The sequence below is a fragment of the Rhizobium sp. LEGMi-198b genome (assembly GCF_054114205.1).
The window spans coordinates 1126794-1184306 of the sequence record NZ_JBSYVH010000002.1 but is presented as its reverse complement, the minus strand read 5'-3'; the positions used below and the strand labels follow the sequence as shown (position 1 = coordinate 1184306).

General features: G+C 60.6%; 46 protein-coding genes and 1 tRNA gene (2 of these 47 running past the window's edge). 17 read left to right on the top strand and 30 right to left on the bottom strand.

Features of this window, described 5'->3' with window-relative positions; translation table 11 throughout:
* Nucleotides 1-335, bottom strand: partial view of a tetratricopeptide repeat protein gene (locus ACXHXG_RS12355; protein WP_104824290.1) — the 5' portion only. Its footprint begins 541 nt before the window's first position; only the first 335 of its 876 coding nucleotides appear in the window; its start codon is at nt 333-335; its stop codon lies beyond the left edge, outside the window.
* 137 nt (nt 336-472) lie between these two features.
* Nucleotides 473-685 (bottom strand): 30S ribosomal protein S21, encoded by a 213-nt coding sequence (gene rpsU, locus ACXHXG_RS12350; RefSeq protein ID WP_003585885.1) that lies wholly within the window; start codon nt 683-685, stop codon nt 473-475.
* Between the two features lie 295 nt (nt 686-980).
* Between rpsU and ACXHXG_RS12345 the strand changes: the two genes are divergently transcribed.
* The 6 genes from ACXHXG_RS12345 to ACXHXG_RS12320 all read left to right on the top strand — a co-directional run bounded on the left by ACXHXG_RS12345 (nt 981) and on the right by ACXHXG_RS12320 (nt 7145).
* Nucleotides 981-1259 carry a hypothetical protein gene (locus ACXHXG_RS12345; RefSeq protein ID WP_457899426.1) on the top strand — a complete coding sequence of 93 codons (279 nt, stop codon included), beginning with the start codon at nt 981-983 and terminating at the stop codon, nt 1257-1259.
* A 256-nt stretch (nt 1260-1515) separates the two neighbouring features.
* Entirely contained in the window at nt 1516-2769 is a 1254-nt protein-coding gene (locus tag ACXHXG_RS12340; RefSeq protein ID WP_283047401.1) for a sarcosine oxidase subunit beta family protein, read from the top strand.
* A complete protein-coding gene (locus tag ACXHXG_RS12335) occupies nt 2769-3188 on the top strand; it encodes a hypothetical protein (RefSeq protein ID WP_283047400.1) in 420 nt (139 codons plus the stop codon). The genes ACXHXG_RS12340 and ACXHXG_RS12335 overlap by 1 nt, the downstream gene beginning before the upstream one ends.
* A gap of 15 nt (nt 3189-3203) precedes the next feature.
* The gene (locus ACXHXG_RS12330; protein WP_104824288.1) at nt 3204-3596 is read left to right on the top strand and encodes a sarcosine oxidase subunit delta; all 393 of its coding nucleotides are present in this window, start codon (nt 3204-3206) and stop codon (nt 3594-3596) included.
* Nucleotides 3593-6589, top strand: a complete 2997-nt coding sequence (locus tag ACXHXG_RS12325) for a sarcosine oxidase subunit alpha (protein WP_457899425.1) — start codon at nt 3593-3595, stop codon at nt 6587-6589. Before ACXHXG_RS12330 ends, ACXHXG_RS12325 begins: the two co-directional genes overlap by 4 nt.
* Nucleotides 6582-7145, top strand: coding sequence for a sarcosine oxidase subunit gamma (locus ACXHXG_RS12320; RefSeq protein ID WP_104824286.1), 564 nt, complete (start codon nt 6582-6584; stop codon nt 7143-7145). Before ACXHXG_RS12325 ends, ACXHXG_RS12320 begins: the two co-directional genes overlap by 8 nt.
* Nucleotides 7146-7254: 109 nt before the next feature.
* On the opposite strand, the gene ACXHXG_RS12315 is transcribed toward ACXHXG_RS12320, so the two are convergent.
* The 13 genes from ACXHXG_RS12315 to ACXHXG_RS12255 form a co-directional block, all read right to left on the bottom strand.
* A complete protein-coding gene (locus ACXHXG_RS12315) occupies nt 7255-7743 on the bottom strand; it encodes a MaoC family dehydratase (protein WP_260303141.1) in 489 nt (162 codons plus the stop codon).
* A 68-nt stretch (nt 7744-7811) separates the two neighbouring features.
* The gene (gene glgX, locus ACXHXG_RS12310) at nt 7812-9785 is read right to left on the bottom strand and encodes a glycogen debranching protein GlgX (protein ID WP_457899424.1); all 1974 of its coding nucleotides are present in this window, start codon (nt 9783-9785) and stop codon (nt 7812-7814) included.
* A 213-nt stretch (nt 9786-9998) separates the two neighbouring features.
* Nucleotides 9999-11627: an alpha-D-glucose phosphate-specific phosphoglucomutase gene (locus ACXHXG_RS12305; RefSeq protein ID WP_457899423.1), complete on the bottom strand. Its 1629-nt coding sequence runs from the start codon at nt 11625-11627 to the stop codon at nt 9999-10001.
* Nucleotides 11628-11631: 4 nt separating this feature from the next.
* Nucleotides 11632-13074, bottom strand: coding sequence for a glycogen synthase GlgA (gene glgA, locus ACXHXG_RS12300; RefSeq protein WP_457899422.1), 1443 nt, complete (start codon nt 13072-13074; stop codon nt 11632-11634).
* A gap of 3 nt (nt 13075-13077) precedes the next feature.
* A complete protein-coding gene (gene glgC / locus ACXHXG_RS12295) occupies nt 13078-14340 on the bottom strand; it encodes a glucose-1-phosphate adenylyltransferase (protein WP_104824281.1) in 1263 nt (420 codons plus the stop codon).
* Nucleotides 14341-14366: 26 nt separating this feature from the next.
* Nucleotides 14367-16574: a 1,4-alpha-glucan branching protein GlgB gene (glgB, locus tag ACXHXG_RS12290; RefSeq protein WP_104824280.1), complete on the bottom strand. Its 2208-nt coding sequence runs from the start codon at nt 16572-16574 to the stop codon at nt 14367-14369.
* Nucleotides 16571-19033 carry a glycogen/starch/alpha-glucan phosphorylase gene (locus ACXHXG_RS12285; protein WP_457899421.1) on the bottom strand — a complete coding sequence of 821 codons (2463 nt, stop codon included), beginning with the start codon at nt 19031-19033 and terminating at the stop codon, nt 16571-16573. Before ACXHXG_RS12285 ends, glgB begins: the two co-directional genes overlap by 4 nt.
* 297 nt (nt 19034-19330) lie before the next feature.
* Nucleotides 19331-20575 carry a vWA domain-containing protein gene (locus ACXHXG_RS12280; RefSeq protein ID WP_104824278.1) on the bottom strand — a complete coding sequence of 415 codons (1245 nt, stop codon included), beginning with the start codon at nt 20573-20575 and terminating at the stop codon, nt 19331-19333.
* A gap of 129 nt (nt 20576-20704) precedes the next feature.
* Nucleotides 20705-21586: a transglutaminase family protein gene (locus ACXHXG_RS12275; RefSeq protein WP_104824277.1), complete on the bottom strand. Its 882-nt coding sequence runs from the start codon at nt 21584-21586 to the stop codon at nt 20705-20707.
* Between the two features lie 4 nt (nt 21587-21590).
* Entirely contained in the window at nt 21591-24008 is a 2418-nt protein-coding gene (locus ACXHXG_RS12270) for a circularly permuted type 2 ATP-grasp protein (protein WP_104825207.1), read from the bottom strand.
* A 16-nt stretch (nt 24009-24024) separates the two neighbouring features.
* Nucleotides 24025-27345 (bottom strand): transglutaminase family protein, encoded by a 3321-nt coding sequence (locus tag ACXHXG_RS12265; protein ID WP_104824276.1) that lies wholly within the window; start codon nt 27343-27345, stop codon nt 24025-24027.
* Between the two features lie 180 nt (nt 27346-27525).
* On the bottom strand, nt 27526-28953 hold the full coding sequence (locus ACXHXG_RS12260) for a mannose-1-phosphate guanylyltransferase/mannose-6-phosphate isomerase (protein ID WP_104824275.1): 1428 nt from the start codon (nt 28951-28953) through the stop codon (nt 27526-27528).
* Between the two features lie 291 nt (nt 28954-29244).
* Nucleotides 29245-30342 (bottom strand): DUF475 domain-containing protein, encoded by a 1098-nt coding sequence (locus tag ACXHXG_RS12255; protein WP_457899420.1) that lies wholly within the window; start codon nt 30340-30342, stop codon nt 29245-29247.
* A gap of 425 nt (nt 30343-30767) precedes the next feature.
* Between ACXHXG_RS12255 and ACXHXG_RS12250 the strand changes: the two genes are divergently transcribed.
* A complete protein-coding gene (locus ACXHXG_RS12250) occupies nt 30768-31013 on the top strand; it encodes a hypothetical protein (protein ID WP_457899419.1) in 246 nt (81 codons plus the stop codon).
* A gap of 60 nt (nt 31014-31073) precedes the next feature.
* Here ACXHXG_RS12250 and ACXHXG_RS12245 read toward each other — a convergent pair whose 3' ends face one another.
* Together ACXHXG_RS12245 and ACXHXG_RS12240 are read right to left on the bottom strand one after the other, a co-directional pair.
* A complete protein-coding gene (locus ACXHXG_RS12245) occupies nt 31074-31544 on the bottom strand; it encodes a hypothetical protein (RefSeq protein ID WP_457899418.1) in 471 nt (156 codons plus the stop codon).
* Between the two features lie 91 nt (nt 31545-31635).
* Nucleotides 31636-31866, bottom strand: a complete 231-nt coding sequence (locus ACXHXG_RS12240; RefSeq protein WP_104824271.1) for a hypothetical protein — start codon at nt 31864-31866, stop codon at nt 31636-31638.
* Nucleotides 31867-32083: 217 nt separating this feature from the next.
* Here ACXHXG_RS12240 and ACXHXG_RS12235 point away from each other — a divergent pair, with 217 nt between their 5' ends.
* Nucleotides 32084-32392 carry a hypothetical protein gene (locus ACXHXG_RS12235; protein WP_104825206.1) on the top strand — a complete coding sequence of 103 codons (309 nt, stop codon included), beginning with the start codon at nt 32084-32086 and terminating at the stop codon, nt 32390-32392.
* Nucleotides 32393-32488: 96 nt separating this feature from the next.
* Here the strand turns inward: ACXHXG_RS12235 and ACXHXG_RS12230 are convergent, their stop codons facing one another.
* The 4 genes from ACXHXG_RS12230 to cpdR1 form a co-directional block, all read right to left on the bottom strand.
* Nucleotides 32489-32704, bottom strand: coding sequence for a hypothetical protein (locus tag ACXHXG_RS12230; RefSeq protein ID WP_104824270.1), 216 nt, complete (start codon nt 32702-32704; stop codon nt 32489-32491).
* 34 nt (nt 32705-32738) lie between these two features.
* The gene (locus tag ACXHXG_RS12225) at nt 32739-32954 is read right to left on the bottom strand and encodes a hypothetical protein (protein WP_104824269.1); all 216 of its coding nucleotides are present in this window, start codon (nt 32952-32954) and stop codon (nt 32739-32741) included.
* Between the two features lie 192 nt (nt 32955-33146).
* Nucleotides 33147-33221 (bottom strand) — tRNA-Val (locus ACXHXG_RS12220).
* Between the two features lie 84 nt (nt 33222-33305).
* Nucleotides 33306-33668: a response regulator CpdR1 gene (gene cpdR1, locus ACXHXG_RS12215; RefSeq protein ID WP_004117561.1), complete on the bottom strand. Its 363-nt coding sequence runs from the start codon at nt 33666-33668 to the stop codon at nt 33306-33308.
* A 288-nt stretch (nt 33669-33956) separates the two neighbouring features.
* On the opposite strand from cpdR1, the gene ACXHXG_RS12210 reads away from it, so the two are divergent.
* Both ACXHXG_RS12210 and hisN read left to right on the top strand, forming a co-directional pair.
* Nucleotides 33957-34841 (top strand): N-formylglutamate amidohydrolase, encoded by an 885-nt coding sequence (locus ACXHXG_RS12210; protein WP_457899417.1) that lies wholly within the window; start codon nt 33957-33959, stop codon nt 34839-34841.
* A gap of 553 nt (nt 34842-35394) precedes the next feature.
* Entirely contained in the window at nt 35395-36168 is a 774-nt protein-coding gene (gene hisN / locus ACXHXG_RS12205) for a histidinol-phosphatase (protein ID WP_457899416.1), read from the top strand.
* Nucleotides 36169-36197: 29 nt separating this feature from the next.
* Here hisN and ACXHXG_RS12200 read toward each other — a convergent pair whose 3' ends face one another.
* A complete protein-coding gene (locus ACXHXG_RS12200) occupies nt 36198-37172 on the bottom strand; it encodes an alpha/beta fold hydrolase (protein WP_457899516.1) in 975 nt (324 codons plus the stop codon).
* A 192-nt stretch (nt 37173-37364) separates the two neighbouring features.
* Here ACXHXG_RS12200 and ACXHXG_RS12195 point away from each other — a divergent pair, with 192 nt between their 5' ends.
* Nucleotides 37365-38099 carry an SDR family oxidoreductase gene (locus ACXHXG_RS12195; protein ID WP_457899415.1) on the top strand — a complete coding sequence of 245 codons (735 nt, stop codon included), beginning with the start codon at nt 37365-37367 and terminating at the stop codon, nt 38097-38099.
* Here ACXHXG_RS12195 and ACXHXG_RS12190 read toward each other — a convergent pair.
* The 3 genes from ACXHXG_RS12190 to ACXHXG_RS12180 form a co-directional block, all read right to left on the bottom strand.
* Nucleotides 38050-38988 carry a LysR family transcriptional regulator gene (locus tag ACXHXG_RS12190; RefSeq protein WP_457899414.1) on the bottom strand — a complete coding sequence of 313 codons (939 nt, stop codon included), beginning with the start codon at nt 38986-38988 and terminating at the stop codon, nt 38050-38052. The two genes, ACXHXG_RS12195 and ACXHXG_RS12190, sit on opposite strands and share 50 nt — an antisense overlap.
* 147 nt (nt 38989-39135) lie before the next feature.
* The gene (locus ACXHXG_RS12185) at nt 39136-40203 is read right to left on the bottom strand and encodes a cyclic nucleotide-gated ion channel (RefSeq protein WP_285167590.1); all 1068 of its coding nucleotides are present in this window, start codon (nt 40201-40203) and stop codon (nt 39136-39138) included.
* A gap of 130 nt (nt 40204-40333) precedes the next feature.
* Nucleotides 40334-40813, bottom strand: a complete 480-nt coding sequence (locus ACXHXG_RS12180; RefSeq protein WP_285167591.1) for an Lrp/AsnC family transcriptional regulator — start codon at nt 40811-40813, stop codon at nt 40334-40336.
* 131 nt (nt 40814-40944) lie between these two features.
* Between ACXHXG_RS12180 and ACXHXG_RS12175 the strand changes: the two genes are divergently transcribed.
* Together ACXHXG_RS12175 and ACXHXG_RS12170 are read left to right on the top strand one after the other, a co-directional pair.
* Complete coding sequence (locus ACXHXG_RS12175; RefSeq protein ID WP_457899413.1) at nt 40945-41361, top strand: DUF2000 domain-containing protein; 417 nt, start codon at nt 40945-40947, stop codon at nt 41359-41361.
* A gap of 353 nt (nt 41362-41714) precedes the next feature.
* Nucleotides 41715-42179 carry an Hsp20 family protein gene (locus ACXHXG_RS12170; protein ID WP_104824263.1) on the top strand — a complete coding sequence of 155 codons (465 nt, stop codon included), beginning with the start codon at nt 41715-41717 and terminating at the stop codon, nt 42177-42179.
* 107 nt (nt 42180-42286) lie between these two features.
* Here ACXHXG_RS12170 and ACXHXG_RS12165 read toward each other — a convergent pair whose 3' ends face one another.
* The gene (locus ACXHXG_RS12165; RefSeq protein ID WP_457899412.1) at nt 42287-43321 is read right to left on the bottom strand and encodes a bile acid:sodium symporter family protein; all 1035 of its coding nucleotides are present in this window, start codon (nt 43319-43321) and stop codon (nt 42287-42289) included.
* 105 nt (nt 43322-43426) lie between these two features.
* Between ACXHXG_RS12165 and ACXHXG_RS12160 the strand changes: the two genes are divergently transcribed.
* Nucleotides 43427-44284, top strand: a complete 858-nt coding sequence (locus tag ACXHXG_RS12160; RefSeq protein WP_457899411.1) for a LysR substrate-binding domain-containing protein — start codon at nt 43427-43429, stop codon at nt 44282-44284.
* A 416-nt stretch (nt 44285-44700) separates the two neighbouring features.
* Here the strand turns inward: ACXHXG_RS12160 and ACXHXG_RS12155 are convergent, their stop codons facing one another.
* Nucleotides 44701-45747, bottom strand: coding sequence for a threonine aldolase family protein (locus ACXHXG_RS12155; RefSeq protein ID WP_457899410.1), 1047 nt, complete (start codon nt 45745-45747; stop codon nt 44701-44703).
* A 568-nt stretch (nt 45748-46315) separates the two neighbouring features.
* Here ACXHXG_RS12155 and gltB point away from each other — a divergent pair.
* A complete protein-coding gene (gene gltB / locus ACXHXG_RS12150) occupies nt 46316-51055 on the top strand; it encodes a glutamate synthase large subunit (RefSeq protein WP_457899409.1) in 4740 nt (1579 codons plus the stop codon).
* A gap of 178 nt (nt 51056-51233) precedes the next feature.
* The gene (locus tag ACXHXG_RS12145) at nt 51234-52688 is read left to right on the top strand and encodes a glutamate synthase subunit beta (protein WP_283047362.1); all 1455 of its coding nucleotides are present in this window, start codon (nt 51234-51236) and stop codon (nt 52686-52688) included.
* Between the two features lie 47 nt (nt 52689-52735).
* Here the strand turns inward: ACXHXG_RS12145 and ACXHXG_RS12140 are convergent, their stop codons facing one another.
* Both ACXHXG_RS12140 and ACXHXG_RS12135 read right to left on the bottom strand, forming a co-directional pair.
* Nucleotides 52736-53938 (bottom strand): SGNH/GDSL hydrolase family protein, encoded by a 1203-nt coding sequence (locus ACXHXG_RS12140; RefSeq protein WP_457899408.1) that lies wholly within the window; start codon nt 53936-53938, stop codon nt 52736-52738.
* Nucleotides 53939-54025: 87 nt separating this feature from the next.
* Nucleotides 54026-55249 (bottom strand): lytic murein transglycosylase, encoded by a 1224-nt coding sequence (locus tag ACXHXG_RS12135; RefSeq protein ID WP_104824254.1) that lies wholly within the window; start codon nt 55247-55249, stop codon nt 54026-54028.
* A gap of 206 nt (nt 55250-55455) precedes the next feature.
* Here ACXHXG_RS12135 and galU point away from each other — a divergent pair, with 206 nt between their 5' ends.
* The gene (gene galU, locus ACXHXG_RS12130; RefSeq protein ID WP_457899407.1) at nt 55456-56343 is read left to right on the top strand and encodes a UTP--glucose-1-phosphate uridylyltransferase GalU; all 888 of its coding nucleotides are present in this window, start codon (nt 55456-55458) and stop codon (nt 56341-56343) included.
* A gap of 57 nt (nt 56344-56400) precedes the next feature.
* Here the strand turns inward: galU and ACXHXG_RS12125 are convergent, their stop codons facing one another.
* Nucleotides 56401-57513, bottom strand: partial view of an outer membrane beta-barrel protein gene (locus tag ACXHXG_RS12125; RefSeq protein WP_457899406.1) — the 3' portion only. 417 nt of this gene lie beyond the right edge of the window; only the last 1113 of its 1530 coding nucleotides appear in the window; the start codon falls outside the window, past its right edge — the gene reads right to left on this strand; its stop codon occupies nt 56401-56403.

Here is a 57513-nt window from a genome sequence, read left to right as displayed (position 1 = left end):
GCGTAGGCCTGATAGAACTTCGGATTGAGCTGGATCGCCTGGTTGAAGTCTGCAAGGGCGCGGCTGAATTCGCCGCCGCGGCCATAGGCCGTGCCGCGGACGTTATAGCCTTCCGGATCCTGCGGATTGGCATTGATGACCGAGGTCAGCGAGGCAATGTTTTCCGAAGAACCCTGCGCCTTGTCGATGCGGATCACCGTATCGGTGGAGGCGGTCTGGCAGCCGGAAAGGCCGATTGCAGTGAGAAGAGCCAAAGCGGGTACGGCAGCAGCGCGCTTCGAAACAAAAAAAGACAGTTTCGAAGTGCGGAACTGTTTGGACGTCGTGATTGCCATTATCGGGTTCGCTTTCCCCATGCGTTATATCAGGCTGTTTTGATAAATTCCGTTTGCCCGGAGAATAAATCAAAAAGGCGGCGGCGAACGACTCGCCCCCGCCAGACATGCATCTGAAAACGTCGAAAAAACGACGATTAGCGTGCGACCAGACCTTCGCGCTGCGCGCGCTTGCGTGCCAGCTTGCGAACGCGACGAACAGCTTCAGCCTTCTCGCGAGCACGCTTCTGCGACGGCTTTTCGTAGTAGTCGCGCATCTTCATTTCGCGGAAAATGCCTTCGCGCTGCATCTTCTTCTTGAGAGCGCGGAGAGCCTGATCGACATTGTTATCGCGGACAAGTACCTGCACGAGAATCACGTTCCTTTGGTTTGGTTGATGCCAGCGGCGACTGCAGCGCCAGGAGACAAAACAATAACGTTCGCGCGGCCGCAGCCTTGCGATTGGTAAGGCGAGATAACAGATCGGTTTGTCAAAGTCTAGCCAGATCGTGAGTTTGCAGAGGAAAAAGCGCTTTGTCGAGCCTGAAGTGAGCCCGCGAGGTCGCCTCCGGCGTGCTTATGTGAGATTTGAGGGCCTGGTCATTTCCACCCGCTGCCGAACCGCCTGGTTTCGGTGGTTATCCGGCGTTAAGGGGAATCGCTTTATGAAATCGTTCGATCTCGCTGTCGCCGTCAGGTCATTTGGTGCGTCTATCCTGGCCGCCACCCTTCTTGTCGCAACGCTGGTGCCTGCCGCAGCCGGCGAGGTGCGACTCGGCAAAAATGTCCACATAGGCGGCCATGACTTTTCCAACCAGACCTTCGACAGCAAACATCGGGCAAGAATCTATCTTTACGACCGCAAACCACAGAAGGAAGGATGCGCGTGGCGCAGCGACGGCCATGGTGGTCGAGTGAAGATCTGTCATCTTCAGCGCAAGTAAGGGTTGGGGGACTGATGAACGATCGGACCATGACGCACAGCGTTCACTATGCGAGCGGCTTGTGTATGCCTCGATGGCAGTCACTCAGATATATCGATCCGGGCTGTTCACAAGCTCGGGCCTTGCTGTAGCATTCTTTTTAACCGTGTCGAAAGCCGGTCGTGATTGCGTCGCAAAAGAGCCGTTGTGTCGGTTTTTGATCTGCGATTTGTATGGCCCATCGAAAGGGCTTGATCCCTGAAGGAGTTGAGGGCGAATGCGTAAATACTCTGTCTTTGCCGTGGCACGGGAAGCAATGCGGGCTCACAAGGGCTGGGAGGCCCAGTGGAGTTCGCCGGAGCCGCGCAAGGAGTATGACGTCATCATCATCGGCGCTGGCGGCCATGGCCTGGGCGCCGCCTATTATCTCGCCAAGGAACACGGCATCACCAATGTCGCCGTGATTGAGAAGGGCTGGCTCGGCGGCGGCAATACCGGCCGCAACACGACCATCATCCGCTCGAACTATCTCTATGAAGAGAGCATGCACATCTACGAGCATTCGATGAAGCTCTGGGAGGGGCTTTCTCAGGATCTCAATTACAATGTCATGTACTCGCCGCGCGGCGTGATGATGCTGTCGCACAATATTCACGATCAGCAGTCCTTCAAGCGGCATATCCATGCCAATAGGCTCTATGGCATCGACAATGAATGGCTGACGCCGGAGCAGGCCAAGGCTTACTGTCCGCCGCTCGATATTTCGAAGACGGCGCGCTACCCGATCAATGGCGCTGCACTCCAGCGCCGCGGCGGCACGGCCCGTCACGATGCCGTGGCCTGGGGCTTTGCCCGCGCGGCTTCGGATCGCGGCGTGCATATCATCCAGAATTGTGAAGTGACCGGTATCCAGCGTGGGCCGGACGGTCGCGTGACCGGCGTCGACACCACCAAGGGCTTCATCGGCGCCAAGAAGATCGGCGTTTCGGCGGCAGGTCACACGACCGTCGTCATGCAGATGGCCGGCGTGCGCGTGCCGCTGCAGTCGAGCCCGTTGCAGGCGCTGGTTTCCGAGCCGTTGAAGCCGATCTTCCCCTGCGTCGTCATGTCGAACACGGTGCATGCCTATATTTCGCAATCCGACAAGGGCGAACTCGTCATCGGCGCGGGTACGGACCAGTACAATTCCTATAGCCAGACCGGTGGCCTGCAGATCATCACCCATACGCTGGATGCGATCTGTGAACTCTTCCCGATGTTCCGCCGCGTGAAGATGATGCGCTCCTGGGGCGGCATCGTCGACAACACGCCGGATCGTTCGGCGATCCAGTCGAAGACGCCGGTGCCGGGCCTCTATGTCAATTGCGGCTGGGGCACGGGCGGCTTCAAGGCGACGCCGGGTTCGGCCAATCTGTTTGCGCATCTCATCGCCCGCGACGAGCCGCATCGGTTCAATGCCGGCCTGACGCTGGATCGCTTCCGCACTGGCCGCTTGATCGACGAGGCGGCTGCCGCCGCCGTGGCGCATTGATGCTGACGGCGGTCGGGATCGTTCTTGCGGCAAGGTTTTCGCTGTCGGCAGGAACGATCGTGACCGAAGTCAGTGATCTCTTTCCGGGGGTCGAGGATGTTCGCATGCAGGTGATCCATAAGGCGAAGGCCGAGGCCGAATGGCCCTTCGTGGCCGAAAGCGGCGTGCTTGCCTGCGTCAAGGTGTTGAAAAAGCCGGCGGTCTATTTTGTGCCGGAGCAGACGCCTGAGGCGACAAGGGCTTTTGCCATCGACACGGATCTGCTGGGAATGAGCTTGGTCAATCTGGGAATGACCAATGTGCTGAAACCCTACGGATCGCTGGAGGCGCTCGTGAAGCGCATAACACCTTTCGTCACAATGGGACGCCAGCTCTGCGCACAGCCTCCCGGCACAAGCCTTACGGGCTCCGAGCTTTAACATAGGTAGAAAACGATGCTGCTGATTTACTGCCCCTATTGCGAGGAAGAGCGTTCGGAACTGGAATTCCGCAACGCGGGCGACGCGCATATCGTGAGGCCGGAAAATATCGCCGGAATTTCCGATGAGGAATTCGAGGAATATTTCTTCCTGCGTGACAATCCGAAGGGTCTGATCTTCGAGCGCTGGCGGCATATGCATGGCTGCGGCCGCTTCTTCAACGCTGCGCGCGATACGGTGAGCGACCGCTTCTACCGGACCTACAAGGCCGGCGAGCCGAAGCCGGATATTTCGACGCTGCTGCCCGCGGCCCCCGAGCCGGTCCATGAGCCGGTGGCGCAAGACAACAACGTGCAAGAACAACGTGCACAAGAACAAGCACACCAAGAAGAGGGATTTGCGAAATGAGCGGCGCCAATCGTATTGCAGGCAAGGGCCGCCTGACGCCGGCCAGAACCGCCCGCTTCACCTTTGATGGCAAGAGTTATACGGCACTCGAAGGCGACACCGTCGCCTCGGCGCTGCTTGCCAACGGTATTCATCTCGTCGGCCGCTCGTTCAAATATCATCGCCCGCGCGGCATCCTGTCGGCCGGCGCGGAAGAGCCCAACGCGTTGCTCGACATCTCCCGCGATTCGGCCCGCCGCCAGCCCAATGTGCGCGCCAGCGTGCAGGAGGTCTTCGATGGCATGAAGGCGGAGTCGCAGAATCGTTGGCCGTCTCTCGCCTTCGATGTCGGCGGCGTCAACAATCTCATGTCGCCCTTCTTCGCCGCCGGCTTCTACTACAAGACCTTCATGTGGCCGAAGGCGGCCTGGAAGAATATTTACGAACCCTTCATTCGCCGCGCCGCCGGTCTCGGCGTCGCGCCGACTGAGGAGGATCCGGATCACTATGCCAGCCGTTATGCCCATTGCGACGTGCTGGTGGTCGGCGCCGGCATTGCCGGTCTTTCCGCCGCACTGGCGGCCGCAGAAACCGGCGCCAAGGTCATTCTCAGCGACGAACAGGCGGAAGCGGGCGGCTCGCTGCGTTTCGATGCCAGCGTCAAGATCGACGGTGTTGAGGGCTATGTCTGGGCACAGGATGTCGTCGCCAAGCTCAAGTCGATGGACAATGTGGAAGTGCTGACCCGCACGACGGCTTTCGGCTATTACAACCACAATTTCATCGGCCTTGCCGAACGCGTCACCGATCATCTCGCAAAGCCGGGCCGTCATCTGCCGCGCGAGCGTCTGTGGCAGGTCCGCGCCAAGCGCGTCATCATGGCGACGGGCGCGATCGAGCGGCATATGGTGTTCCCGAACAACGACCGCCCGGGCATCATGCTGGCATCCGCGGCGCGCACTTATCTCAACCATTACGGTGTTGCCGTCGGCACCAAGGTTGGCGTTTATACGGCGCATGACTCGGCTTACGAGGCTGCCTTCGACCTGAAGCGCGCCGGCGTCTCCGTCGCGGCGATCATCGACAGCCGCGCACGGCCCGGCGAGGCCGTGCTTGCCGAGGCGAAGCGGCTCGGGATTGAGGTGCTGAGCGACTATGCCGTCATCGATACCGCCGGCAAGCTGCGCATTTCCTCCATGACCGTGGCGCGCAATGGCAGCCGCGGTGCCCGCAAGATTGCTATCGATGCGCTGCTGGTTTCGGCCGGCTGGACGCCTTCTGTGCATCTATTCTCGCAGTCGCGCGGCAAGCTGAAATTCGATGCCGAGAAGCAGCGCTTCCTGCCGGGCACCTGTGTGCAGGATTGTCTCTCCGTCGGTGCCTGCAACGGCACGGACGGGCTGCAGGCGGCGATTGAGGAATCGCTTGCCGCCGGTGAATTGATGGCGCGAGCTGCGGGCGCAGGTGGCGCGGGCGGCAAGATCCTGCTGCAGGCCGAACAGGCCTTCGAATGGACGGGCGGCATGATCGGCGCAGCCGAGGGTGCCGGGCCTAATACCAATGCCAAGGCTTTCGTCGACTTCCAGCACGATGTCTGCGCGAAGGATATCCGCCTCGCCGTGCGCGAAGGCATGCATTCGATCGAGCATATCAAGCGGTTCACCACCAACGGCATGGCGTCCGACCAGGGCAAGCTCTCCAATATGCATGGCCTGGCGATTGCCGCGGAAATGCTTGGCAAGGATATTCCGAAGGTCGGTCTTACCACCTTCCGCGCGCCCTATACGCCGGTGACCTATGGCACGCTGATCAGCCATTCGCGCGGGTCGCTCTTCGATCCCGCGCGCAAGACGCCGATGCATGCCTGGGAAGAGGCGCATGGCGCCATCTTCGAAGATGTCGGCAACTGGAAGCGCGCCTGGTTCTATCCGCGACCCGGCGAGACGATGCATCAGGCTGTCAACCGCGAATGCCAAACGGCACGCGAAGTGGCTGGTGTGTTCGACGCCTCGACGCTCGGCAAGATCGAAGTGGTCGGGCCGGATGCGGCGCAGTTCCTGAACCTGCTCTACACCAACGCCTGGGACACGCTGAAGCCCGGTCGCTGCCGTTACGGCATCATGACCCGCGAGGACGGCTTTGTTTATGACGACGGCGTCGTCGGACGCTTGGCCGAAGATCGCTTCCATGTGACGACCACAACCGGCGGTGCGCCGCGCGTGCTGCACCACATGGAAGATTATCTGCAAACCGAATTCCCGCATCTGAAGGTTTGGCTGACGTCGACTACGGAACAGTGGGCCGTCATCGCCGTGCAAGGGCCGAAGGCGCGCGAGATCATCGAGCCGCTCGTCGAGGGGCAGGATCTGTCCAATGAAGCCTTCCCGCATATGAGCGTGGCCGAGTGCAAGGTCTGCGGTGTACCGGCGCGGCTGTTCCGCGTCTCCTTCACCGGTGAGGCGGGCTACGAAATCAACGTGCCGGCGGACTACGGGCAGTCGGTTTTGGAAGCCGTCTGGGCGCGGGCCGAGCCGTTGGGCGCTTGCGCGTACGGCACCGAGACCATGCACGTTCTTCGCGCCGAGAAGGGCTATATCATCGTCGGCCAGGATACCGACGGTACGGTGACGCCCGATGACGCCGGACTTTCCTGGGCCGTGTCCAAGAAGAAGACCGATTTCGTCGGTATTCGTGGCCTGAAGCGGCCGGACCTTGTCAAGGAAGGGCGCAAGCAGCTCGTCGGTCTCGTCACCCGCGACCCGAAGGTGGTGCTGGAAGAAGGCGCGCAGATCGTCGCCGATCCGAATGAGCCGAAGCCGATGACCATGCTCGGCCATGTCACCTCTTCCTATTGGTCCGAAAATCTCGGCCGCTCGATTGCCTTCGCACTTGTTGCCGGTGGCCGCGAGCGCATGGGCAAGACGCTCTATGTGCCGATGCCGGACAAGACGATTGCCGTCGAGGTGACGGATCTGGTGTTCTTTGACAAGGAAGGAGGCCGGATCAATGGCTGATCTCGCTGTTCGCAAATTGCCGCTCGCCGGCCGCCACGGTGGCTCGGCCACTGTTCGCCTGACACCCGCAGCACCTGCAAGCCGCATTGCGCTGCGGGCACCGGCCGACTCTCTTGGCGGTCTTTCGCAGGCGCTCGGCCTGCAACTGCCTACCCGGCCGAAGACATCTGCCAGTGCAAATGGGCGTCATGCTCTGTGGATCGGCCCGGACGAATGGCTCGTTATCGACGAGAATGGCGCCGAGCTGGTCGGCATTGCCGCTTCTGCCGGCGTTGTGCATTCGGCAGCGGATGTTTCTCATCGAAACACAGCGATCATCGCTTCCGGCCCCGGCGCGGAAGCGACTCTCGCCGGCGGTTGCCCGCAGGACCTGTCGCTGCAGGCTTTTCCTGTCGGGGCCTGCTCGCGCACGCTGTTGGGTAAGGTGGAAGTCGTGCTGCTGCGCCTCGATGACGAGACATTCCGCGTCGAAGTCTGGCGCTCCTTTTCTGAGTATGCTTTCGGACTGTTGGCCGAGGCGGCTGAGGATGCGCAAAATACGTTTTCTCCTCGCTGACACGGCGCCTAACAGGGGAGGGGCGGGAAGCAGTTCTTTGCTGTAACGCCCCTTCATCCCGCGCGATGCGCGACCTTCTCGCCGCTGAGGCGAAGGTGGAAAAGCGGCCCTAAGCCCCTTCCGGCCGATCCTTTGGATCGAACTGCGATATAGTCGTCCATGTTGCGGTCAGCGCCGGCTTACGCTCGTTTTCGATTTCCACGGTCACATCATAAGTGAGCATCAGCATACTTGCACCGCGCAGCCGAGTTTCGGCGAGCTTGAAGTGGCCGCGCACGCGCGCCCCGCATTTGACCGGCGACATGAAGCGGATCTGCTCGAAGCCGTAGTTGATGCCCATCGTCTGCTCGCGGATCTTCGGCAGGCCGCTGTAGTTCATCGCCGAAAGCAGCGACAGCGTCAGGAAGCCGTGTGCGATGGTGCCGCCATAGGGCGTTTCCGCTTTGGCGCGCTCGGGATCGACATGGATGAACTGATGGTCGAGCGTCGCGTCGGCGAAAGTGTCGATCATCGTCTGGTCGACCGTGATCCAGTCGGAAATGCCGATCTCGGTTCCTACCAGCTTCATGATCTCAACAAGCGAAATATCGCCGGGCATTCCATCCTCGTCAGGTTTTGCTGCTTCCTGCGATCTTTCTGGCGATTAAAACCGGAAAGTCAACGGGCTCAGTTTTCGAGGAGGAAGCTGACCGAGCGCGCCGGCACGATGGTCTCGCCTTGAACCGGCGTTGCTCCCTCAGGCTTCAGCAGCGACCAGCCGGCCCCGCTCGAGGCCGGCAGCTTGACGTGTTGTTCCTCGTTCGCGCGGTTCAGCAACACGGCGAGACGGGTCTTCTTGCCACTATCACGATCCTCAGTCCCGATCGCCATGCCGAGCACGCGGGCAGCCGGCGTCTCCCAATCAGGCACCGTCATGGCCGTGCCGTTGGCGGAGAACCAGAGGACATCGCCTTTGCCGTTGAAAAATTCCATCTCGCTAAAGGCTGTAAAGCGGCGGCGGAGACTGGCGAGCCAAGCAGTATGGCCAATCAACTCCTCGTCTAGCGTGGTCCAGTCCATCCAGGTGATATCGTTGTCCTGGCAATAGGCATTGTTGTTGCCCCGCTGGGTGCGCCCACATTCGTCGCCGGCGGTCAGCATGATCGTGCCGCGTGTGGCGAAAAGCGTAGAGAGCAGGGCTTCGATGTCGGTGCGGCGTTTGCGAAGGATCACTGGATTATCTGTCTTGCCCTCGACGCCATTGTTCCAGGAGAAATTTTCGTTATGGCCATCGCGATTGTTCTCGCCGTTCGCCTCATTGTGCTTGTGCGCATAGGAGACGATGTCCATGAGCGTGAAGCCATCATGGGCGGCGAGGAAGTTGACGCTACGGGTCTGGGTGCGGCCGTCGCGGCCGAAGAAGGAAGACGAGCCGGCGAGGATGGTGGCGATGTCGCCGATCTTGTTGTCATCGCCGCGCCAGAAGCAGCGCAGATCGTCACGGGCGCGATCGTTCCATTCGAGAAAGGGAGCCGGAAAATTGCCGAGCTGGTAGCCGCCGGGACCGATGTCCCAGGGTTCGGCAATCATGATCCGGTCCTGAAGCACGTCATCGGCGAAGAGGGACCGCAGCGTCAGGCTTTCGGGATCGAAGCCCTTGGCGGTACGGCCGAGGACGGTGGCAAGGTCGAAACGGAAGCCGTCGATGCCAGCGTGGAGCACGAAATGGCGCAGACTGTCGATGATGAGCTGGCGGGTCGCCGGCTGATCGCAGGCGACCGTATTGCCGGTGCCGGTGTCGTTGATCAGCACACTGGGCTGGTTCGGGTCATGGTGGAAATAGGTGGGATTGTCGAGGCCACGCAATGACAGCGTCGAGCCTTGGCGGTCGCTCTCGCCGGTGTGATTGAAAACGAGATCAAGGATGACAGCGATGCCCTCGGCGTGCAGTGCCGCCACCGTCCCGCGCAATTCCACGACGCCACCGGGTACGATACGGGGGTCGAGCGCCATGAAGGCGACGGGATTGTAGCCCCAGCCATTGCTGAGGCCGAGCGGCGGCAGATGCCGTTCGTCGATCCATGCGGTGATTGGCATCAGCTCGACGGCATCGACATGCAGTCGCTTGAGATGGGCGATGACCGCCGGATGGGCGAGGGCGGCCAATGTGCCGCGCTTCTCCGCCGGCACATCCGGATGCAACATGGTAAAAGGCTTGACGGCGATTTCGTAGATCAGGCCGCCCGGCTTGAACAACGGCTTGGCCGGCTTGACCACTATATCGCCGGAGACGATCGCCCTCGGTATCAGATCCTGCGTATCCTCGCCGAACGTGCCGAGGCGAGGATCGTAGCGGAAGGGCCGGTCGATTTCCTTGGCATAGGGATCGACAAGCAGCTTCGACGGATCGAACCACAGACCCTGGTTCGGATCGTATGTACCATGGGCGCGAAAACCGTAGCGCGTGCCTTCCTTGGCGCCATCGACCGACAGACGATGCTCCTCGCCTTCGCGCTTCATCGGCAGACGCGCAATCTCTTCTCCGCCCTCGGCATCGAGCAGGCAAAGCTCGATCTTCTCGGCATGTTTGGACGCGACGGCAAATTCGACACCCGAGTTGGTGAGGGTCGCGCCAAGGCTGCGGATTGTCGGCTCGGACATGTCTTCGCGGGCTTTCCGGATGGCTAGAGGTGGTCCTCTCTCCCCGCATGCGGGAGAAGGCTAGGGTGAGGGGGGCGGAGCGTCCGGCAAATTGCGCAGTCGCGGTGAATCTTGAGAAGGCCCCTCATCCGACCAGTGGCCGCTTCCCGTCGTTCGGCGGCTTCTGGCCACCTTCTCCCCGCATTGCGGGGGGAAGGGCTCAGATCGTAGGGATCAGGTAATCACCGTCGGTGCATCGCGGCCGGTGCGGCCCTTGATATCGGCGATATCCTGAGCGGCGGCGATGAGGTCGGCGAGCGCTTCCTGCGTCTCGATGTTATGGCGGGTCGGATCGGGCTCGTAGCGCTCGATGTAGACGCGCAGCGTCGCGCCCGTCGTGCCGGTGCCGGAAAGGCGGAAGACGACGCGGGAGCCGCCCTCGAACAGGATGCGGATGCCCTGGTGCTGGCTGACCGACTTGTCGACCGGATCGTGATAGGCAAAGTCGTCGGCGGCGGAAACGGTGAGATCGCCAAACTGCGTGCCCGGCAGGGTCGGCAGCTTTTCGCGCAGGGTGTCGATCAGGCCATTGGCGGCATCGGTATCGACGCCTTCGTAGTCATGCCGCGAATAATAGTTGCGGCCATAGGTCGCCCAATGCTGGGTGACGATATCGATGACGCTTTCGCCGCGCACCGCAAGAATGTTGAGCCAGAGCAGCACGGCCCAGAGGCCGTCCTTTTCGCGGACATGGTTGGAACCGGTGCCGGAGCTTTCCTCGCCGCAGATCGTCGCCATGCCGGCGTCAAGCAGATTGCCGAAGAATTTCCAGCCGGTCGGGGTCTCGTAGATACCGATGCCGCGCTTTTCCGCGACGCGGTCGGCGGCGCCGCTTGTCGGCATGGAGCGAGCGATACCGGCGATGCCATGCGAATAGCCTGGCGCCAGATTGGCATTGGCGGCGAGGATCGCGAGGCTGTCCGACGGCGTGACATAGATGCCCTTGCCGATAATCAGGTTGCGGTCTCCGTCGCCGTCGGATGCCGCGCCGAAATCGGGCGCATCATCACCCATCATCTCGTCATAGAGCTCTTTGCAGTAGACGAGATTCGGATCGGGGTGATGGCCGCCGAAATCCGGCAGCGGCAGGAAATTGCGGACCGAGCCGCCCGGTGCGCCGAGGCGGATTTCGAAGATTTCCTTGGCATAGGGGCCGGTCACCGCGCTCATTGCGTCGAAGCAGAGGCGGAAGCCGAGGCTGATGAGGTTGCGGATGGCGCCGAAATCAAACAGCTCTTCCATCAAAGCAGCATAGTCTTCGACCGGGTCGATGACTGAGACGATCATCCCGCCAACGTCTTCACGGCCGATGCGGTCGAGATTGATGTCGGCGAAATCGGCGATCTTATAGCTTTCGATGATCTTGGTGCGCTCATAGATCGCATCGGTGATCTTTTCCGGCGCCGGGCCGCCATTGCCAATATTGTACTTGATGCCGAAATCCTCGGTCGGGCCGCCGGGATTGTGGCTCGCCGACAGCACGATGCCGCCGAACGCCTTGTATTTGCGGATGATGTTCGAGGCGGCGGGCGTGGAGAGAATGCCGCCCTTGCCGACCATCACCTTGCCGAAGCCATTGGCGGCGGCCATCTTGATGGCCTTCTGGATGACTTCGCGATTGTAGTAGCGGCCGTCGCCGCCGATGACCAGGCATTTGCCCTGGTAGCCTTCGAGCGAATCGAAAATCGACTGGATGAAGTTCTCAGCGTAATTCGGCTGCTGGAATACGGGAACTTTCTTCCGGAGGCCTGACGTGCCAGGCTTCTGATCCGCATAGGGTTTGGTGGGAATGGTTTTAATCATCTGATTAAGCGCCTCTCGAGACAAGGCTGGAGTAGAGGGCTGCATAGCGTTCTGCGCTCTTGCCCCAGGATACGTCGGATTTCATGCCCTGCTTTTGCATCTGCGTCCAGACCTTTCGATCCTGGAAAAGGTGCATGGCGCGGCGTACGGCTTGCAGCAGCCCATCGGCAGTGATGGGCGAAAACTGAATGCCGGTCGCGACTTTTGCCTGCAGCGCGGCGTGGTTGGCATCTATGATGGTGTCGTTGAGGCCACCCGTACGCGCAACGACCGGCAGGCAGCCATAGCGTAAGCCATAAAGCTGCGTGAGGCCACAGGGTTCGAAGCGGGACGGAATGATGATGGCGTCGCAGCCGGCCTGCATCAGATGCGACATCGGTTCATTATAGCCGGCGGAAACGCCGACGCGGCCGCGATGACGGCCGGCGGCGGCGAAAAGTGCGCCTTCGAGGGCGGCATCGCCGGCGCCGAGGATGGCGAGCTTGCCGCCCATCCGGACGATATCGCTGGAAATGCGGGCAAGCAGATCCATGCCCTTCTGCCAGGTCAGACGGCTGACGACGCAGAAAATCGGGCCGTCATCATCGTCCAGACCAAAATGCTCGACCACGAGCTTGCGGTTCGCGGCGCGGTCTTTCAGCGTCGTGGCGCCATAGGTTTGCGCGATCATCGGATCGGTTTCCGGGTTCCAGATACCGTCGTCGATGCCATTCACAATTCCATGCAGGCTGTTTGCCCGGCTGGCGATGACGCCCTCCAGGCCCATGCCGAATTCCGGCGTCAGGATTTCCTCCGCATAGGAAGGGCTGACGGTGGTCAGGGCAAGAGCGGTCTGAAGGCCGCCCTTCAGGAAGCCGACGTCGCCGTAATACTCGACACCTTCGATCGAAAAGGCATGCGCAGGCAGGCGCAGGCCGGGGAAGATGTCGGCGCCGAACTGGCCTTGGAAGGCGATGTTGTGGACGGTGAGGACGCTCGGCAGTTCCGGTGTCGGGTAGTAACGCATGTAGACCGGCACCATGGCCGATTGCCAGTCATGCACATGTACCAGATCCGGCCGCCAGCCGGGCAGCAGGCCGGCGGCGATTTCCGCGCCGGCGAGCGACAAGGCAGCGAAACGCTGCCAGTTGTCGGGATAATCCTTGCCGGCAGCGTCGACATAGGGGCCGCCGGTGCGGTTATAGTAGGCCGGTGCATCGAGCACGAGGAGGGAAATTCCGTCGTGCTCGGCTTCGAAGACCGTCGCTTTTTCACCGAGCAGGTCGGAAAACTCGAGACGGGCCACCGGATTGCGGATGGCCTTCATGACGGCGGGATAGCCCGGGATCAGGGTCTTCGTTTCGACGCCGTAGGGCTTGAGAGCGATAGGCAGGGCGCCGGCCACATCGGCCAGGCCCCCTGTCTTGATCAAAGGGAAGACTTCGGACGAAACCGAAAGAACTTTCATATGTCAGATATCCAGCTTGTCGATCATCGTCTGGGTGATCAGGCAGATACCACTTTCCGTGCGACGGAAGCGTTTGCCATCCAGTTCCGGATCTTCGCCGACCACCAGGCCTTCCGGAATGGTGACGCCATGGTCGATGACGACATTCTTTAGCTGGGCGCGACGGCCGATCTTGACGCTCGGCAGCACGACGGCCCCTTCCAGCTTGGAATAGGAGTTGGCGCGCACGCCGGTAAACAGCAGGCTGTTCGACAGGCTCGCGCCGGAAATGATGCAGTCGCCGGCAACGACGGAGGAGACGGCCGAACCGCGGCGATCCTCGTCGTCATGGACGAACTTGGCCGGCGGGGTGATTTCGGCATAGGTCCAGATTGGCCAGGACTTGTCGTAGATGTCGAGTTCCGGCACCACGGCGGTCAGGTCGATATTGGCCTGCCAGTAGGCGTCGACCGTACCGACATCGCGCCAGTAGGCTTCGCGCTCGAAATCGGAGCGCACGCAGGATTGCGTGAAGCGATGGGCGACGGCTTTGCCGTTCTTGACGATGTAGGGGATGATATCCTTGCCGAAGTCGCGGCTGGAATTCGGATCGGCAGCATCGCGGCGCAGGCACTCGATCAGGAACTTCGTGTGGAAGACGTAGATGCCCATCGACGCCAGCGCGAAATCGGGATTGCCGGGAATGCCCGGCGGGTCCGCCGGCTTCTCGACGAAGTCGATGATCCGGTCCTTCTCGTCGACATGCATGACGCCGAAGCCGACGGCATCCATGCGCGGCACTTCGAGGCAGCCGATGGTGACATCGGCGCCGGAATCGACGTGCTGCTGCAGCATCCACTCATAGTCCATCTTGTAAATATGGTCGCCGGCAAGGATGACCATGTATTCAGGACCATAGGGCTCGATGATGTCGATGTTCTGATAGACGGCGTCGGCCGTGCCTTCGTACCACTGCGTTTCGGAAACGCGCTGGCTCGCCGGCAGGATGTCGAAGCTTTCATTACGCTCAGGGCGCAGGAAGTTCCAGCCGCGCTGCAGGTGGCGAATAAGGGAGTGCGCCTTGTATTGGGTCGCGACGCCGATGCGGCGGATACCGGAGTTCAGCGCGTTGGATAGCGCGAAATCAATGATACGAGCCTTGCCGCCGAAGTAGACGGCAGGTTTGGCACGGCGGTCGGTTAGCTCTTTCAGGCGGCTGCCCCGGCCACCGGCAAGAACGTAGGCCATGGCGTCGCGGGCCAGTGGCTGGATACGTTTTTCTACCATTTCAGTCCTCCCTGTCTGTGATGATTTCAAGATTCCGGTTCAAGCATGATCGTCGCCAGGGGAGGTAGCGTTATCGTCGCTTGTATGCCTCCGCCCGCACTGACGGCCTGCACGCGCCCGCCATTGCCCTTGCCGCTGCCGCCGTAAATATCGGCATCGGTGTTCAATATTTCGCGCCACCGCCCCTCAGCCGGCAGGCGCAAAGTGTAATTCTCGCGGTAGACCGGCGTGAAATTGGTGATGACCGCGACCGGCTTTTCGCCCGGCGCCTTGCGCAGCCAGGCAAAGACCGAATTCTCAAAGTCATCGACGATCAACCACTCGAAACCTTCGCCCTCGCAGTCCCGGGCATGCAGTGCTGCTTTGCTGCGATAGGTGAAGTTGAGATCACGCACCAGGCGTCGCATGCCTTCATGCATGCGGTACTGCAGAAGGTTCCAATCCAGCGCACGGGCTTCGCTCCACTCGCTCCATTGCGCGAATTCCTGGCCCATGAACAACAGCTTCTTGCCCGGATAGCCCCACATGAAAGCGTAATAGGCGCGCAGGTTGGCAAATTTCTGCCAATCGTCACCCGCCATCTTGGCAATCAGCGACCCCTTTCCGTGTACCACTTCGTCATGGGAGAGCGGCAGAACGAAATTTTCCGAGAAAGCATAGATCAGGCCGAAGGTCAGTTCGTTGTGGTGATATCTGCGATGCACGGGCTCGCGGGCGAGATAGCTCAGCGTGTCGTGCATGAAGCCCATATTCCACTTGAAGCCGAAGCCAAGGCCGCCTTCGTGGACCGGCTGCGAGACTTTCGGCCAGGAGGTCGATTCCTCCGCGATGGTCATCACGCCCGGGTGCGAACCATAAAGCCTGGTGTTCATCGATTGCAGGAAGCGAACCGCTTCCAGGTTCTCGTTGCCGCCATATTCGTTCGGGATCCATTCGCCGTGCTTGCGGGAATAGTCGAGGTAGAGCATCGAGGCGACGGCGTCGACGCGCACGCCGTCGAGATGAAATTTCTCGGCCCAATAGAGCGCATTGTTCTGCAGGTAGGCGAGAACTTCGGTGCGACCGAAATTGTAGATCGCCGTGTTCCAGTCGGGATGGAAGCCCTTGCGCGGATCTTCATGCTCGTAGAGCGCGGTACCGTCGAACCAGCCGAGGCCGTGTTCGTCGGTCGGGAAATGCGCCGGCACCCAATCGAGAATGACGCCGATGCCGACCTTGTGACAGCCGTTGACGAAGCGCGCCAAGCCTTCCGGTTCGCCGAAACGGGCCGTCGGTGCATAGAGGCCGGTGGTCTGATAGCCCCAGGACGGATCGTAAGGATGTTCGGTGATCGGCAGGAATTCGATATGGGTGAAGCCCATGTCGACGCAATAGGGAATGAGGCGCGAGGCAAGCTCGTCCCAGGAGAGCATGGAACCATCGTCGCGGCGCTGCCATGAGGCGGCATGCACCTCGTAGATCGAGATCGGCTGGCGGCGCTTATCGACACTGGCCCAATGTTCGAGATGGGCCTCGTCTTCCCAGACCTGGGTCATTTCGGTGGCGGTGACCGAAGCGGTCTTCGGCCGGAGTTCGCTGCGACGGGCGAAGGGATCGGCCTTCAACGGCAGGAGCACGCCGTCATGGCCGCGGATTTCGAACTTGTAGGCGACGCCGGCTGGAACGTCTGGCGCGAAGATTTCCCAGATGCCGGAGTCCGAGCGAAAGCGCATGACATGCCGGCGGCCGTCCCAATTGTTGAAGTCGCCAACCACGGAAACGCGCTGCGCATTCGGCGCCCAGACGGCAAAGTGAAAGCCCTGTACGCCTTCGTGCTTCAAGAGGTGAGCGCCCATCTTGTCGAACAAACGCAGATGGGTACCCTCGCGGACGAAGTAATCGTCCATCGGACCGAGAACCGGGCCGAAGCTGTAGGGATCGGTCACCGCCCATTCGGAATCGCCGCGCCGGGCGCGATAGCGCACCGGCTGCTGCTTGGTGACCGTGATATTACCGGAAAAGAACCCGGCTGGATCGAGACGATCCAGCTCGCCGATGACGGAGCCGTCCAACGCCGTGGCGGTGACGGCTTCTGCGCCGAGAATGAAGCAACGGGCGATGAACCCATTATCCGTCCGATGGACGCCGAGGACGGCGAATGGATCGGAATGTGTGCCTGCGAGAATTGCAGCAATCTCGTCTGCCGAAATGTCCCTCAAGGCGGTGCCGTCAGCGGGTCTTTTCGGCTTTTTCATCCGGCTCTCCAGATTTCCTTGGCGTATTGGCGGATCGTGCGATCGGAGGAGAACCAGCCCATCCGAGCGGTGTTGTTGATCGTCTTCGCGTACCACTCGGAGGGATTGGCCCAGAGGGTATCGACCTGGCGCTGAGCGGCGGCGTAGGCGTCGAAATCGGCCGCGACCATGAACCAGTCATGGGCGTAGATGCCGTCGATCAGGCCGGCATAACGGCTGCGGTCGTCCGGGGAGAAGACACCAGACGCGATGGCCGAAAGGGCCTGCGCCAATTCGCGCGAACGTTCGATGACGGCGCGGGGATCGTGGCCGTCGCTGCGCAGATTGGCGACCTCGTCGGCTTTCAGGCCGAAGATCACGATGTTGTCTTCACCGACATTGTCGCGCATTTCGACGTTGGCGCCGTCCAGCGTGCCGATGGTCAGGGCGCCGTTGAGGCCGAACTTCATGTTGCCGGTACCGGATGCCTCCATGCCGGCGGTCGAAATCTGCTCGGAAAGGTCCGCAGCAGGAACCATAACCTCGGCGAGCGAGACGTTATAGTTCGGCACGAAGACGACCTTCAGCAGGCCACGCACCGAAGGGTCGTGGTTGATGACGCGGGCGACGTCGTTGATCAGCTTGATGATCAGCTTGGCGTTGTGATAGCTCGGCGCCGCCTTGCCGGCGAACAGCTTTACGCGTGGCTGCCAGTCCAGTTCCGGATGCGAGCGGATCTGATCATAAAGCGCGATGGCTTCGATGATGTTCAGAAGCTGGCGCTTGTATTCATGGATGCGCTTGATCTGGATGTCGAACATCGCGTTGGGGTCGAGCTTGATGCCCATGCGGCTGGCGACGAGATTGGAAAGCTGCACCTTGTTGGCGCGTTTGACGGCGGCGAACTTCTCCTGGAAGGCGCTGTCGCGGGCGAATTGGTCGAGCGGCTTCAGCTTTTCCGCATCGTCGAGGAACGCGTCGCCGATGGTTTCGCGCACGAGATTGGTCAGGCCCGGATTGCATTGCATCAGCCAGCGGCGTGGCGTGATGCCGTTGGTCTTGTTGTTGATGCGATCCGGGTAAAGCTTGTGGAGATCAGAGAAGACCGTGACCTTCATCAGGTCGGTGTGAAGCGCCGAGACGCCATTGATCGAGTGCGAGCCGACGAAAGCGAGATTGCCCATGCGCAGGCGGCGGTCGCCATTTTCATCGATCAGCGAGATCGAGCGGATTTCCGCGTCGCTGAAATTGCGGGCCTTGCGGGCTTCGACCAGGATCTTGGCATTGATCGCATAGACGATCTGCATGTGGCGGGGCAGCAGCCGTTCGAACAGCGGCACCGGCCAGCTTTCAAGCGCTTCCGGAAGAAGCGTGTGGTTGGTGTAGCCGAAGGTGTTGCGGGTGATATCCCAGGCGGCGTCGAACTCGAGGCCGTGAACATCGACCAGAAGGCGCATCATTTCGGCGACGGAAACGGCCGGATGGGTGTCGTTCAGTTGGATCGCGACCTTGTCGGCGAGGTTGGTGAGATCGTCATACTGCTGCAGATGGCGGCGCAGGATGTCCTGCAGCGAGGCCGACGAGAAGAAGAATTCCTGGCGCAGACGCAGTTCCTGGCCGGCAGGCGTCGCGTCGGCCGGGTAGAGAACGCGGGTCAGGCTTTCCGCCTTGTTACTTTCACGCAGCGCGCCGATATGGTCGCCGGCATTGAAGGCGTCGAGCAGGATCGGGTCGATCGGCTGTGCCGACCAGAGGCGCAGCGTGTTGACGCGCTTGGCGCGCCAGCCGACGACGGGCGTATCGAAGGCGGCGGCGATGACGCGTTCGGCCGGCTTCCAGACATAGCGCGGCTGGTCGTCATGGCCGCTGACGAATTCGACGGCGCCGCCGAAACCGATTTCATAGGCGCTTTCCTGACGCTCGAATTCCCATGGATTGCCGTGGGCAAGCCAGGTTTCCGGCAGTTCCACCTGCCAGCCGTCGGCCATCTGCTGGCGGAACAGGCCGTGGACGTAGCGAATGCCGTAGCCATAGGCCGGCACATCGACGGTCGCCATAGATTCCATGAAGCAGGCGGCGAGACGGCCAAGGCCGCCGTTGCCGAGCGCCGCGTCCGGCTCAAGGCCGGCGATGACGCGGATGTCGACGCCGAGCGAGGAGAGCGCATTGGTGATCTCCTCCATCAGGCCGAGGTTCGACACAGCGTCGCGCATCAGGCGGCCGATGAGGAATTCGAGGGATAGATAGTAGACGCGCTTGGCACCGGTCTCGTACACCTTGCGGGTCGATTCCATCCATTTGTCGATGACACGGTCGCGAATGACAAGGATCGTCGCCGTCAACCAATCGTGCGGCTTGGCCACTTTTGCATCCTTGCCGATGCGATAGGTCAGGCGCTCGATGATTTCTTCCGCAAGGATTTCGGGGTGGGAACTGCGCGGAGCAGGAACGGGGAGATTGGCCTTGGTCAAGTTATTCATACTATCAAGTCTCGCCATTTGTGATTTATATTCAGGGCGTTACGCCTGATAAATCAAATTGCCATCGCCTTTACCTAGCAGTTTATGCACCGATGTAAAGCCGTTGCAACAAGTGAATTCGGCAGATGCGAAAATACCGGGCAAATGCTCTCAAAGCGCTAAAAAGACTTGATTCCGATTGTTTTTCCGGCTCTTATCGCCGGATTAGCTAACGCGCGAAAGCCGCTCCGGATTATTCTGGAGCGGCTTTCGTTTTTACGATCTATTCATAGTTTCCGGTGCATCGCGCTCCGGTTGTTATTTGGTCAGGAGCGTCATTTTCTTTGACGCCTGCGTTGCAATCGACGAAAAGGCGCTGAACAGGTCTGCTGCATTCTGCGGCGTGAAGTAGTCGGAGGCCGACGTTGCGCAGTACTTCAGCAGAGCCTGACCGTTTGCGGGCGCCATGAAGGCGATCGTGTAGACATGGATGCCGGCAGTGCGTGCCGCATCGCACTGGATCTTGGTGTTTGCGTCGGCGCTTGCCACGTTGTTGTCGCCGTCGGTCATGAAGACGATATAGGTGCTCGGGTTCGTTGAGCCGTTCTTGTTCTTGTGCTGCAACTGTTCGTTCGTGAGCCCCGGCGTCGTGGATGCCATCGTGAGGGCGGTCACTGCAGCCGTGAATGCAGGCGCCGAGTTTGTCGTGCCGCTTGCTGTCAGGTTGTTGACGTAGCTGGTGACGCCGCTGGTACCCCAGGCGAGCGCCGTCGGCGTCTGGGCGCTGGAATTGTAGGAGTCGGCGCCAGTGCGAACATACATGCTGTTGGGGTCGGCCGTGTTCAATTGTGCCGCCAAGTTCGCGGTAGCGATCTTCAGCGATTGAAGCTTGGTGTAATAATTGGTTTGCGTACCCGTGCAGGTACTATTGACGGTCTTGCCTTTCGAGTTGGTCGTCGTGCAGGCATATGTGTACGTCGTCGTCGGCTGCTCGGTGTTGACCGTGTCCGTTGGTTCGTCCATCGAGCCAGAACGGTCGAGAACGAAATACATGGACAGCGGATTCTTTTGCGTGGATGTATTGTTGCCACTGACCGACGTGCTCGATGCGCCGACATTCATCGTGGTGAGGCCTAGCATGCGGGTCATGCCGTTCACCGGCATCGCATAGGACGCGTTCACAACGACGGAATAGCTGGCATTGCCTGACGAATCGGTCGTTTTCGTCACCGTTGCGGTTGTGCCGGCCCTGAGTGCGCTGGTGGCACTCGCATCGCCGGCAAGATAATTCGACATCTGCCCGGTCACGAAGTCAGCGGCCAGTTGCTGGGCGTTGGATGTCGTCGCACTGCCATTGGCAAGTGCCGTTGCCGTGGCAAGGGCCGCCGCATCGGTCGCTTCCTGCAGTTGGCTGTCCGTTACAGCCATATTGGAAACATCGACCGCAACGCCAGCCGCGGCCGCGAGGACGGGAATGGCTAGCGCGGTCAATATGCCGAAATTGCCGGCGCGATCGCGCAAAAGATTTTGAATGCCACGGAATTTGCTCGAACAAGTGATCATCACGTCCGCCCAAAAAGTATATGCCCCAGAACCGCGACTATCGGCGAAAACTCTAAGGACGGCGTTGAGATGATCATTCGACTTTTAGCAAATGACGCGAATATTTCCGATTTAGGGTTGTATTCGAAACTACTGCTTTAATGGAATGACGTCGACGGCCTGCACCGTCTTCTGGGTTCCATAGCTCTTCAGCACACCGATAACAGGGGCGACGTCGGAATAGTCGCGGCCGTAGGCGACGACGATATGGTCGGTTCCGGCCGGGATATTGTTGGTCGGATCGAGCTCGATCCAGCCTGCCGTTTCGCCGCACCAGATGCGCACCCAGGCATGCATGGCATCGGCGCCTTCCAGCCGCTCCTTGCCGGGCGGCGGGATGGTGCGCAGGAAGCCGCTGACATAGCCGGCCGGAATGCCGAGGCTACGCAACGCGATGATCATGACATGCGCGAAATCCTGGCAGACGCCGCGTTTCAGGCGGAATGCCTCTTTCGGCGCGGTGTCGACCGTCGTCGCCTTGGGGTCGTAGAGGAAATCCTTGTGGATCTGGGCGCAGACGGCGTGGGCGATCTGCATCACCGTCAGATTGGTCGTCGCCCATTGCCGGGCATAGTCGGCGATCTCCGTCGTCTCCGGCAGACGCGGGCTTGTGCCGATGAAATGATGCGGCGAGGATGGCTCGATCGACCAGCAGTCGCTGATTTCATCCGGCAGTTTGGCAAGTACGGGCGAGAAGTCGGCGGAGACCGGCTGGCTCTCGACCTGCACCCGCGCCTGCATGCGGATGTCGAGCTTTTCATGGGGGTTGCGCACCAGGATCGAAGTCGCTGGATGCTGGAAAAAATCGGTGAAGTTCGACTGCTCGTCCGGATGGGGCGTGACTTTCAGCGAGCCGGCAATCAAGCGCTGGCGGTTGGCGAGCGACAGCGGTAGCACGCGCACGATATGACGCGCGCCGCTGGCCGGCACGTCGTAGATATAGCCCATGTGCAGCGAGAGGTCGTAAAGCATCACATCATCCGAGATAGGTCTGGGCCAGGAGATCGGAGAGATGCTCCAGCTCCCGTTCCAGCTTTTTGTAGACCTCGTCGTTCATGGCCTCCGGCGTCATAACGGCCAGGCCCGAATGCAGCCGCATGGCTTCGCGGTAGAAGGGCGACATCTGGCCGTTGACGAAGGCGTTCGGCAATTGCTCCACTTCCCGATGGATTTCGTTCATCTGGAAGAGAATCGAGCGCGGGTTAAGTGGATCGAGCGCCAGCAGATCGGTCACCGTCAACCGAGCGGTATTGACGTTGTAGCGGCGGCGATGGGTCATCACGCTGTCGCCGATTTCGAGCAGCATGTCGAGCGCGCCGTCGGGCGCCTCCGGGCCGGACATGTAGCCGAGCAGGCGCGTCATATGCAGTCCGCGCTCGATATAGCGGCCGAGCGACAGGAAGCGCCAGCCGGTGAAACGATACATGTTTTCATGCACGAGACCGGCAAAGCCCGCGAGCTTGCGCAGGAGGATCGTCATCGCGTGACTGGCGTCGTCGCCGGATTTGACCTTTTCCTTGAAGCGGCGGGCGGTCTTGGCGAGATCGTTCAGCGCCAGCCAGCCGTCCGGCGAGAAGCGGTCGCGGATGTTGCTGGCGGAATAGACGGCGCTGTCGATATTGCGCAGCAGGCTTTCCGGCACGGCTTCCTTGGTATCGATATCGACGGCGGCGAGATAGGCGCTGACAGCGGCAAGCAGCGGCTGAGTGGGGTCGGCGGCTTCGGCAAAGCGGCCGTGCCAGGCGCGCAGGATGCGCAAGGCCCCTTCGGCGCGTTCGATATAACGGCCGAGCCAGAAGAGGTTGTCAGCGGCGCGGCTCGGCAGGCTGCCGGGCATGTTGCGGGTGAAGGTCTCTTCGGCCGGCAGCAGCGTGTGGCGCTCAACCGGTTTGTCGGAAACGATCCAGACATCGGCGGCCGAGCCGCCGGACTGCATGGCGATGGCGGCAACATCGTCGCCGCTGCCGATACGGGCAAAGCCGCCCGGCATGATCTGCCAGCCGTTTTCGGTGCGGGCGGCAAAGACGCGCAGGCTCATCGGCCGCGGTAGCAGTTTGCCGTTTACCCAGGCAGGAGTCGTCGAGAGGGTGACGACCTCCTGGCCAACCAGCTTGTGGCCGTCCGTCCGCAGCCAGTCGGTAATCGATTCCTTGGCGGTGGTGCGCAGCGTCGAGCCTAGCACTGACTGGCCATTGTCGTCGAAGAAGGGCATGCAGGAATAGGCCGGGCCGATCACCATTTTTTCGATATGCGCGGCGACATGTTCGCGCTCGGTCTTTTGTCCGCACCACCAGGTAGCGATCGACGGCAGCTTCAGGTCCTCGCCACGCAGATGCCGGCAGATGGTGGGCATGAAGGCGAGCAGGGCGCGGGTTTCCAGAATGCCCGAACCGAGCGCGTTGACGATGGTGACGGTTTGCGCCCTCAGCGCCTCGACCATGCCAGGCGTGCCGATATGGGATTGCTGATTGAGCTCCAGCGGGTCGGCATAGGATGCATCGAGGCGGCGCCACAGCACGCTGATCGGCCTCAAGCCCGCGACGGTACGCACCATCAGTTGATCGTTGACGACGGTAATGTCCTCGCCTTCGAGCAGCATGAAGCCGAGGTAGCGAGCAATATAGGCGTGTTCGTAGTAGGTCTCGTTGGCGGGCCCCGGCGTCAAGACGGCAATGCGGTCGGTCGTGCCGCGCTTTGCACCCTGCAACGCGTCGCGGAAGGCGCCGAAGAAGGATGCGAGACGATGCACTTTTGTCTCTGCATAGATATCGGAGAAAGCGCGCGTGGTGGCGACGCGGGTCTCCAGCGCGAAACCGGCACCCGACGGAGCCTGGGCACGATCGGCCAGCACCCACCAATTGCCGTCCGGACCACGGCCGATCTCGAAGGCCAGGAAGTGGAGATAGTGCCCGTTCGCGGGTTTGACACCGGCGAGCGGCCGCAGGAATTCCGGGTTGGCGGCGATCAGCGCCGGCGGCAGCAAGCCTTCGTTGACCAGCCGGTTATCGCCATAGATATCGGCGATGACCTCCTCCAGCAGATCGGCGCGTTGCTGCAGGCCGGCCGACAGCGTCTGCCATTCGCGCTCGTCGATCAGAACGGGAATGTGCGAAATCGGCCAGTTGCGTTCGCTGACGCCGGCTGCTCCATAGGCGCGGTAGAAAACGCCAGCGTCGCGCAGATAGCGGTCGGCACGGGCGAAACGTTCCAGGAGTTCCCTTTCCGGCATGCGCGCGAGCGCGGCCAGCAGATTTTGCCAGACCGGCCGTACCGCTCCGGTATTGTCGACCATTTCGTCGGCGACGCCGGGCATGGCGGAATAGGCAAACGCCGGATCGTTGCCGATGCCAGCCCTTACCTCGTCCCGCCGTTCCGTCGCTGGTTTCTTCCCCACCATGCGTATGCCCGTTTCAAACTCCTATCGGCCGCCTCAGATCGAGCGTCAGCGGAAATTCTCCCGACACTGATTCTGTGCGCAGATTATAACCGCCCGCCGTATGTCCCCAAGGTTCGAATCGCGCCAAACGCCGCGCTTCGGCCTCATTGCCATTGACAGGGAAGGTGTCATAGTTCCGGCCGCCGGGATGGGCAACATGATAGATACAGCCGCCGATCGAACGCTTCGACCATGTATCATAAATGTCGAAGGTCAGAGGTGTATCGATCGGCAGAACCGGGTGCAGGCCCGAGGCCGGATGCCAGGCCTTGTAACGGACGCCGGCGATGGAAACGCCCGAGGCGCCCGTGGGCGTCAGCGGCACGGCGCGGCCGTTGCAGGCGACGACATAACGCGAGGGATTGTTGGTTTCGAACCGCACCTGCAGCCGCTCCACCGACGAATCGACATAACGGACGGTGCCGCCGATCGCGCCTTCCTCACCCATGACATGCCAGGGCTCCAAGGCCTGGCGCAGTTCCAGCTTGCTGCCTTCGTATTCGACTTCGCCGCAGAAGGGGAAACGGAATTCGAGCTGCGCCTGGAACCATTCGGGACGAAGGTCGAAGCCGTTTTCCCGAAGATCCGTCAGCACATCGAGGAAATCCTGCCAGATATGATGCGGCAGCATGAAGCGGTCGTGCAGCGCGGTGCCCCAGCGGACGAACTTGCCGTCGATCGGATTGCGCCAGAAACGGGCGATGAGGGCGCGGACCAGCAATTGCTGGGCAAGGCTCATGCGGGCGTTCGGCGGCATTTCGAAGCCACGGAGTTCCACCAGGCCAAGGCGGCCGGTCGGTCCATCCGGGGAAAACAGCTTGTCGATGCAGATTTCCGAGCGGTGCGTGTTGCCGCTGACGTCGGTCAGAAGGTTGCGGAACAGGCGGTCGACGAGCCAGGGCAGCGGCGGGATGCCGCGACCGGGTGCCGGCACCTGCGCCAGCGCGATCTCCAGTTCGTAGAGGCTGTCGTGACGTGCCTCGTCGATGCGCGGCGCCTGGCTGGTTGGGCCGATGAACAGGCCGGAGAAGAGATAGGAGAGCGAGGGGTGGCGCTGCCAATGCAGCACCAGGCTCTTCAAAAGGTCCGGCCGGCGCAGGAACGGGCTGTCGTTCGGATTGGCGCCGCCGACGACGACGTGGTTGCCGCCGCCGGTGCCGGTGTGGCGGCCGTCGATCATGAATTTGTCGGTGCCGAGGCGCGTTTGCCGGGCCTCTTCATAGACCGCGGTGGTGATATCGACACATTCCTGCCAGCTCGAAGCCGGATGAATGTTGACTTCGATCACGCCGGGATCGGGAGCGACGCGGATCACGTTGATGCGCTCGTCCTGGGGTGGCGGATAGCCTTCGATGTGAACAGGCAGGTTCAGGGCCGCGGCCGCGCGTTCGGCGGAGGCGACGAGGTCGAGGTAATCCTCCACGCTGACCGTCGGCGGCATGAAGATGCAGAGGCGCCCGTCGCGCGGCTCGACCGAGATCGCGGTGCGGACATAGCCGCCGATCTCGTCGATCGATTGCGGCATGGTCGGCTGCTGGCCGGCAAAGGGCTGGAAATGGGCGGCTTGCAGCGGCCGGCCCTTGTCCTGACCGTAATCCGGCAGTGCCTCGCGCGGGATCGTCGGGTCCATCGGGTTGATGTAGGGATATTGCGATGCCGGTATCCAGTCGAGCGAATTCAGCGGCAGGCGATAGCCGACCGGGCTGTCGCCGGGCATGAGGAAGATGCGGCCGCGGCGGGTGCGCCATTTCTCACTGACCCAGCGACGACCGCTGGCGCGCGCATTCCAGGCCTGTACCGGCAGAATATAGCCCGTCGGTCGCGTCAGCCCGCGCTCGAAGACGCGGGCCATGCGTGAGCGTTCCTCCGGATCCTTCAGCTTCGAGTTGGACGGGTCGACATTGTCGGGCAGGTTCGCTTCCTTGACCAGCCATTCGGCCGGGTCTTCGAAAGCCGGCGCCACGTAGTCGGGCTCGATATCGAGCTCGCCGGCGATCGCCGTCAGGAGGCGACCGGCATCGTCCTCGGTAACGCTGTAGTTGCGGCCCTCGTTGGCGATCAGGTCGGGGTTCGACCAGATCGGCAGGCCGTCGCGCCGCCAGTAGAGCGAGAAGGTCCAGCGCGGCAGGCTTTCGCCAGGATACCATTTGCCCTGGCCGTAATGCAGAAAGCCATTCGGTGCGAAGTGTTCGCGCAGGCGTCGGATCAGATTATCGGCCTTTTCGCGCTTGGTCGGGCCGACCGCGGCTGTGTTCCATTCATCGGACTGGAAGTCGTCGATCGAGACGAAGGTCGGCTCGCCGCCCATGGTCAGGCGCACGTCGTCTTGCCTGAGGATGGTGTCGACCTTTTCGCCGAGCGCGTTCAGAGCTTCCCAGCTTTCATCGGAGAAGGGCTTGGTGATGCGCGGATGCTCGGCAACGCGGGCAACCGTCATGTCGAAATCGAATTCGGTCTTGGCCTCACCGAAATAACCGCCGGAGATCGGTGCCGCGTTGCGGTAATGCGGTGTGGCGGCGAGCGGAATATGGCTCTCGCCGGTCAGCAGGCCTGAGGTCGGGTCGAGACCCACCCAGCCGGCGCCGGGAAGATAGACCTCCGCCCAGGCATGCAGGTCGGTAAAGTCGTGTTCCGTACCCGAGGGCCCATCGAGCGCCTTCAGATCCGGCGTGAGCTGAATGAGATAGCCGGAAACGAAGCGTGCGGCGAGGCCGAGATGGCGGAGAATCTGGACGAGCAGCCAGCTCGTATCGCGACAGGAGCCCTTTGCCTTTTCCAGCGTCTCTTCCGGCGTTTGTACGCCGGTTTCCAGGCGGATGACGTAGCCGATTTCATGCTGCAGCCGCGCATTGAGGCCGACGATCATGTCGACGGTGCGCTGTTCGGAGCGGTCGAGGGTTGAAAGGAAAGCGGCAAGGCGCGGCCCCGGCTCCTCCGGCTTCATGTAGATCGACAGATCTTCGCTGATAGTCTCGGGATAGTCGAAAGGCCACTTAGTCGCTTCCTCTTCGACGAAGAAGTCGAAGGGATTGTAGACCGTCATATCGGCAACGAGATCGACCTCGATCTTCAACTCGGTCACCGGATCGGGAAAGACGAAGCGGGCGAGATAATTGCCGTAGGGGTCCTGCTGCAAATTCACGAAATGATTTGATGGCGTCACCTTCAGCGAATGACTGAGGACGCGTGTCTTGGAATGCGGAGCGGGTTTCAGGCGAATGATTTGAGGGCCGAGGCGGACCGGGTTGTCGTATTTATAATGGGTGAGATGATAAATGCTTGCTTTGATCGCCATATTTTCTCTTTGCCTAGCTCGCAACGTTGTGCGGCATTTGCTGTTCCCACCGGCAGTGTGTGCAATGCAGCGGAAGAATGCAAGGCGTCTCGGCAGTCAATCAGGGCCGTTCCATAGGGTGTCAAAAATAAAAGCGGCGGGCTTTCGCCCACCGCTTTGAAATCGATGCCGTCGAAAACCTCAGCTTCTGCCGAATTCATCGACCAGGCGGATGATGTCGTCTTCGCCGAGATAGGAGCCCGTCTGAACTTCGATCAATTCCAGCAGGATCTTGCCGGGGTTGGAAAGGCGGTGCACTTCGCCGAGCGGGATATAGACCGACTCGTTTTCGCGCAGCATCTGCACGTGCTCGCCGACCGTCACCTCCGCCGTGCCCTTGACGACGATCCAGTGTTCCGAACGGTGATGATGTTTCTGCAGCGACAGCTTCTTGCCGGGCAGAACGAAGATGCGCTTCACCTGGAAACGTTCGCCGTTCAGCACCGAGGTATAACCGCCCCAGGGGCGATAGGACGTCGGATGGGTCTCGGTGAGCTTGGCCGTCGTCTTCTGGCTGGCGAGCAGCTTCACCAGCTTGCCGACTTCCTGGCTGTCCTTGAGATGGCCGACATAGACGGCGTCTTCGCTGGCGATGACGGCGACGTCTTCCATCCCCTGCACGGCGAGATGGACACCATGCGTCATGACGAGCGAATTCTTGGTGTTGATCAGCGTCGTGTCGCCGGCAGCCACGTTGCCGTTATCGTCGCGCTTGCCGGTCTTCCAGACCGAATCCCAGCTTCCGAGATCCGACCAGGTGAAGGGCGAGGGAACGACGGCGGCATTCTCCGTCTTTTCCATCAGTGCATAGTCAATGGAAATATCGGGGCTTTTGACGAAGGCTTCTGCGTCGAGGCGGGTGAAATCGAGGTCGCGCGTCGACTTGGCAATAGCCTTGGCGGCGGCCTTTTCGACTTCCGGTGCGTATTCGTGCATCTCGGCGAGAAGCTGGCCGGCGGAGAACATGAACATGCCGGAATTCCAGTAGAACCCGCCGCTGGCGACCATCGCCTCCGCCTTTTCCAGGGCAGGCTTTTCGACGAAACGCTTGACGGCATGCGCACCGGTCGAAAGCTCCTTGCCGCTCTCGATATAGCCGTAGCCGGTCGCCGGCTCGGTCGGTGTAATGCCGAAGGTCACGAGCTTGCCTTCCAGCGCCGTATCGCGGGCAGTTCGAACGCAATCGAAATAGGTGCCGTTGGCGTCGATCTCGTAATCGGAGCCGAGGACGTGCATCGTGGCGTCCTGGCCGAAAAGTTCGCTGACGAGCGTGGCGGCGGCGGCAACGGCGGCAGCCGTGTTGCGGGCAACCGGCTCCAGCAGGACGGCAGCCAGCTTCAGCCCGAGTTCACGCGCCTGTTCGGCAACGAGGAAGCGAAATTCTTCGTTGGTGAGGACGATCGGGGCTTCGTAAAGTTCGGGATCGGAGACGCGCGTCAACGTGCTCTGAAAGAGCGTCTTGTCGCCGATGAACTGGATGAACTGCTTTGGCGCAGAGGCACGCGACAGCGGCCATAACCGTGTTCCCTTGCCGCCGGCCATGATCACTGGGACGATTTTGGCTGCCATATCTGCCTCTCTCCTACACACTTTACTGAAGAACGCTTCGCGGACATCTGCAATATATGCGATCGCCACCTGCGTCCCTTGAACAATTGGCTTTCGCCATTGCGATATTTTTCAGGAAAACACCAGCGCGAATTTACCATCAACTCCGAACATTCCCCGATCTTAGTGAGGAAATTCTAACAATCAAAGTTATGCTTCGGTTGAGAGACCAGATACGTGTTGTGGGATTTTCCGCCGAAAGATGTAGGCGTTGCCGCGATTTCTATGCGGCAACGCCAGGGAATCATCTTGTCAGGCCTTGGCTCTGTCGCGGGGCTCTTCATCGGCCGGATCATGCGTGGTGCCGTTGCGCTTGTTGTAGCGGATCGACGACCAGAGCGAGACGCCGATCAAAGCCGCGCCGCCAAGGCCAGTGACGACCTCGGGAATATGCATAAGCGTTTGCACATACATGATCACCGAGAGAATCAGGATGGCGTAGAAGGCGCCATGCTCGAGGTAACGATAGTGGGCGAGCGTACCCTTTTCTACAAGCATGACCGTCATCGAGCGAACATACATGGCGCCGATACCGAGGCCGATAGCGATGATGAAGAGGTTTTGGGTGAGTGCGAAAGCGCCGATGACACCGTCGAATGAGAAGCTGGCGTCGAGGATTTCCAGATAGAGGAATGCTCCGAAGCCACCCCTCGCGGCAGCGCTCATCGTCTTTTGCGAGGCATCCAGAAAGCCACTGAGGACCTCGACCAGAAGGAAGGTTAGGAGACCGTAGACGGAGGCATAGAGGAATGTGGTCGCATCCTCGCCACCGAGCAGGGAAGAAAAGATCAGGACGAGGATCAGCACGAAGGCGATTTCGATGCCCTTGATGGTGGCGAAATGCGCCATCGCCTTCTCGACAAAGGCGATCCAGTGCACATCCTTCTCGCGATCGAAGAAATAGGTGAGGCCGACCATCATCAGGAAGGTGCCGCCGAAAGCGGCGATGGGCAGATGCGCGTCATGCATGATCGCGGCATATTGCTCCGGTTCGGCAGCCGCGAGCTTCAGCGCCTCCCAGGGATTGATATGGGCGGCGATGGCGACGATCGCCAGCGGAAAGACGATTCGCATGCCGAAAACGGCGATGACGATGCCCCAGGTCAAAAAGCGGTGCTGCCAGACCGGCGTCATCTCTTTCAGCTTGTTGGCATTGACGATGGCGTTGTCGAACGAGAGCGATATCTCCAGCACGGCCAGCACCAGGCAGATGAAAAAGGCCGTTGCCAAGCCGCCCAAGGTGCCCGTCATGTTCCAGCCGAGCAATGCGCCCAGGATAAGACCGCCGATAGTGACGATAAAGGCCCAACCGAAATAGCTGAGCGTGGATTTGGAGGAGGACGACGTCATCGACGCACCTCCTTGGGAGCGGAGAAGATGTGTCCGGACTCAAGGCATGGCCGCATGCCAGACAGGGCATGCGGGCGAGGCATGGTCAGAGTATTCATGAAAAGAAATCCGCCGGCTCATCTGCAGGCGGTACCGACATCGCGAGAGCGCCGTTAAAACTCTCGCCAGAGGGGCCCGGCACCAAAGTTCAATCCGCAGCCGATGTCAGAAGGCGCGGAGATACCACCATTAGTTAGTGAAATTGCGGTTCCCGTCAAGAGGCGCGGCGGTTCGACGCTGCCGCATTCCCCAGGATAGAAATTTCCGGAACCAAACGGGAAAGAGGAGCGTTTGGGCTTGAGGCGGGCAGGGCGATGTCCGTTGCAGGACTGATCCAGAAATGGATTGATTGTCGGATAGAGAGCAGCGGACAAGGAGGACCTCTCATGAGCCCCCATCCCATTCATCATAGACCGAAAGAAGTAAAGCCGGAGCCGAGCCGACAGAAACGGACGCGTTCGAACGTCCTTCGTCAGGCGCAGGTATTGCCGCCGCACAACGTCGATCTGACGCTGCAACCTGCAACGCATGAAGATGTTCATGTGCCGGCCCATGTCAGCGGCGCTGACCTGTCGCGGGAGGCACCTGGCGACGCCAATCACGGCGGGAAACACAAAGGCCGCTCAAAATAAAAGCTGGAAGCCGGATATTTTTTGAGGCTCCGGGTCTCACGGCCCGGGGCGCGGCTTTGCTTATTTGCCGTGCGGCGGTTTGCCGTTCGACAGGAAGCTGGCGGCAAAGCTCAGCTCGGTCGATTTCGCCGAACATTCGATGGCGACGGGTTTGCCCGAATAAGGATTGGCGAAGGTGCAGGTGCCCTTGGCGTCGACCTGGCCGGTCATCTTGTTGCCGGCGCCCGTGGAGATGACCTCGATCGGCAATTGCGCGGTTCCCTTCGTCGCGCCGGGCTTGATACCGCGGCCGTTGCCCTGGAAGCCAAGCATCTTGCCGCCGGATGAAAAGATGAACGTCACCGAGCCATCCGGCCCCGTGACGCTGGCGATCTCACCCTTGCAGCCTTTCGAGGCATCGAGCTTGCCCACGACGAGCTTGGAACAGGTGCCGCTGACCACCACCGCGCCGGGCGCCGGAAAATTTTGTGCGGCGGCGTCAGCCGCAACGGTCATCACTGTCAGTCCAATAGCAAGGCCTGCGAATCGCATGAATGGGTCCTTTCGAAGCCCTCGCAGTTTGCCGATCGAAATGTGGCAGTCAATCCCGAAGCGCTAATGTGCCGACGTAGGAAGGCGCCGGTCACTCCGGCACGAGCGTGCCGATCAGTTGCAGCAGTGCATTCTGCCGGTTGCCGCCGCCGGCCAGGAATTCATAGAGCGTCATCTTTTTTTCGCTGCCACCGTCGACGAGATAGTCGGACTGGCGGATGACGAAGACCTCGCCGCTGTCGGTGTCCCGGGCGAGGTGGAACAGATATTCGTCGCCGTTGGGCTTGTGGTTTTTATAGAACTGCTTCTTCACGATCGCCATTCTCGTCCTCCCGTACGATCAATGCTTTAGCGTGACAGTAGTGTGACAGCGCGACCGGAAGTCAAGCGATTTGCGGGTGAAACTTCTGCTTGCCTGCCCGACGGTGACGCGTTCAAGCGCCGAACATCAGCATGTGATTGGATATCAACGAAAAGACGATTATCCTCAACCCTCGCGATCGAGAATTCGATGCGCCATGAGCGAGAGGTCAAAGCAAATGAGAATGATGTTAGCGTTAGGGGCCATGTTAAGCCTCGCTTGCGTCTCTGCAGGCGAAGCACCCTCGAACTACCAGTCATACCAGGGCATTCGCGCCGATAGCGATCCCGTGCTTCTAGCGCGATATGACAGGGCTCTGCACTATTGTGAACCCGAAGCCTATTCCTGGTATCGGGGCTCCCCCGATCCCAACAGCAGCATGTACATCCTGGCATTGAGAAGTTGCTTGTATCGGCACAGCTTTATAGACCGCGGCGCCTACGCCTATCCGAACACGGCGGTATTCCAGCATTTCCTGGATCGCTAAACGGTCAAGACTTTTTCGCACGCGGAAGCGCCTTTCCCTCACCGGGAGGGCGCTTTTTTCATAGAGGCGTCTTTGCTTCTCGCGCTGCGATCGACCTCAGGCGCCCAAAATCGCATTAATCTCAGCGATCAGCGTCGCGTAAGTTTCGATATGCCGCTGGTATTCCGCCCTGATCTCGTCGGTTATTTCCTTCAGCGGCCCGTCACCTTCCTGACGGAAATGGCGTATGTCCTTATCCTCCAGCGAGCGAAGCTGCTCTTCATGCTCCTCGATTTTGCGCTCATAGTTGTTTCGAAGCTTGGTGAGATCCATTGCATCCTCCATAAGTCATGCTGATGCAGCTAAATCAATCGTGTCCGCGCCCGCGGTACTTCGTCGGAATGCCTGCCGTCTCATGGCATTGCGCCAGGGTTTCAAGCCATGCTGCCAAGCCTTCGGGCACTTCAGCGTTTCCAGCCTCCATCGCTTCCACCCAAGACAAGTCGCATTGCAGAGCGCTCGCCAGGTTGAGCGGCGTCCAGCGGATATGCAGAAGGCATTCGGTGAACCGGGCTGGGGTCATAGCAGACATCCATTCTATTCTGTTCAGAGGGTGACACGACCAATCAGCAAGTCAAGCGCTCTCCAAGGTCAAGCATAGCAGCGGAATGCGCGCTTCTGGTGGCAGATCTCTGAACGCTATTGAGGTGCGATGTACCTTGGGGCCTTTATGCGAAAAGGGCTCAGCGATTTCTCGCTAAGCCCTTGAAAAGGATGGTGGGCGTGACAAGGATCGAACTTGTGACCCCTACGATGTCAACGTAGTGCTCTCCCGCTGAGCTACACGCCCATCCGATGGCGGCGCATAGATCACAAAACCTTGGTAGCCGTCAATAGGCTTTTTTTCGGTTTTGTGACGTTGCCGCCGGAAGCCTTAGGCGGCAAGGAGTTTGTTGACTTCGTCGACCAGCTCGCGCAGGTGGAAAGGCTTGGAAAGTACCTTGGCATCCTTCGGCGCTTTCGAATCGGGGTTCAGCGCGACAGCGGCGAAGCCGGTGATGAACATCACCTTCAGATCCGGATCGAGCTCGGTGGCGCGGCGCGCCAGTTCGATGCCATCCATCTCCGGCATGACAATGTCGGTAAGCAGCAGCGAAAAGGGCTCCTCGCGCAGCCGGTCGTAGGCGCTTGCTCCATTGTCAAAGGACAAGACCTTGTAGCCGGCCTTTTCCAGCGCCTTCACAAGGAACCGACGCATGTCGTTGTCATCTTCGGCAAGGAGTATCTTCTGGGTCATCATCTGTTCGCTAATCAACTTCTGTCTTGTTGGACTTGTCCAGCGTCCAACTTAGTCGTTGGCCGTAAACAAGCGGTGAATGGTCGGGTCAGGACAAAGCCATTCGCGTTCGTCCGTTGCAGCATAATCGCCTCCCAAGACCGCTTCGCTGTCTTAAGGATCGTGCTTTCGGGCATTTCCGTAGCGGCCCTTTGTATAAGGCCATTTTGCTTAAGTTAGTATGGACTTGCGGGCGAGCAACTGGCAACATGGATGCTGCGACAAGTTGTTGACATGGTAAAGACGTTGATGTCCGCAGAAATGCGTAATTTCGAGATTTTTGAGGTATCGGAGCCCGTCTCTCAGACAATTCCCTTTGTCTACAGCTCGCCCCATAGCGGCCGCATCTATCCACCGGATTTTATCGCCCAGTCCCGCCTGCAGGGCATCGCCATTCGCCGCTCGGAAGATCACTATGTCGATGAGCTGTTTTCGGCGGCAAGCGCTCTCGGCGCGCCGCTGCTGCTCGCCAATTTCCCGCGCGCCTATATCGACGTCAACCGCGAGCCCTATGAGCTCGACCCGCGTATGTTCGATGGCGTGTTGCCGCCCTATGCCAACATCAATTCGCTGCGAGTCGCCGGCGGTCTCGGCACCATTCCGCGCATCGTTGCCGAAAACATGGAAATCTACGCCCGCCGGGTGCCGGTCGAGGATGCGCTGAGGCGCATCGATACGATCTACAAGCCTTACCATGCGACACTGCGCCGGTTGATTGCCCGCACCCATGTCAAATTCGGCTTCGGCGTTCTGGTCGACTGCCATTCCATGCCGGGCAATATCCGCATCGCCGGCAGCAATGCGCGGCCCGATTTCATCCTTGGCGACCGCTACGGAACGAGCGCCTCGGCGGATCTGTCGCGCGCCGCCATGCAGATTCTCGACGAGCTCGGCTTTAACGCCGTGCGCAACAAGCCCTATGCCGGCGGCTTCATCACCGAGCATTATGGTCGCCCCTCCCGTGGACTTCATGCCCTGCAGATCGAGGTTAACCGCTCCCTCTACGTCGATGAAACGACGCTGGAGAAACGGTCGGATTTCGGTGCTGTCGCCGCAGCTATCACCCTGTTCATGAAACGCATGGCCGAGCATGTGGAATCCTACGCAGGCGATCCGGCGCTGGCGGCGGAGTAGGGGGTATCTCGCCCCTTGCGGGCGAGAAAGCAAAATCAGCATTTAGCTTTAGCTAGCTGCTAGATTTTGCAAGAGAGGGGGTAGGTCAGGGCGCGCCGACTCTCGGGGTAGGCCGAGCAAGAAGCGGACCCCCGCTCTGGCAATTTCAATGGCTTAGAAATTGCGCTAGGCTGTTGAATATGCAGCGCGTCCGGTATTGCAATTCCTAAACCAATGAAATTGCTTTCTCGCCCGCCAAGGGCGAGATCGAGCGCATCTGCCGCGCCATTCCCATGAAACAAATAGGCCCGGACAAAAAAGAACCGCGCTTGTGGCGCGGCTAAGTCTAGGGAGGAAACACCCAAGGAGGGTATTTACAGTCAGAAGACTGTAAGGGGATATTGCTGCTGCATTGCACAAATGTCAAGCAGATTATTGCGGCGCAAAATATTTAGGCAATCGCTGAATTTCTGCCTGATCTCCGGGCAATCCGCCTCTCGCAACGGCATTTGGTTTGCTTCGCCGCGTTTATGCGCTATGACTTCGCCCGTCCCGTCATTTATCCGGATCGACCATGCTTCCTGATCGTGCCTTCTTCTATCGTCTGGCCGAGGCGGCCAAGGCTGAGACCCTGCCGCGCTTTCGCGCCGGCGTCGACGTGGTTAACAAGGAGGCTCAGGGGTTCGACCCGGTAACCGAGGGCGACCGCGCCGCCGAAGTGGCGATTCGCACCTTGATCGAGGCGGAGTTTCCCGACCACGGCATCCTGGGCGAAGAGCACGGCGATGTCGGTCTGGATAGGGAACATGTCTGGGTGATCGATCCGATCGATGGTACCCGGGCCTTCATTTCCGGTGTGCCTGTCTGGGGGACGCTGATCGGCCTGCAGAAAAACGGACGCGCCGTCATGGGCATGATCGACCAGCCGTTTACGGGCGAGCGCTATTTCGCCGACGGCAACGGCTCGACCTATTCCGGCCCGGAAGGCGAAAGGCGGCTGCTGGTTCGTGATTGCGGCAGCCTGTCGAATGCCATTCTCTTCACCACTTCGCCGCATCTTTTCGCCGGCAAGGAGTTGGCAAAATATCGCGAGATTGAGAGCCAGGTGCGCCTGTTCCGCTACGGCACGGATTGCTATGCCTATGCGCTGCTCGCCGCCGGTCACGTCGATCTCGTCATCGAAAATTCGCTGAAGCCCTACGATGTCGGCGGCATTATCCCCGTCATCGAGCAGGCGGGCGGCATCATCACCACCTGGGACGGCGGTCGGCCGGAAAAGGGCGGCACGATCATCGCCGCCGGCAGCCGCGCGGTCTATGATCAGGCAATGGCGATCCTGTCGCGCTAGCTATACGTTTTCGGGTTCGCGATCCCGCTCTAAATCCCCACTCCCGCCATATCCGTATTCGCCTCGGCATCGCTGCCGGGGATGAAGGCGTTGATGGCGGCGAGGGCGGCGTTGCGATAGACGTCCCGCTCCTGAAGAATCTCGTGTTTGGCGCCGTGAACCGGCACGAGCTGCGCTGCGCGGAAATAGCGCGACAATCGTTCCTGGTCGGCATAGGGCACGACGCCGTCGCGGGTCGGCGCGATCAACACGGTCGGAATGGTGATGGAAAAGAGATGTTCGGGCGTATTGACGCGATCGATCGTGCGGAATGCTTCCAGCAGCCAGCGCGCCGTCGGCGGTCCGAGGGTGAGCTGCGGATAGGCCGTTGCGACGGCGATATTGCGCCGATAACGCCGCTCGTCCGTCGTCAACGGATTTTCCGGAAACGGCTTTTCCTTGATAGTTTTGCTGAACTGCATCCGGCCAAGACCAAAAGCGCAGACTATGCCGGAGAGAGAGCGGATAAGGCCGGGCGAGACGCCGTGGCCGGTGAGGCCAACGAAGGGCGCCGACAGCACCATGCGCTCGATCCGGGTCGCAAGCCGCGGCGCCGCCGACAATGCGATCAGTCCACCGGTCGAGTGCGCCAGCAGGAAGAACGGCAGGCGCGTATCCGGCAGCACGATCTTGTCGAGGAAGGCGGTCAGGTCACGCTCATAGTCCGAGAAGCGTCTGACATGTCCGCGCAGCGGGTCCTTCAACAGCCGCTCGGAGCCGCCTTGGCCACGCAGATCGAAGGTTGCGACCCAGAGACCTTTTTTGGTCAAGTCGCGGATCGTTTCGAAATATTTCTCGATGAACTCGTTGCGGCCCTGCATCAGCACCACGGTGCCCTTGGCGACCGGCTGCTCGCAGCGGAAGACGACATAGCGCAGCTTTCGCCTGTCAAATGACTCGAAGAACCCTTCGGTGCGGTTTTCCGGCACCGGATTGTCTGGAGTGGAATAGAGGATCGAATCCATGACGATGTCGCGCCCCGCTGAAGGGATGTCCTCCTCAAGGGGATAGCGCAGGTGCAGGGAATTGCAACTGCTTTGTTGGCGGCGATATCCCTCCATCGGCGTCTCCGATGGCACTATCGTTTTTCTCCGTTTCCCCTCCTTGCGCGTCTCTGCGAGTTCTCGGCCGTGGTCATCCGTATGGGAATGAAAGACATGGCAATTGCTGAAATCGTGAATTCAAGAATCCTTATTGTCGGCGGCAGCTCTGGAATGGGCTTGGCGCTGGCGAAACGCTCGCTCGCCGTCGGTGCCGAGGTCATCATCGTTGGGCGGAACGCGGACAAATTGAAGCGCACCGGCGCGGAGCTCCAAAATCCGGCACTTTCCACGATCGCGACCGATATCACGCAGGAAGGCCAGGTTGCCGATCTATTCGAGCGGGTCGGTCGGCTCGACCATATCGTGAGCACAGCCGCCGATATCGAAGGTGCTTATGAACTGCTGCCCTCGCTGGATCTCAAAGCTGCGCAAAAGGTTGTGGAAAGCAAATTCTACGGACCGCTATTGCTGGCGAAATATGGCGCGCCAGCACTCTCTCCAACGGGCTCCATCACCTTCACATCCGGTATCGCGGCCTATCGTCCATCGGCGCGAGGGTCGGTTGTTGCCGCAGTCAATGCGGGCTTGGAAGGGCTGGTCCGGGCGCTCGCAGTCGAATTGGCGCCAATCCGTGTGAATGCGGTTTCGCCCGGCTGGGTCGACACACCCATCTGGGCGCTCGTTGCCGGCGACAAGAAGGACGAGACGCTGAACGCCATGGCAAAACGGCTGCCGGTTGGGCGCGTAGGACAACCGGAAGATATCGCCGACGCCATCAGTTTCCTGATGGGCAATGCTTTCACAACGGGAACGATACTGCATGTCGAGGGCGGGCACCGGTTGGTTTAGCGGGTACGAAACCGTTGCTTTCGGCTGCCAGCAACAATTTCAAGGCTGGGGGCTGAACACGCCTGCGCCGCCAAATCATCACAAGCGACGCTGTCCGGGTTGGGCTGGGCCAGGGCAGCTCGTTGATTTCGCCGCGATCGAGGGCGTCGGCGACCGCAAGCCGCGGAACCAGGCTCATCCCTGTACCGGCTGCCACGAGCCGGGCAATTGTACCGATGCTGCCGACTTCGGCGGCGAGTTTCGGTGCCGCTATCCCAGCCTCGTCGAAAGCCTTGTCGAAGAGGTGTCGATAGATGCAACCGGGCTCGGTTGCGACGAAGCTCGTAGAAGCAAGCGCAGCCAAATCGCCTCCTTTCGATAAGGATTCCTGCCCAGGAGGCGCAATAAGAACCAATGGCTCCGCAGATATCATCCGCTTCGCCAGGCGTTCATCGAGACCGTCCTTCTCAAAACAGAAGGCGACATCGATCTCGCCGTCTTCGACCTTCCGCAATAGATCGCCGCTGCCTGCAACTTTCAGCCGCAGATTGACATCAGGATGATTGCTTTGAAAAGCCGCCAGCCATTGCGGAAGCCTCACGGAAGCAATCGTCTCCAGTGCGCCGATCGTCACCGTTCCCGCGGTGCGCCCCGAGGCTGCCTCGACGGCCGCACGCGCCTCGTCCGCCATCATCAGAATTTCTTCGGCATAGGGTCTCAGTGCTTCGCCCGCTGCCGTGAGTTCCAAGCCCGATCTCGACCGAATAAAGAGCTCGGTGCCCAGTTCGGTTTCGAGCGACTGGATTTGATCGCTCACGCTCGATTGCGCGAGATTCACCTCCTCGGCCGCACGAGTGAAATTCCGATTTCGGGCAACCGCCAGGAATGTCTTGAGTAGTCTCGGATGCATTGAGCCGTGCCGAAGTGGGATCAGAACAAGCGCCACCAAATGAGGAGGCAGCGCGGAGGCGACGCAACGATATCGATTTTGTCACCGCCAACAGATTACGGAATGGTCATATAGAAGGTCAACGGGGCAGGGCCATCGCCGCCGCCCTCAAGGCTTCGGTGTTGTACCGCGGCGCTCGAGTGCGGTTTTGCGGATGATGTCGGCGATCTCCGGGCTGCTGCTGGACAGCATCTGGAAGTCGGCGGAATAGAGCGAGAGGAGCGAGACTTCGGTGACTGCGCTGACGGTTGCCGAGCGGGGTTCGCCGCTGATCAGCGCCATCTCGCCGAAGAAGCTGCCAGAGCCGAGCTCCACCGGATGTGGTGTCGCGACGCTGACGCGGCCTTCGACGATGAAAAACATCTGGTCGCCCGTGTCGCCCTTGCGGCAGATTACGGTGCCCGCCGGTACGACGCGCGGCCTCAGCGCCCGTACGATCTCGATCAGTGCGGCAGAACCAAGTTTTTGGAACAGCGGCACGGCCGCAACCAACTGCCAATTGCGCACGAAGTCCTGGCGGCGGACTTCTTCGTAGAAACCGGTGGCGAGGATGCCGGCCCATAGGGCAAAGATGCCGATGCCGCTCATCATGACCAGCCCGGCGAGAACGCGTCCGGCGAAGCTTTGCGGAATCTCGTCGCCATAGCCGGTGGTCGATAAGGTCACTACCGCCCACCACATCGCCAGGGGTATGCTGCCGAACTTGTCGGGCTGGACGTCGCGCTCGATGACATAGGCTGCGAGTGCCGCGCCGAACAGAACGATGCCGAAGATCGAGGTGACGCCGATCAGATTGGGCGCTTCTTTAGTGAGGACCCTACCCAACAGTCGAAAGAAGTTCGAACCGCGCAGGGGTTTCAGCAGCCAGATGGCACAATAGAGGCTTTGGTCGCGGCCGCCGACGAACAGGAACGCAGCCATGGGGATGAGAACGGCGAGCACATCGACGACTATTTCCGGCCCCTTGTCGCGAACTTTTTTTGTCCGGCGCACGATCAGCGTTTCGATCAATTGCAGGACATAGGCAGCCCAGATGCCGGCAAGCAGGACTTCCAGAATGAGCCTAGTCTGTCCGGCGATGTCCGGCATCGTGAGCGCAGCCACGGTCACGAGACCGATTGCAGCAAGCAGCGCGCTCAGCGGCTCAGAAATCTTCGAGAAAGGGAGTGCCGACATTCAACAACCTCCCCGACCGGCCTGCCACTCACCTAAGCATAGGATGCCTTCGGCCCAAACGTAAAGGGCTGTTGAGGCATGTGCAGCAGCCAAGTGTTGACCAGTGAACGAGCAAATTCGTCTTGGGCCGTTATCGCTGCCCGACATCCAGCGGAAAGCCCTTGAAGGGCTTGATTTCCTTGAGCACGAACGTCGTCTGCATTTCCTTGATACGGGGCAATCGGCGAACGGCCGCCATCGCGAAATCCGCGTAGCTGTCGAGGTCCGCGGCAACGACCTGCAGCAGGAAATCCGAGTCTCCGGCGATGCTGTAGCATGCCACGACTTCGCTCAGCTTCAGGACGTCGCGCGAGAATTCTTCGGCTTCGGCCTCGCTGTGGCTGTCGATCTTCACCCTGATGAAAGCCAGGACGCCGAGGCCGATCTGGCGCCTGTCGAGGGTTGCCGTATAGCCCTGGATGACCCCTGTTTCTTCCAATTGACGCACACGCCGCCAGCATGGGGAGGTGGAGAGCCCGACTTCGGACGAAAGTGCCTGATTGGTCAGGCGTCCGTCCTTCTGGAGTGCTTCGAGGATTCTGAGGTCGATCGATTCAAGTGCGGAGGGCATATGTCGCCTTATTATGGGTCGATATGGGTAGAGTCTGCCATATATAGCCAAGTATTGGCAATAAAAGGTAAGAATCTCCGCGACGCCCAGGATATTCTTTTGGGAACATCGACACCAGCAACAGGTTTCCCATGCTTCCCGATATCCGCCTCGCCATCGTCATCAATCCGGATCTGCCGCTCGGGCTGATTGCCAATACCGCCGGCACCATCGCGATCGGGCTGGGGGCGCGATTTCCCGCGCTTGCGGGGCAGCAATTGATCGATAGCGAAGGGCGGACCATCGACATCAGTTCGAACATGCCGGTTCCGATGCTGCAGGCGGATGCCGACACCATCCGGTCGCTGCTGCTGAAGGCTTTGCCGCCGCAGGGCGAACGTGCGGTCGTCGCCTTTCCGGCCTTTGCACGCTCGCTGCACGATTACAGGGAGTATGAGGCAACGTTTCCCGGCCGCGACCTCCAGATGGAAGCGATCGACGGTCTGGGGATAGCGGGTCCGTCGAAATGGGTGAAATCGCTGACGGGCTCGCTGAAGCTGTTGCGCTGAGGGAAGGAAAGAAAAGGGCCGGCTTGCGGAGATAGAGAGATCCGCGTCGCCGGCCTAGCAAGGACTGAAGAAGAAGGGACGATACACTTCAGTCATCGGACAGTGAATGTATCCGATGGTTCCATTGGTAGGCCCGCCAGCCTGAACGGGTGCCGAACCGGCCGTTCATCTGCGGTTCACGCTGCGTTATGTCTGAAATTCGGGAGATGTCTTCAGGGGTCTTGAACTCCCGAAAAGCGATCACCATCTCCATTCTGCGGGTGCCAAAAGGGCTCGCATAACCGTCCCGAGACCGCCCAGAGCGGGGTCATGGGGCACAACCGAATCGCAATCGTCGCTCACAGGAGGACACCATGCGTCACGTAGACTTCTCTCCCCTTTATCGTTCCACCGTCGGTTTCGACCGCCTCTTCACCATGCTCGACAGCCTTGCGCAGCCGGATCAGGCCCAGACCTATCCGCCCTACAACATCGAGCGTACCGGTGAGAACACCTATCGCATCACCATGGCCGTTGCCGGTTTCGATGAAAAGGAACTGAGCATCGAGGCTCATGCCCATGTTCTCCAGGTCAAGGGTGAAAAGAGCGAGGAGCCGGCTGAGGCCAGCGAATATCTCTATCGCGGTATCGCCAAGCGCGCCTTCGAGCGCCGCTTCCAGCTCGCTGATCATGTCGAGGTCCAGGCGGCTTCGCTGAAGAATGGTCTGCTGCACATCGATCTATTGCGCAACATTCCGGAAGCCATGAAGCCCCGCCGTATCTCCATCGCCGCCGAGCCGGTCGAGACCCCGAAGGCAATCGAGGCCCGTATCAACTAACGGCCTTCAATCAATAGACCAAAGACCGATCCTCCCAAGGTCACAAAAGCAAGGCGGCGCTCCGTTGGGGCGCCGCCTTTTGTATTCGATCGTGGCTGGAATGGTCCTCACGCGGCGTTCGGGGCTCCGTTCGCCTTGGAGGCCACGCCCGCCTGGGCTTCGGCCTTGGCCGCTTCCCGCCTCTTGGCGGCATCCGCATATTTTTGGGCGATGACGGCGCAGGCCATCAACTGGATTTGGTGAAACAGCATCAGTGGCAGGACAATGGCGCCGATGCCCTGGCCGGCGAAGATGACGTTGGCCATCGGAACGCCGCTCGCAAGCGATTTCTTCGAACCGCAGAAGGTGATGGTGATCTCGTCGGCGCGGGAGAAGCCGAGCGCGCGACTGCCGAACATGGTGATGCAGAGCACCAGCGCCAGAAGCACGATGTTGGCGACGATGACCGTGGCGATATCGACGAGCGAGAAGGTATGCCACAGGCCCTCGGCGACGGCCTCGCTGAAGGCCGAATAGACGACCATCAGGATCGAGCCACGGTCGATCGGCATCAGGATCGTCTTCTTCGAGCGTATCCAATTGCCGATCCAGGGCTGCAGGACCTGGCCGGCGATGAAGGGCGCGAGCAGTTGCAGCATGATCTGCTCCAGCACGTCCCAGGAGAATCCACCGCCATGGCCGCCGACGGAGAAGAGCACGCCGACGAGCAGGGGCGTCAGGAACATGCCGAAGATATTGGAGGCCGATGCGGCGCAGATCGCGGCCGGCACATTGCCGCCGGCAATCGAGGTGAAGGCGATCGAGGACTGCACCGTTGAGGGCAGCACGCTGAGGAACAGGATGCCGGTGTAAAGTGCCTGCGGCAGGATGGCTGGCACCAGCACGCCCATGGCGAGAGCCAGAAGCGGGAAAATGCCAAAGGTTGTCAGCAGGATGACCAGGTGCAGCCGCCAATGCAGCAGGCCGGCGATGACCACATCCCGCGACAGGCGCGCGCCGTGCAGGAAGAACAGCAGGCCGATGGCAAAATTGGTGGCGGTGCCGAAGTAGCTGGCGCTCGTACCCTGCACGGGGAAGAAGGATGCCGTCAGCACGGTGAGCACGAGCAGCATGGTGAAGGTGTCTGGAAGAAAGCGGCGCATGATGCCAACCCCGATTTGCAATTCCGTAAGATTAGTTCTAGCACATAGACCTATCGTGATCCGCGATGCAAGGAATAACAGTTATCGTGATTCAGGATGAGTGCCATGCTTGATCTCACGCAATTGCGCAGCTTCGTCGCCGTCGAGCAGATGGGCAGCTTCACGCTGGCGGCCGAGCGGCTTGGCCTCGGCCAGTCCACGGTCAGCCAGCATATCCAGCGGCTGGAGACTATGCTTGGCCGCAAGCTTCTGGCCCGCGACACGCATCGAGTGGTGTTGACGGGCGACGGCGAGGCGCTGCTCGGCCATGCCCGGCAGATGCTGTCGATCGAGGGGGAGGTGCAGCAGCTCTTTGCCGGCAACAGCCTGCGCGGCAACTTGCGGCTCGGTGTCTCCGAGGATTTCGTCACCAGCCAGTTGCCGGATGTGCTGGAAGAATTTGTTCGCTCGCATCCTTCCGTCGATCTCGAATTGACGGTCGCGCTCAGCGGCACGCTCTATGAAATGCAGGACAATGGCGACCTCGACCTGGTTCTTGCCAAGCGCCGCCTCGGCGATGCCAGGGGGAGGCTCGTCTATCGCGAGCCGCTGGTCTGGCTGGCGCGTGATCCGGAGCGCATTCGCAAGCTCGCGGCGCCTTTACCGCTGATCGCCTTTCCCGCCCCAAGCGTTACCCGGGCCGTAGCGCTTGAGGCGCTGCGCCGTCAACAGGTGCCCTGGCGCATCGTCTGTACCTGCGGCAGCCTCAGCGGCCTGACGGCGGCGGCGCGTGCCGGCATGGGCGTCCTCGTTCAGCCCCGCAGCATGGCGCCAACAGGACTGTCGGAAATTGCGCCCGGTTGGCTGCCGATGCTGGAGGACGTCGAATTCGTGTTGGTGCCACGCAAGGGAGCGGATCAGTTGCTGGTCAGCGCCTTGTCGGAGGATATTCTGGCGAAGGTGCGAGGGCTGAGATCTAACTGACTTATCAGGGCGGTGACGCCATCAATCCAAAAAATATTTTGGAATCATATAAATAAGATTGTGAGATCTGCTAAAGTTCTTTCGCCGGCTCCCGATACGCTTTCTGCGTGTCCTGTCCTTTTTGTTCACCTATTCAGGTTAATGTCAGCTTTCATTAGTACGGTTAAGTTTAATTGAACGAGCTGAGTCGAGGAAAATCAGCCCGATGAAATATGGTGCGATGTTTATTTGCGGGCTGGTCGCCTGCGTCATGGCGATGACGGTCATAACCCGTCATATGCCGGGCCAATCGGGCCAAGACGTTTCACATTCCGCACTGTTCATGCACCCAAGTGAGAATTTAACCTCCAAATGAGGTGCTGAGCGCCGCGTGCGTCCCAATGGGACAGCTACGGCGCTCCTTTTTTACCCGAAAATCAGGCGAGGCAAGCCAGGAAGCCGGCGACATCGTCATCTGTCGTGGCGAAGCTGGTGACGAGGCGGATCAGTGTCTCGTTCGCGTTTACCAGCTCGGGGCGCGATTCCGAGATCGGCCATTCGTAGAACTTTGCACCCCTGTCCTCGGCGGTCTTGGCGGCCGATTTCGAAATGATCGCAAAGACTTCGTTCGAGGCGGTCGGCCAGGCGAGGCGTGCGGTGGCGACCTGCTCGATGCCGGCGCGCAGGCGATCGGCCATGCGGTTGGAATGGCGGGCAAGGTCGAGCCAGAGGCCATCTTCGAAATAGCCGTCGAACTGGGCGGCGATGAAGCGCGACTTGGAGAAAAGCTGCGCGGCGCGTTTGCGAATGAAGTGCATCTCCTTCGCCTGCTCCGGATTGAAGAAGACGATCGCCTCGGCGCACCAGCAGCCGTTTTTGGTGCCGCCGAAGGAAAGGATGTCGACGCCGCGCTTCCAGGTCATTTCCGCCGGGCTGACGCCGAGCGCGACCAGCGCATTGGCGAAGCGGGCGCCATCCATGTGCAGTGGCAGGCTGTTTGCCTTGCAGACGGAGGCGATGGCGTCGATTTCAGCGAGTGAATAGACCGTGCCGATCTCCGTTGCCTGGGTGATGGTCACTGCCGCGGCGCGGCCATGATGGAGGTCATCCTGCGGAAAGCGGGCGACCTTGGTGACGAGCGCCTTCACGTCGATTTTACCGGCCGCACCATCGACCGTCGCCAGCCGCGCCCCGCTGAAGAAATCCGGCGCGCCGCATTCGTCCTCGGCGACATGTGCTTCTGGATGGCAGAAGCTGACGCCGCCCGGCTTCTGGACGCTGGCGAGCGACAGCGAATTGGCGGCCGTGCCGGTTGCGACGAAGAAGACGGCGACTTCACGCTCGAAAATCTCGGCGAACTTGGCTTCAATCTTCTGGTCGAGATCGCTGGTGCCGTAGGCTGCGGCAAAACCGCCGGATTCGGCGAAAAGCCGCTGGGCGATCTTGGGATGGGCGCCGGCCCAATTATCGGAAGCAAAAAACATGGATATGCACCAACTGAATCAACAGGATTGCGGGAGGGTTAGCTGAGGTCCGCCGGACATTAATCCAATGCCGCAGGGGATCAAGAGTGCCATGCTGAAGGACACATCACAGAAATTGATCTACGCAATCAACAAACAAAATGATGCGGCGTGGTGAAACTTTCTTGCTCGAATTTTGAAGCATCGGCAATCTTCCGTCGCGGGTTAACGTTATTTTGCCGTTTTGCTCTTGCGAAGCCGATCACTTTCTGGCATAGAGCTGATGAATTAGGACAGGGTTGCTGTCCTATTTTGGCCGCCAAGGCCGAAGATGCGCTAGAGGGTCCTGACGATATCGGGATTTCGAGCTATAGTTACCGCGAGCATGTCCTATCGAGCCGTGAGGCGATCAGGCGGAGCGGCGGTGGAATAAGCAAGGCGCGGAACGCTGACGACGGGCTCCACCAAGGAGTCATGGTCTGCGGCCCGATCTTCACAATGCAACAGCGCTGTCGCGCGTCGGACCCGATAACGGGGCGGCGCGGGACGAAGGATCGCCCGCGATGCGGGCCTTACCGGAGGGAAAACGATGACGAACAGGACGCCGTCCATGATTTTTGACCAGATCGCAGCAGCAGAGGCTGCCGCCACGGTCAATACGTCGAAACGTGCCGATCGTTTGGCCTCGGGAGGCCTCCCGCCGAAGCAGGGCCTCTATGATCCGCGAAATGAACATGATGCCTGCGGCGTCGGTTTTGTCGCGCATATGAAGGGCCAGAAGTCGCACCAGATCGTGCGCGACGGCCTGTTCATTCTGGAAAACCTGACGCATCGCGGCGCTGTCGGTGCCGATCCGCTGATGGGCGATGGCGCCGGCATTCTCGTGCAGATTCCTGACCGTTTTTTCCGCGAGGAAATGGCCTTGCAGGGCGTTACCCTGCCGAAGGCCGGCGAATATGGCGTCGGCCATTTCTTCCTGCCGCGCGACGAGGCGTTGATCGAGCATTTCAAGACCGCCATCAAGCAGGTCGTCGCCGAAGAGGGCCAGGTTCTGCTCGGCTTTCGCGATGTGCCGGTCGACAACTCCTCGCTCTCGAAGGCGCCTGACATCGCCGCTACAGAGCCGCATCATGTGCAGGTCTTCATCGGCGCCGGCCGCGATGCCGGCACGCATGAGGAATTCGAGCGCCGCCTGTTCACTCTGCGCAAGGTGATCTCCAACCGCATCTATGCGGAATATGAGGGCGAAGAGAGTAACTTCTACCCGGTCTCGCTGTCGAGCTCGACCGTGGTCTACAAGGGCATGTTCCTCGCCTATCAGGTCGGCGCCTATTACAAGGATCTCGCCGATCCGCGTTTCGAATCGGCCGTCGCCCTCGTGCACCAGCGCTTTTCCACCAACACCTTCCCGTCGTGGAAGCTGGCGCACCCCTATCGCATGGTCGCCCATAACGGAGAAATCAACACGCTGCGCGGCAACGTCAACTGGATGGCGGCGCGCCAGGCTTCGGTCTCTTCGCCGCTCTTCGGCGACGACATCTCCAAGCTCTGGCCGATTTCCTACGAAGGACAGTCGGACACCGCCTGCTTCGACAACGCGCTCGAATTCCTCGTGCGCGGTGGCTATTCCATGGCGCATGCCGTAATGATGCTGATCCCGGAAGCCTGGGCCGGCAACCAGTTGATGGCGGCGGAACGCAAGGCGTTCTACGAATATCATGCCGCCCTGATGGAGCCGTGGGATGGTCCGGCCGCTGTCGCCTTCACCGATGGCAAGCAGATCGGCGCGACGCTCGACCGCAACGGCCTGCGTCCGGCCCGCTATCTCGTCACCAACGACGATCGCGTCATCATGGCGTCCGAAGCCGGCGTTTTGCCGGTTGAGGAAGAAAAGATCATTCAGAAGTGGCGCCTGCAGCCGGGCAAGATGCTGCTCATCGATATGGAAAAGGGCCGGATCATCTCCGACGACGAGGTGAAGTCGGAGCTTGCGACCAAGCATCCCTATCGGAGCTGGCTCAACCGCACGCAGTTGATCCTCGAAGACTTGAAGCCGGTGGAGCCGCGGGCGCTGCGCCGCGACGTGTCGCTGCTCGATCGCCAGCAGGCTTTCGGCTATACGCTGGAAGACACCAAGATCCTGATGTCGCCGATGGCGACGACGGGGCAGGAGGCGATTGGCTCCATGGGCACGGATACGCCGATCTCAGCCATGTCCGACAAGCCGAAGCTGCTTTATACCTATTTCAAGCAGAACTTCGCGCAGGTCACCAACCCGCCGATCGACCCGATACGCGAAGAGCTGGTGATGAGCCTCGTCTCCTTCATCGGTCCGCGCCCGAACCTGCTCGACCATACCGGAATGGCCAATGCCAAGCGGCTGGAAGTGCGTCAGCCGATCCTGACCAATGGCGATCTGGAAAAGATCCGCTCGATCGGCCATACGGAAGACCGTTTCGACACCAAGACGCTGGACTTCACCTATGATGTCGAGCGCGGTGCCGAAGGCATGCCGGAAATGCTGGACCGTCTCTGCGAGCGTGCGGAAGCGGCCGTTCGCGGTGGCTACAACATCATCGTGCTGTCCGACCGCCAGATCGGGCCGGACCGCATCGCGATCCCGGCGCTGCTGGCGACGGCGGCCGTTCACCATCACCTGATCCGCAAGGGGCTGCGCACATCGGTTGGTATCGTCGTCGAAACCGGCGAGCCGCGCGAAGTGCACCATTTCTGCCTGCTCGCCGGCTATGGCGCGGAGGCGATCAACCCCTATCTCGCCTTCGACACGCTGCTCGACATGCATCAGCGCGGTGACTTCCCGAAGGAAGTCGATGCGAGCGAAGTCGTCTACCGCTATATCAAGGCGGTCGGCAAAGGCATCCTCAAGGTCATGTCGAAGATGGGCATTTCGACCTATCAGTCCTATTGCGGCGCGCAGATCTTCGATGCGATCGGCTTGCAGCAGGAACTGGTCGACAAGTACTTCTTCGGCACGGCGACGATGATCGAAGGTATCGGCCTCGAGACCATCGCCGAGGAAACTGTTGCCCGTCACAAGTCGGCCTTCGGCCGTGATCCGATCCTGGCAAGCACGCTCGATATCGGCGGCGAATATGCCTACCGTATGCGCGGTGAAAGCCATGCCTGGACGCCGGATGCTGTCGCCGCCCTTCAGCATGCCGTGCGCGGCAATGCTGCGGACCGCTATCGCGAGTTCTCGGAGATGGTCAACCAGTCGGCGCTCCGGATGAACACCATCCGCGGTCTCTTCAAGATCAAGGATGCGGAAACACTCGGCCGCAAGCCGATCTCGGTCGACGAGGTCGAGCCCGCTGCCGATATCGTCAAGCGCTTCTCGACAGGCGCCATGTCTTTCGGCTCTATCAGCCGTGAGGCGCATACGACGCTGGCGATCGCCATGAACCGCATCGGCGGCAAGTCGAACACCGGCGAAGGCGGCGAGGAATCCGATCGCTACACGCCGCTCTTCGACGGTTCGCCGAACCCTGAACGCTCGGCAATCAAGCAGATCGCCTCCGGCCGCTTCGGTGTGACCACCGAATATCTGGTCAATGCCGACGTGCTGCAGATCAAGGTGGCTCAGGGTGCCAAGCCCGGCGAAGGCGGCCAGTTGCCCGGCCATAAGGTCGACGCCACGGTCGCCAAGACCCGCCATTCGACGCCGGGTGTGGGCCTGATCTCGCCGCCGCCGCACCATGATATCTACTCGATCGAAGATCTGGCGCAGCTCATCTTCGACCTGAAGAACGTCAACCCGACCTCGGATGTGTCGGTCAAGCTCGTCTCGGAAGTTGGCGTCGGCACGGTCGCCGCCGGCGTTGCCAAGGCGCGCGCCGATCACATCACCGTTGCCGGCTTCGACGGTGGTACGGGTGCTTCACCGCTCACCTCGCTGAAGCATGCGGGTTCGCCCTGGGAAATCGGCCTTGCTGAGACACAGCAGACGCTGGTGCTGAACGGGTTGCGCTCACGCGTCGCCCTGCAGGTGGATGGCGGTCTGAAGACCGGCCGCGACGTCATCGTCGGCGCGCTGCTCGGCGCAGACGAATTCGGTTTCGCCACCGCGCCGTTGATTGCGGCCGGCTGCATCATGATGCGCAAGTGCCACCTCAACACCTGTCCAGTCGGCGTCGCGACGCAGGACCCGGTTCTGCGCAAGCGCTTCAAGGGCACGCCGGAGCATGTCATCAACTACTTCTTCTTCGTTGCGGAGGAAGTGCGCGAAATTCTCGCCTCGCTTGGCGCTACCAAGCTGGACGACATCATCGGCGCTTCGGAACTGCTGGAGAAGGATGATATGCTCGCCCATTGGAAGGCCAAGGGGCTCGACTTCAGCCGCATCTTCCACAAGGTCGATGCGCCGAAGGAAGACACCTATTGGACGACCGTGCAGAAGCACCCGATCGTCGACATTCTCGACCGCAAGCTGATCGAGAAGGCAGAGCCGGCGCTTGCCAGCAAGACGCCGGTCGCCTTCGAAGTCGACATCAAGAACGTCGACCGTTCGGCCGGTGCGATGCTGTCGGGCGCCGTCGCCAAGCGCTACGGTCACCGCGGCCTGAAGGATGACACGATCAACGTCACGCTGAGAGGCACGGCCGGCCAGTCCTTCGGCGCGTTCCTGGCGCGCGGCGTCACCTTCAACCTCATCGGTGACGGTAACGACTACGTCGGCAAGGGCCTTTCGGGCGGCCGCATCATCATCCGTCCGCCGGAAAACTCGCAGATATCAGCCGAACATTCGATCATCGTCGGCAACACCGTGCTTTACGGCGCGACCGAAGGCGAATGCTATTTCCGTGGCGTCGCCGGTGAGCGTTTTGCGGTGCGCAACTCCGGCGCCATCACCGTCGTCGAAGGCGTGGGTGACCATGGCTGCGAATATATGACCGGCGGTGTCGTCGTCGTGCTCGGCGAAACCGGCCGCAACTTCGCAGCCGGTATGTCGGGCGGCGTCGCTTATGTGCTCGACGAAAAGGGTGATTTCGCCCGTCGCTGCAACATGGCGATGGTCGAGCTGGAACCGGTTCCGGAAGAGGACGAATTGCTGGAGAAGCTGCATCATCACGGCGGCGACCTCATGCACAAGGGACGCGTCGACGTCTCCGGTGACATGACGCGCCACGACGAAGAGCGCCTCTACCAGTTGATTTCGAACCATTTTCACTACACCGGCTCGACGCGGGCAAAGGAAATCCTCGATCACTGGGCCGACTATCGCCCGAAATTCCGCAAGGTCATGCCGGTCGAATACCGTCGTGCGCTGGAAGAGATGGAGCGTAGCCGGATGGGTGTGGCGGCGGAGTGATCCGCTGCAGCTCGTCTTCCCTTCGAGGATTTCGCGTCCAATTGCGATCGCCGCGGTGGCGGTCGCAACTGTCGAAAAGCGGAATCGGTTTTGAATTACAGTGCCGGACAAGGCAGCGGGATTTGCCTTCAGGCACGGGAGCCATCGGCTCCTCTATTTAGCGTGAGGAAACGAAAGCATGGGCAAGGTAACAGGCTTCTTGGAAATCGACCGGCAGGTTGGCAAGTATCAGCCGGCGTCGGACCGCATCCGGCATTTCCGCGAATTCACGATCCCCATGTCGGACCAGGAAGTGCAGAAACAGGCAGCACGCTGCATGGACTGTGGCATTCCCTATTGCCACGGCCCAACCGGCTGCCCGGTCCACAACCAGATTCCGGATTGGAACGACCTCGTTTACAACAACAATTGGGAAGAGGCGATCCGCAACCTGCATTCGACCAACAACTTCCCGGAATTCACCGGCCGCGTCTGCCCCGCACCTTGCGAGGAAGCCTGCACGCTGAACCTCGAGGATGCTCCGGTCGCGATCAAGACGGTCGAGCAGGCCATTGCCGACAAGGCCTATGAACTCGGCTTCATCCGTCCGGAACCGGCAACCGTCCATACGGGCAAGAAGGTCGCCGTCATCGGCTCCGGCCCCGCCGGCATGGCGGCGGCTCAGCAGCTTGGCCGCGCGGGTCACGAAGTCCATGTTTACGAGCGCGAAACGAAGCCCGGTGGGCTGCTGCGCTACGGCATTCCGGACTTCAAGATGGAGAAGAACTTCATCGACCGCCGCGTCGAACAGATGAAGGGCGAAGGCGTGACCTTCCATTGCGGCGTCAATGTCGGCGTGGACGTCAAGGTCGAGCAGCTTCTGGCTGACCATGATGCGGTTCTTTATTGCGGCGGCTCGGAAACCCCGCGCGAAGCCGGCATTCCCGGCACGACGCTAGCAGGCGTCCATGACGCCATGCCCTATCTCGTGCAGCAGAACCGCCGCATCGGCCGCGAAAACATCGACAGCATCGGCTGGCCGTCCGACCCGATCCTTGCCGGCGGCAAGCATATCGTGGTCGTCGGTGGCGGCGATACTGCGTCCGACTGCGTCGGCACCGCGTTCCGCCAGGGTGCCGTCAAGGTGACCCAGCTCGATATCCGCCCGCAGCCGCCGGAAAAGGAAGACAAGCTCGCCGTCTGGCCCTTCTGGGCGACGAAGATGCGTACCTCCTCCTCGCAGGCCGAGGGCGCCGTGCGCGAATTCCAGGTGGCAACGCTGGAATTCATCGGCGAAGACGGCGTACTGACCGGCGTGAAGTGCTGCGAAGTGGATGAGCGCCGCAAGCCGATTGCCGGCACGGAGTTCGTTATCCGCGCCGATCTCGCCTTCATCGCCATCGGCTTCCGCGGTCCGTTCACCGACAGCGTGCTGAAGGAACTCGACGGCAAGCTGACGCTCAACACCGACAAGCGCGGCTCGACTAATGTCGTCGCCGACGACAAGGACTATAGGACCTCGGTCGACAAGCTCTGGACCGCCGGCGACGTCCGCCGCGGCCAGTCCCTGGTCGTCTGGGCCATCCGCGAAGGCCGCCAGGCCGCCCGCGCGATCGACGAAGCCCTAATGGGCTCGACGGTGCTGCCGCGGTAAGAGAAGCGCATGTACTGATATATAGAGGGCCGCCAAGTGCGGCCCTTTCATTTTGTTGAATTGTCCGCCGGCGCCTCACCCACCGGCAGTCGGTAGTCGTCGACGCGTCCGGTCGGCGCCGGGGCCATCTGGCCTTTCTCGACCAGGAGGTCGCGAGGAGATTGGGTGACGGAATTGTGGGCGGGAGCGCCGCCGAGAAGTTGTGCGCCGCCGTCGAGATTGGGGTCGGAAAGGCTTACCGGCTGTGTGCGGGTGATCATTTCCATCTCCGTCGGCGGCAGGTTGACTTGTTCGGCCGGCAGTTGATTGCCGGTGTCGAGGCGGATGATATCCGGGCTCGCCTGGTCACCGAGCAGTCGGCGCGTCGGTTTTTCGACGTAAAAGGCGACCTTGCGTTTTCCCGCTGCCGTGAGATTGACACCGTCGGAAGTTCGGAGCCGCACCTGCTGGCCGTTGATGTCGGAACCGGTGACGATGAACTCGCCGTTCTCGTCGGTGAAGCCGTCCCAGATATCGATGAATTCGCCGCCGACGCTTTCGACCTTGCTTTGGTAGAGTTGGTTGAGCTTCACCGCATCGGCCGTCATCTGGTCGGAGCCGAAGGGTGGCAGGCCGACCCAGAGGAGGGGGATATGGTGGTTCGTCACCAGCCTGCCGAACTGCTGCACGCGCTCCTCATAGGCAAGGTACCAGGGGTCGGTGCCGAATTTTTCGTTGAGCCCGTCACCCGTCATCTGCTGGCGATCGTTGGCCCCGATCATGACGACGACCATGGCGGGTTTCAATTGATCCAGCATGGCCGGCAACTGTTGCGGCCAGTTGTAATAGTCCTGGCGCACCAGGCCGGAGGCGACAGTGCTGCGTGTCTGTACGACGACGCCGGGCGAGGTGGAAAAGGCATCTTCCAGCCCGTCGCCCAGGCCGCCCGCCAGAAAATCGCCGACGACGAGGATCGTCTTGGCATCCGGCAGTTTCTGGATCTCCGGTGGCGGCTCCGGCTGAGCCACCACCACCTGTCGCGGCGGTGGAGCGATCCGTTTGCGCGGCGGCCGAATCGTGCGTCTCGGCGGAGGCTGATAGGGAATATCGGGCTCCGAACGGCCGAACAACATTTCAAGCAATGTCCTGCGCGGCCGCTCCTGCGCCTCGGCTGCCGTCAGCAGACAGGCAAACGCCAAAAGGCCTGCAAGAAGTGCCGTGAACATCGTTCTTGCAGCAGTCATGGCCGCGCGGGCAGGTCGGTTTTTCATCGGGCTCTTTTCCGCTCGCTGCGCCATGGTTGCATGAAGGCGGTGCCGCCGTCCAGCCAATCCAAGGCTCATCTCGACCGCGGCGACCTATTTGCGCAGGGCGTTCAACAGGTTCATCGACGGCTCGCCGTCGGCGCTCATGCCGAAACGCTGCTGAACGGCGGTAATGGCGGCCTTGGAGCCGGAGCCAAAATTGCCGTCGACGACGCCGTCGTAATAGCCGAGCTCCTTTAGGCGGGTTTGCAGCTCGAATTTCTGCTTTACATCCAGCGTGCCGCTCGGGCGCGGCCAGGATTGCTGCACGCCGCCATAGCCGGCGATCTGATCGGCCAGCAGGCCAACGGCGAGCGCGTAGCTGTCGGAGGCATTGTAACGCTTGATGGTGAAGAAGTTGCCGGCCATCAGGAAACCGGGGCCGTCAGCTCCGCCCGGCATCTTCAGTTGCGCGCGGTCGGATGTCAGGCGGAAGCTCTTGCCGTTCGGGCGTACGAAGCCCATGGCAGCCCATTGTGCGATCGTGTGGGTCTTGCCGACCTGCGCTGCGCCGCCCGGCGGTACGGTCACTTCGTAGCCCCAGGTGCGGCTGGTGCTCCAGCCGTTCTTTGCCAGCAGATTGGCGGTCGTTGCCAGCGCGTCGGGAATGGAGTTCCAGATATCGGCATGGCCGTTGCCGTCAGCGTCGACCGCATAGAGCAGGTAGCTGGTCGGGATGAACTGCGTGTGGCCCATGGCGCCGGCCCAGGAGCCGTTCAGCTCGTCGCGCGGCACATCGCCGCTCTGCAGGATCTTCAGTGCCGCGATCAATTGCTTTTTGGCGTAGCCGGCGCGCTTCGGATCGGCATAGGCAAGCGTCGCCAGCGCGCGCGGCACGTAATGCAGCTTCTCGTCCTTGGCGAGCACGGCACCGTAATTTGATTCCATCGACCAGATCGCGAGGATAATATTGCGATCCACGCCGAAATGCTGTTCAAGGGAACGGAGTGTGGAACCGTATTTGGCCGCCATCTTCCGGCCAACATCGACGGTATAGGGATTGACGCGGGAATCCAGATAATCCCAGATCTGGGATTTGAATTCCGGTTGATACTGCGCTTTTTCGAGGACCGTGGGGTCGGGGTCCGTTACGCCGGCAAATGCTTTGCGATAGGTTGACTGCGTGATGCCGCTTTTGGCTGCGGTATCGTAGAAGCCCGCGATCCATTTCTGGAACCCGGGGTCCGCATTGGCGTTAATGGGAGTTAGTCCCGCAAAGGCACCGAACGCGAGCGCCAGAGCGAGACCACGAAGGGAGTGTTTGCGGTTTGGGGTCATCAACAGCCGTGTCCATCAATACTTGGATTTCGGTGCGGCGATGCCGGTGGCATTCGCCCAAGCGTGACACTACAGGAACGAAGTCAACAAATTCTTTACCATGGAAGCCAGGGTCAGTCATCATTTGCAAAACAGTAGCAAATTTATACTACTGACCCTTCGATTAGCTTTGGCGCAAAAGCGACGTAATTCCCCAGGAGGTATGCGTGGGACAGCATAAAAAGGTGCGTAAGGCAGTATTTCCGGTCGCCGGACTAGGGACGCGGTTCTTGCCGGCGACCAAGGCGGTGCCGAAGGAGATGTTGACCGTCGTCGACAAGCCGGTGATTCAGTACGTCGTCGACGAGGCGATGGAAGCGGGCATCGAGCATTTCGTGTTCGTGACCGGCCGCAGCAAGCATGTCATCGAGGACTATTTCGACATTCAGTTTGAACTCGAGCACACGCTGCGCCAGCGCAACAAGAATGCCGAACTGTCGCTGCTGAACGGCCTGCTGCCGAAGGCCGGCACGGCGAGCTTCACGCGCCAGCAGGAGCCGCTCGGCCTCGGCCATGCCGTTTGGTGCGCCCGCGAGATCGTCGGCGACGAACCGTTCGCGCTGCTTTTGCCCGACATGGTCATGCGTGCCGAAAAGGGCTGCATGAAGGGTATGATCGAGCTTTATGAGCATAGCGGCGGCAACGTCATCGCCGTCGAGGAATGCGCTCCGGATCAGACGCATAAATACGGCATCGTCGGCGTCGGCGAAACGATCGGCAGCGGCTTCCGCATCACCGAAATGGTGGAGAAGCCGGCCAAGGGCACCGCTCCGTCGAACTTCTTCATCAATGGCCGCTACATCCTGCAGCCGGAGATCTTCCACATCCTGGAGCGCCAGGAGCGCGGTGCGGGCAATGAGATCCAGTTGACGGACGGCATGCTGAAGCTTGCGCAAGAGCAGGATTTCGCCGGCTATCACTTCCAGGGCCAGACTTTCGACTGTGGCGCCAAGGATGGCTTCATCCTCGCCAACGTCGCCTTCGCGCTCGCCCGCGCGGACATCCGCCCGACCATCGAGGATGGGTTCAGGGCGCTGGTCGACGCGCTGAAATAGTAGAAAGATCAAAGCACCCTCTCCCCGCTGATGCGGGGCGAGGGAGTGACCGGGGCTTTACCTCTTCACCGTCAACCCCACGCCCGCCTGAAGCTGGCGCGTATCGTCGCCCGTCTTTCGTGACGTGAGCTGATAGCCGACGTTACTGGTCAGATCGAGATAGCGATTGATGCCCCAGGTCAGGCCGAGGGCTGCATCATATTCGGTTTCGTCGGAGATGGTGCTGCCGGACGGATAGTCGCGCCAGATCGTGCCGCCCGTGAGCTTGGCCGTGAGATCGTCGCGCAGTTCCTGGCTTAATGTGCTCGTCAACTGATAGGCGGTGTAGCCGCTTTCGCCCGCCGTCGTGGAGGGTTGGACCGTTGTCGAAAGGCCGATGCTGACATCGGTGCCGCGCTGCGGCGACCAGGCAAGATTGCCGTCGACGGTCGGCGAATCGATCGGAGCCAGGCGCGAATCGTCGAATTCCGTATGCTGGTAGCCGAAACCGAGCTCGCCCTTCATCTTGTCGCCAAGATCGAGCTCGATACCCGCCTTGCCGCCATAGCTTTGGTTCGAGCGGGCGTAGCCGTTGCTGTCGTGGGACTGGTCGTAGAAGGTGCGGCCGAGATCGGCCTCCAGGAAGGGAATGAGGACAGGCGACAATTCGTAGCCGATGCGCCCGCGCCAGGTGCCGGCCGTCTGATTGCGGTCGCTAAGCGTCACCTGTGTTCCGTCCGACAGGGTGGCATCGGAATAGATTGTGCGGGTTAGCGCCACGGCCGTCGTGCCGCGCAACAGGCCGAAATCGCGCTCCAGCGATGTACCGGCGTTGAATTGATTGACGGCCGACTGCTTCGAGGCACCGGCAATCGCGTTCGGATCGCTCGTATCTTCGCGGAAGAACTGATAGCCGGCGGTGATATGCGCGGTGGTGTCACTGGGAAGATCAAGGCGTAGATCGGCGTTGATATTGACATTCGGCTGTTCGGCGCCGCTGCCGCTCAGGTTTTTCTGCCAGACGCCCTCACCGGTGACGATCAGCGCATGGCGGTCCCAATCCGATGTCAGGGTGCTGCGCAGATCGGTCTGTAGGAAGCTGCGATCGTCATTGGTCGAGCCGGTGCGGTTGCGCTCGAAGTTGATGGACTGGTTGACGGAAGGCCGCAGGGTGAAGGTGCCGAGCGGTAT

What these genes read in the sequence shown, in the direction of transcription:
- glgA (WP_457899422.1), bottom strand. Translation starts at nt 13,074, where the DNA reads ATGAAAGTTCTTTCGGTTTCGTCCGAAGTCTTCCCTTTGATCAAGACA.
- ACXHXG_RS12145 (WP_283047362.1), top strand. Translation starts at nt 51,234, where the DNA reads ATGGGCAAGGTAACAGGCTTCTTGGAAATCGACCGGCAGGTTGGCAAG.
- ACXHXG_RS12240 (WP_104824271.1), bottom strand. Translation starts at nt 31,866, where the DNA reads ATGGCGATCGTGAAGAAGCAGTTCTATAAAAACCACAAGCCCAACGGC.
- cpdR1 (WP_004117561.1), bottom strand. Translation starts at nt 33,668, where the DNA reads ATGACCCAGAAGATACTCCTTGCCGAAGATGACAACGACATGCGTCGG.
- ACXHXG_RS12210 (WP_457899417.1), top strand. Translation starts at nt 33,957, where the DNA reads ATGTCCGCAGAAATGCGTAATTTCGAGATTTTTGAGGTATCGGAGCCC.
- ACXHXG_RS12340 (WP_283047401.1), top strand. Translation starts at nt 1,516, where the DNA reads ATGCGTAAATACTCTGTCTTTGCCGTGGCACGGGAAGCAATGCGGGCT.
- glgC (WP_104824281.1), bottom strand. Translation starts at nt 14,340, where the DNA reads ATGGTAGAAAAACGTATCCAGCCACTGGCCCGCGACGCCATGGCCTAC.
- ACXHXG_RS12265 (WP_104824276.1), bottom strand. Translation starts at nt 27,345, where the DNA reads ATGGCGATCAAAGCAAGCATTTATCATCTCACCCATTATAAATACGAC.
- glgB (WP_104824280.1), bottom strand. Translation starts at nt 16,574, where the DNA reads ATGAAAAAGCCGAAAAGACCCGCTGACGGCACCGCCTTGAGGGACATT.
- ACXHXG_RS12160 (WP_457899411.1), top strand. Translation starts at nt 43,427, where the DNA reads ATGCTTGATCTCACGCAATTGCGCAGCTTCGTCGCCGTCGAGCAGATG.
- ACXHXG_RS12175 (WP_457899413.1), top strand. Translation starts at nt 40,945, where the DNA reads ATGCTTCCCGATATCCGCCTCGCCATCGTCATCAATCCGGATCTGCCG.
- ACXHXG_RS12260 (WP_104824275.1), bottom strand. Translation starts at nt 28,953, where the DNA reads ATGGCAGCCAAAATCGTCCCAGTGATCATGGCCGGCGGCAAGGGAACA.
- ACXHXG_RS12235 (WP_104825206.1), top strand. Translation starts at nt 32,084, where the DNA reads ATGAGAATGATGTTAGCGTTAGGGGCCATGTTAAGCCTCGCTTGCGTC.
- ACXHXG_RS12190 (WP_457899414.1), bottom strand. Translation starts at nt 38,988, where the DNA reads ATGCATCCGAGACTACTCAAGACATTCCTGGCGGTTGCCCGAAATCGG.
- ACXHXG_RS12305 (WP_457899423.1), bottom strand. Translation starts at nt 11,627, where the DNA reads ATGATTAAAACCATTCCCACCAAACCCTATGCGGATCAGAAGCCTGGC.
- ACXHXG_RS12245 (WP_457899418.1), bottom strand. Translation starts at nt 31,544, where the DNA reads ATGCGATTCGCAGGCCTTGCTATTGGACTGACAGTGATGACCGTTGCG.
- ACXHXG_RS12185 (WP_285167590.1), bottom strand. Translation starts at nt 40,203, where the DNA reads ATGTCGGCACTCCCTTTCTCGAAGATTTCTGAGCCGCTGAGCGCGCTG.
- ACXHXG_RS12180 (WP_285167591.1), bottom strand. Translation starts at nt 40,813, where the DNA reads ATGCCCTCCGCACTTGAATCGATCGACCTCAGAATCCTCGAAGCACTC.
- ACXHXG_RS12345 (WP_457899426.1), top strand. Translation starts at nt 981, where the DNA reads ATGAAATCGTTCGATCTCGCTGTCGCCGTCAGGTCATTTGGTGCGTCT.
- ACXHXG_RS12255 (WP_457899420.1), bottom strand. Translation starts at nt 30,342, where the DNA reads ATGACGTCGTCCTCCTCCAAATCCACGCTCAGCTATTTCGGTTGGGCC.
- ACXHXG_RS12320 (WP_104824286.1), top strand. Translation starts at nt 6,582, where the DNA reads ATGGCTGATCTCGCTGTTCGCAAATTGCCGCTCGCCGGCCGCCACGGT.
- ACXHXG_RS12135 (WP_104824254.1), bottom strand. Translation starts at nt 55,249, where the DNA reads ATGACCCCAAACCGCAAACACTCCCTTCGTGGTCTCGCTCTGGCGCTC.
- ACXHXG_RS12195 (WP_457899415.1), top strand. Translation starts at nt 37,365, where the DNA reads ATGGCAATTGCTGAAATCGTGAATTCAAGAATCCTTATTGTCGGCGGC.
- ACXHXG_RS12200 (WP_457899516.1), bottom strand. Translation starts at nt 37,172, where the DNA reads ATGGATTCGATCCTCTATTCCACTCCAGACAATCCGGTGCCGGAAAAC.
- ACXHXG_RS12280 (WP_104824278.1), bottom strand. Translation starts at nt 20,575, where the DNA reads ATGATCACTTGTTCGAGCAAATTCCGTGGCATTCAAAATCTTTTGCGC.
- glgX (WP_457899424.1), bottom strand. Translation starts at nt 9,785, where the DNA reads ATGTCCGAGCCGACAATCCGCAGCCTTGGCGCGACCCTCACCAACTCG.
- ACXHXG_RS12315 (WP_260303141.1), bottom strand. Translation starts at nt 7,743, where the DNA reads ATGCCCGGCGATATTTCGCTTGTTGAGATCATGAAGCTGGTAGGAACC.
- ACXHXG_RS12140 (WP_457899408.1), bottom strand. Translation starts at nt 53,938, where the DNA reads ATGAAAAACCGACCTGCCCGCGCGGCCATGACTGCTGCAAGAACGATG.
- ACXHXG_RS12155 (WP_457899410.1), bottom strand. Translation starts at nt 45,747, where the DNA reads ATGTTTTTTGCTTCCGATAATTGGGCCGGCGCCCATCCCAAGATCGCC.
- ACXHXG_RS12230 (WP_104824270.1), bottom strand. Translation starts at nt 32,704, where the DNA reads ATGGATCTCACCAAGCTTCGAAACAACTATGAGCGCAAAATCGAGGAG.
- gltB (WP_457899409.1), top strand. Translation starts at nt 46,316, where the DNA reads ATGACGAACAGGACGCCGTCCATGATTTTTGACCAGATCGCAGCAGCA.
- ACXHXG_RS12335 (WP_283047400.1), top strand. Translation starts at nt 2,769, where the DNA reads ATGCTGACGGCGGTCGGGATCGTTCTTGCGGCAAGGTTTTCGCTGTCG.
- ACXHXG_RS12250 (WP_457899419.1), top strand. Translation starts at nt 30,768, where the DNA reads ATGAGCCCCCATCCCATTCATCATAGACCGAAAGAAGTAAAGCCGGAG.
- ACXHXG_RS12325 (WP_457899425.1), top strand. Translation starts at nt 3,593, where the DNA reads ATGAGCGGCGCCAATCGTATTGCAGGCAAGGGCCGCCTGACGCCGGCC.
- hisN (WP_457899416.1), top strand. Translation starts at nt 35,395, where the DNA reads ATGCTTCCTGATCGTGCCTTCTTCTATCGTCTGGCCGAGGCGGCCAAG.
- ACXHXG_RS12285 (WP_457899421.1), bottom strand. Translation starts at nt 19,033, where the DNA reads ATGAATAACTTGACCAAGGCCAATCTCCCCGTTCCTGCTCCGCGCAGT.
- ACXHXG_RS12170 (WP_104824263.1), top strand. Translation starts at nt 41,715, where the DNA reads ATGCGTCACGTAGACTTCTCTCCCCTTTATCGTTCCACCGTCGGTTTC.
- ACXHXG_RS12225 (WP_104824269.1), bottom strand. Translation starts at nt 32,954, where the DNA reads ATGACCCCAGCCCGGTTCACCGAATGCCTTCTGCATATCCGCTGGACG.
- ACXHXG_RS12165 (WP_457899412.1), bottom strand. Translation starts at nt 43,321, where the DNA reads ATGCGCCGCTTTCTTCCAGACACCTTCACCATGCTGCTCGTGCTCACC.
- ACXHXG_RS12330 (WP_104824288.1), top strand. Translation starts at nt 3,204, where the DNA reads ATGCTGCTGATTTACTGCCCCTATTGCGAGGAAGAGCGTTCGGAACTG.
- ACXHXG_RS12275 (WP_104824277.1), bottom strand. Translation starts at nt 21,586, where the DNA reads ATGCTTTACGACCTCTCGCTGCACATGGGCTATATCTACGACGTGCCG.